The 57,671-nt window shown below is 72.0% G+C and carries 17 protein-coding genes (1 of these 17 running past the window's edge); 11 read left to right on the forward strand and 6 right to left on the reverse strand.

All coding sequences use genetic code 11. The features are described 5' to 3' along the window. Together LXT21_RS13495 and LXT21_RS13500 are read right to left on the reverse strand one after the other, a co-directional pair. Positions 1-6,292: non-ribosomal peptide synthetase (locus LXT21_RS13495; RefSeq protein WP_254038554.1), on the reverse strand; the 6,292-nt coding region annotated here is incomplete at its 3' end. Positions 6,293-6,334: 42 nt separating this feature from the next. Further along, a complete protein-coding gene (locus tag LXT21_RS13500; protein WP_323394422.1) occupies positions 6,335-17,488 on the reverse strand; it encodes a non-ribosomal peptide synthetase in 11,154 nt (3,717 codons plus the stop codon). On the opposite strand from LXT21_RS13500, the gene LXT21_RS13505 reads away from it, so the two are divergent. Genes LXT21_RS13505 through LXT21_RS13515 form a run of 3 tightly spaced genes read left to right on the forward strand, consistent with a single transcriptional unit; the run spans position 17,437 to position 22,374 of the window. After that, positions 17,437-18,423 carry a TauD/TfdA family dioxygenase gene (locus tag LXT21_RS13505; protein ID WP_254038556.1) on the forward strand — a complete coding sequence of 329 codons (987 nt, stop codon included), beginning with the start codon at positions 17,437-17,439 and terminating at the stop codon, positions 18,421-18,423. The genes LXT21_RS13500 and LXT21_RS13505 overlap by 52 nt on opposite strands. 28 nt (positions 18,424-18,451) lie before the next feature. Beyond that, positions 18,452-19,690: an MFS transporter gene (locus tag LXT21_RS13510; RefSeq protein ID WP_256571637.1), complete on the forward strand. Its 1,239-nt coding sequence runs from the start codon at positions 18,452-18,454 to the stop codon at positions 19,688-19,690. Positions 19,691-19,698: 8 nt separating this feature from the next. Beyond that, positions 19,699-22,374 carry a DUF5916 domain-containing protein gene (locus LXT21_RS13515; protein ID WP_254038557.1) on the forward strand — a complete coding sequence of 892 codons (2,676 nt, stop codon included), beginning with the start codon at positions 19,699-19,701 and terminating at the stop codon, positions 22,372-22,374. A gap of 13 nt (positions 22,375-22,387) precedes the next feature. On the opposite strand, the gene LXT21_RS13520 is transcribed toward LXT21_RS13515, so the two are convergent. The 3 genes from LXT21_RS13520 to LXT21_RS13530 form a co-directional block, all read right to left on the reverse strand. Beyond that, the gene (locus LXT21_RS13520; RefSeq protein ID WP_254038558.1) at positions 22,388-22,987 is read right to left on the reverse strand and encodes a hypothetical protein; all 600 of its coding nucleotides are present in this window, start codon (positions 22,985-22,987) and stop codon (positions 22,388-22,390) included. 126 nt (positions 22,988-23,113) lie between these two features. After that, positions 23,114-23,506: an aspartate 1-decarboxylase gene (gene panD, locus LXT21_RS13525; RefSeq protein ID WP_254038559.1), complete on the reverse strand. Its 393-nt coding sequence runs from the start codon at positions 23,504-23,506 to the stop codon at positions 23,114-23,116. Positions 23,507-23,550: 44 nt separating this feature from the next. After that, complete coding sequence (locus LXT21_RS13530) at positions 23,551-24,567, reverse strand: LLM class flavin-dependent oxidoreductase (protein WP_254038560.1); 1,017 nt, start codon at positions 24,565-24,567, stop codon at positions 23,551-23,553. A 60-nt stretch (positions 24,568-24,627) separates the two neighbouring features. Between LXT21_RS13530 and LXT21_RS13535 the strand changes: the two genes are divergently transcribed. Beyond that, positions 24,628-25,728: a phosphotransferase family protein gene (locus LXT21_RS13535; protein WP_254038561.1), complete on the forward strand. Its 1,101-nt coding sequence runs from the start codon at positions 24,628-24,630 to the stop codon at positions 25,726-25,728. On the opposite strand, the gene LXT21_RS13540 is transcribed toward LXT21_RS13535, so the two are convergent. Beyond that, positions 25,715-26,806 carry a cupin-like domain-containing protein gene (locus tag LXT21_RS13540; protein ID WP_254038562.1) on the reverse strand — a complete coding sequence of 364 codons (1,092 nt, stop codon included), beginning with the start codon at positions 26,804-26,806 and terminating at the stop codon, positions 25,715-25,717. The two genes, LXT21_RS13535 and LXT21_RS13540, sit on opposite strands and share 14 nt — an antisense overlap. Positions 26,807-27,037: 231 nt before the next feature. Between LXT21_RS13540 and LXT21_RS13545 the strand changes: the two genes are divergently transcribed. The 7 genes from LXT21_RS13545 to LXT21_RS13575 all read left to right on the forward strand — a co-directional run. Continuing rightward, positions 27,038-28,258 carry a MupA/Atu3671 family FMN-dependent luciferase-like monooxygenase gene (locus tag LXT21_RS13545; protein ID WP_254038563.1) on the forward strand — a complete coding sequence of 407 codons (1,221 nt, stop codon included), beginning with the start codon at positions 27,038-27,040 and terminating at the stop codon, positions 28,256-28,258. Beyond that, positions 28,255-29,889: a B12-binding domain-containing radical SAM protein gene (locus tag LXT21_RS13550; RefSeq protein WP_254038564.1), complete on the forward strand. Its 1,635-nt coding sequence runs from the start codon at positions 28,255-28,257 to the stop codon at positions 29,887-29,889. Before LXT21_RS13545 ends, LXT21_RS13550 begins: the two co-directional genes overlap by 4 nt. Further along, complete coding sequence (locus LXT21_RS13555; RefSeq protein ID WP_254038565.1) at positions 29,886-35,234, forward strand: AMP-binding protein; 5,349 nt, start codon at positions 29,886-29,888, stop codon at positions 35,232-35,234. Before LXT21_RS13550 ends, LXT21_RS13555 begins: the two co-directional genes overlap by 4 nt. Next, positions 35,231-44,737, forward strand: a complete 9,507-nt coding sequence (locus LXT21_RS13560; RefSeq protein WP_254038566.1) for a non-ribosomal peptide synthetase — start codon at positions 35,231-35,233, stop codon at positions 44,735-44,737. Before LXT21_RS13555 ends, LXT21_RS13560 begins: the two co-directional genes overlap by 4 nt. Further along, complete coding sequence (locus LXT21_RS13565; RefSeq protein WP_254038567.1) at positions 44,727-49,205, forward strand: type I polyketide synthase; 4,479 nt, start codon at positions 44,727-44,729, stop codon at positions 49,203-49,205. Before LXT21_RS13560 ends, LXT21_RS13565 begins: the two co-directional genes overlap by 11 nt. Before the next feature lie 2 nt (positions 49,206-49,207). Beyond that, positions 49,208-50,653, forward strand: a complete 1,446-nt coding sequence (locus LXT21_RS13570) for a condensation domain-containing protein (RefSeq protein WP_254038568.1) — start codon at positions 49,208-49,210, stop codon at positions 50,651-50,653. A gap of 83 nt (positions 50,654-50,736) precedes the next feature. Then, positions 50,737-57,671, forward strand: the beginning of a protein-coding gene (locus LXT21_RS13575; protein ID WP_254038569.1) for a non-ribosomal peptide synthase/polyketide synthase. Its footprint extends 16,381 nt past the window's final position; only the first 6,935 of its 23,316 coding nucleotides appear in the window; its start codon is at positions 50,737-50,739; the stop codon falls past the right edge of the window.

The raw sequence follows: 57,671 nt of genomic DNA on the forward strand, positions 1-57,671 counted from the left end.
TGGCGAGGAGGGAGTGGCCACCGAGGTCGAAGAAGTTGTCGTCGACGCCGACGCGAGGAAGGGAGAGGAGCTGAGCCCAGAGGTTGGCGAGCAGCTCCTCGAGAGGAGAGCGAGGAGCGACGTAGGACTCAGAAGCGTCCGTCGCGCTGTCCGGAGAAGGGAGCGCCTTCCTGTCGACCTTGCCATTGGGAGAGAGGGGCAAGGAGGGGAGGCAGACGAAGACGGAGGGGAGCATGTACTCCGGGAGGGAGCGCTTGAGGAAGTCGCGCAGCTCTGCGGAGGAGGGAGGAGAGGAAGAGGAGAAGTAGGCGACGAGGCGGCGGTTGCCGGGAGAGTCCTCACGGGCGAGGACGACGCAGTCGTTGAGGGAGGGGTGGCGAAGCAGCGCGGCTTCGATTTCGCCCAGCTCGATGCGGAAGCCGCGAATCTTCACCTGGAAGTCGGAGCGGCCGAGGAACTCGATGGAGCCGTCGGGGAGGAGGCGGACGAGGTCGCCGGTTTTGTAGAGGCGAGCCTGGGACTTGAAGGGGTGAGCGACGAAGCGCTCAGCGGTGAGTCCCGGCTGGTGGAGGTAGCCACGAGCGAGGCCGTCACCACCGACGTAGAGCTCGCCGGGGACACCGACGGGGACAGGCTGCAGGGCGCCGTCGAGGACGAAGGCGGTGGAGTTGGCGAGGGGCCTGCCGATGGGGACGGTATGCCCTGGCGCGGGCGGGGAGGAGATGAGGTGCCAGGTGCTGAAGGTGGTGTTCTCGGTGGGCCCGTAGACGTGGAGGAGGCGGGAGGGAGGGCCGTGGAGGAGAACGGCGCGGACGACGTCAGGGTCGACCAGCTCACCGCCGAAGAGGACGGTGGAGAGGGAAGAGAAGGCGTCGGGGGCGTGGTGGGCGAGCTGGTTGAAGAGGGCGGTGGTGAGGAAGAGGGTGGAGACCTTCTCGCCGCGCAGGTGCTGGACGAAGAGAGGAGGAGAGAGGGAGACGTCGCGAGGGACGCCGACGAGGAGCGCGCCGTTGAGGAGTGCGCCCCAGATTTCGAAGGTGGCGGCGTCGAAGGAGGCGTTGGAGACCTGGGCGACGCGGTCCTGGGGTGACAGCTGGATGTAGTCGGAGTCGCGGACGAGGCGGACGACGCCGAGGTGAGGGACGACGATGCCCTTGGGCTGGCCCGTCGAGCCCGACGTGTAGATGGCGTACGCCAGATTCGAAGGCTGCGTCGAAGTCGGCGGCGCGCGAGGAGGTTGCCGGGCGATCACCTCCGTTTGTGTGTCCAGCGTCACCACGTGGACCTCGCTCTCGGAGGAGAGCGCTCCGGAGAGTGTCTGCGTGGTGATGAGGATGGGGGCTCGCGCGTCCCGGAGCATGAACGAGAGGCGCTCCGCCGGATACGCTGTGTCCAACGGCAGGTATGCACCACCCGCCTTGAGGCACGCGAGCATCGCGACGATGAGTGAGGGCGAGCGCTCCAGGTAGATGCCAATCAACGTATCGGGGACGACGCCGAGAGACTGGAGGTGCCACGCGAGCTGGTTGGCCTGGGCCTCCAACTGCGCATAGGTGAGCGACTCTTCTCCGAACCGGACCGCGAGCGCGTGGGGTGTGGCGCGCGCCTGAACAGAGAACAGCTCGTGGATGCACCCGTGACGGGGGAACTCGGTGGAGGTCTTGTTCCAGTCGACGAGGAGCTGGTTTCGCTCGGGGTCCGTGAGGAGCGGGAGCGCGGTGATACGGGTGTCCGGCTGCTCCGCCGCCACGGTGAGCAGCGCCTGGAAGTGCCCCAGCATCCGGTGGATGGTGTCCGGGGAGAAGAGGTCGGTGTTGTACTCGACCGCGCAGTCCAGTCCCTCGGGGCTCTCCACCGTGGCGACGATGAGGTCGAACTTCGACGTGTGCGTCCGAAGCTCTCTCGACTCCATCGCCAGGGCCGACGCTGGGGGCGACTGTTCGACGCCACTCTGGAGCGCGAACATCACCTGGAAGAGCGGCGAGTAGCTCGGGTCCCGCTCGGGCTGGAGGGCTTCGACGACCTGCTCGAAGGGGACGTCCTGGTGCGCATAGGCGCCGAGCGCGACTTCGCGGACGCGGCGCAGCAGCTCGCGGAAGGACGGCGCTCCGGACACGTCGGTGCGCATCACCAGCGAGTTGACGAAGAAGCCGATGAGGCCCTCGAGCTCCGCGCGGTTGCGGTTCGCGATGGGCGTTCCGACGCTGATGTCCGTCTGTCCGCTGTAGCGGCGCAGGAGCACCTGGAAGCCCGCGAGTAGCGTCATGAAGAGGGTGGTGCCCTCCTTCCTGCTCAGCCGCTTGAGCGATTCGAGCAACGACAACGGCATGGTGCGTTTCGCGACCGCGCCCCGGAAGGTCTGGATGGCGGGACGAGGGAAGTCCGTCGGCAGCGGCAGGACTGGAGGCGCACCCGCGAGCTGCTCCTTCCAGTACGCGAGCTGGGCATCGAGGCGCTCGCCCTGGAGCCACTGACGCTGCCACACCGCGAAGTCCGCGTACTGGATGGGGAGCGCCGACAGGGGCGAGGACGCGTCACGGGTGAACGCGGTGTAGAGCGCGTTCAGTTCGCGGAAGAGCACATCCATGGACCATCCATCCGAGACGATGTGATGCATCGTCAGCAGGAGGATGTGCTTCCTCTCGTCCGCGCGAAGCAGGGCGACTCGAATCAGCGGGCCCTGGCTCAGGTCGAATGGCTGTCGCGCCGCCTCCTCGGAGAGCTGCGTGAGTCGCTCCTCACGCTCGTCGACGGGGACTTGTTGCAGGTCCACACACGTCAACGGCAGCGCGAGAGAAGGCGCGATGAGCTGGAAGGGCTGACCGTCGTGGAGAGCGAAGGAGGTGCGCAGGGACTCGTGACGCTCCATGAGGGCGTCGAGAGCGAGCTGGAGGGCTGGGAGAGAGAGCTCGCCGGAGAGGTGGATGGCGAGAGGGACGTTGTAGGCGGCGCTGCCGGGCTGGAGCTGGTCGATGAGCCAGAGGCGCTGCTGAGCGAAGGAGAGAGGGAGGCGAGCGTCCCTGGGGGAAGGGACGATGGGGGACTGGGCGCCGGAGAGGGAAGCGGAGAGGACGCGAGCGAGAGAGGAGACGGTGGGGTTGGCGAAGAGCTCGCGGAGAGGCAGCTCGAGGCGGAGGGTTTCGCGGACGCGAGAGACGAGCTGGGTGGCGAGGAGGGAGTGGCCACCGAGGTCGAAGAAGTTGTCGTCGACGCCGACGCGAGGAAGGGAGAGGAGCTGAGCCCAGAGGTTGGCGAGCAGCTCCTCGAGAGGAGAGCGAGGAGCGACGTAGGAGTCGGAGGAGTCAGCGACTCCGTCGGGAGAAGGGAGCGCCTTCCTGTCGACCTTGCCATTGGGAGAGAGGGGCAAGGAGGGGAGGCAGACGAAGACGGAAGGGAGCATGTACTCCGGGAGGGAGCGCTTGAGGAAGTCGCGCAGCTCTGCGGAGGAGGGAGGAGAGGAAGAGGAGAAGTAGGCGACGAGGCGGCGGTTGCCGGGAGAGTCCTCACGGGCGAGGACGACGCAGTCGTTGGGGGAGGGGTGGCGAAGCAGCGCGGCTTCGATTTCACCCAGCTCGATGCGGAAGCCGCGAATCTTCACCTGGAAGTCGGAGCGGCCGAGGAACTCGATGGAGCCGTCGGGGAGGAGGCGGACGAGGTCGCCGGTTTTGTAGAGGCGAGCCTGGGACTTGAAGGGGTGAGCGACGAAGCGCTCAGCGGTGAGTCCCGGCTGGTGGAGGTAGCCACGAGCGAGGCCGTCACCACCGACGTAGAGCTCGCCGGGGACACCGACGGGGACAGGCTGCAGGGCGCCGTCGAGGACGAAGGCGGTGGAGTTGGCGAGGGGCTTGCCGATGGGGACGGTATGCCCTGGCGCGGGCGGGGAGGAGATGAGGTGCCAGGTGCTGAAGGTGGTGTTCTCGGTGGGCCCGTAGACGTGGAGGAGGCGGGAGGGAGGGCCGTGGAGGAGAACGGCGCGGACGACGTCGGGGTCGACCAGCTCACCGCCGAAGAGGACGGTGGAGAGGGAAGAGAAGGCGTCGGGGGCGTGGTGGGCGAGCTGGTTGAAGAGGGCGGTGGTGAGGAAGAGGGTGGAGACCTTCTCGCCGCGCAGGTGCTGGACGAAGAGAGGAGGAGAGAGGGAGACGTCGCGAGGGACGCCGACGAGGAGTGCGCCGTTGAGGAGTGCGCCCCAGATTTCGAAGGTGGCGGCGTCGAAGGAGGCGTTGGAGACCTGGGCGACGCGGTCCTGGGGCGACAGCTGGATGTAGTCGGAGTCGCGGACGAGGCGGACGACGCCGAGGTGAGGGACGACGATGCCCTTGGGCTGGCCCGTCGAGCCCGACGTGTAGATGGCATACGCCAGATTCGAGGGCGTCGTGAGCGTCGAGGGCGCGTGCGTGGGCAGCTTCCCGAGGGTCGGCGCGAGCTCCTCCAAGCTGAGCACGCGGACACCCTCGGGCGCTTGAATCGCTCCAGCGAGCGTGCGCGAGGTCAGCAGGATGGGCGCGCCAGAATCCCGCAACATGAGCGAGAGGCGCTCCGCCGGATACGCCGTATCCAACGGCAGATACGCGCCCCCGGCCTTGAGGCACGCGAGCATCGCGACGATGAGCGACGGCGAGCGCTCCAGGTAGAGCCCGACCAGCGTATCGGCGACGACGCCGAGGGACTGGAGGTGCCAGGCCAGTTGATTGGCCTGGACCTCGAGCTGCGCATAGGTGAGCGACTCGTCTCCGAAGCGGACCGCGATGGCATCCGGCGAGGCATAGGCCTGGGCGGAGAACAGCTCGTGGATGCAGTGCTGACGGGGGAAGTCCGTGGACGTGTGGTTCCAATCGACCACGAGCTGCTGCCGCTCCGCCTCCGTGAGCATCGGCAGCGAGGTGATGCAGGTGTCGGGCTGCGCCGCGGCGGCGCTGAGCAGGGTCCGGAAGTGTCCCAGCATCCGCTCGATGGTCGCCGCGTCGAACAGGTCCGTGTCGTACTCCAGGTCTCCCGTGAGGCCCGTCGGCGTCTCCTCCAACGCCATCAACAGGTCGAACTTCGACGTCCCCGTCTCCACCGGAAGCGTGGTGAGCGTGAGCCCATCGAGCGAGGCGGACGCGGTGGCGGACTCCTGCAACGAGAACATCACCTGGAACAGCGGGTTCTGGCCCAGGCTGCGCTCGGGGTGGAGCGCCTCGACCACATGCTCGAAGGGCAGGTCCTGGTTCCCATAGGCGCCGAGCGAGACTTCGCGCACGCGCTGGACCAGCTGTCGGAAGGTCGGCGCGCCGGACAGGTCCGTGCGGAGCACGAGCGTGTTGACGAAGAAGCCGATGAGCCCCTCGAGCTCTGGACGGTTGCGGTTGGCGATGGGCGTGCCCACGCAGACGTCCGTCTGGCCCGCGTAGCGGCTCATCAGGATGTTGAAGAGGCCCAGCACCGTCATGAAGAGCGTGGTCCGCTCCTCGCGCCCCAGCTTCTTGAGCGCGGCCACCTCGTCCAGCGGGATGGAGAAGCGCGCCGCCTGTCCCTGGTGGCGCTTCACCGGCAGGCGCGGGCGGTCCGTGGGCAGCGTCAGCAGTGGCGGTGCCCCGGCGAGCTGCTTCTTCCAGTACTCGAGCTGCTCCCGGAAGGCGTCACTCCGGAGCCACTCGTTGTGCCAGAGCGCGAAGTCCGCGTACTGGAGCTTGAGGGGCGCGAGGGTGGGCTCGGTGTCCAGCCGGATGGCGCTGTAGAGCGCCCCCAGCTCGAAGAAGAAGACGGACATCGACCAGCCGTCCGAGACGATGTGATGCATCGCCAGGAGCAGGACATGGTCCTCCGAGGACACTCGCAGCAGGGTGGCTCGGACGAGCGGGGCCTGGCTCAGGTCGAACGGCTTGCGTGACTCCTCTGTCGCGAGGTCACGGATGCGCTGCTCACGCTCCACTTCGGACAGGCCGCCGAGGTCGACGACTTGAAGGTCCAGGGACAACTCCTCCGCGATGAGCTGGAGGGGCTCTTCCTTCTGGACGGTGAAGCAGGTGCGCAGCGACTCGTGGCGCCGCAGGAGCTGGTTCAGGGCCGCGCGCAGGGCACGCTCATCCAGCAGCCCCTGCAGGCGCACGAAGACCGGGACGTTGTACTGCGCCTGACCCGGCTCCAGCCGGTCGAGGAACCAGAGCCGCCGCTGCGCGGAGGACAGCGCGACCTGATTGCCGCGTGAGGTGTTCGGGGTGATGGCCTGCTGCGCGGGCGCGTCCTTCTTCAGCGCGGCGAGTGACGCCCGGGCCTTGGCGTTCAGGATGCGGTCCGAAAACTTGCTCATGGATGAAGGTCTCGTTCTTCGGAAAAAAAGGGGGCGCGGCGCTCAGTCGAGGGCCGCTTCGTCGGGCTGGGACGACAGCGACAGGACCAGCTCCGCGGTGCGAAGCAGCTCCTCCCGGTCCGCCGGGGGATTCAGGAGGGCCTCCGAGAAGGTCGCGACCGTCGGATTCCCGAAGAGGACTCGCAGCGGGACGGCGACCTGGAGGATCTCCTGGACCAGGGAGATGAAGCGCGTGGCGAGCAGCGAGTGGCCGCCCAGCGTGAAGAAGTCATCGTGCGCGCCGAGGCGTGAGACGTTGAGGATCTCCGCCATCAGCTCCGCCACGACCTTCTCCACCGCAGAGCCGGGCTCGACGAAGTCATCGGTCCGCGAGCCCTCCGTATCGGGCGACGGGAGCGCCTTCTTGTCGACCTTGCCGTTGGGCGACAGCGGCAGGGCCGGGAGGCAGACGAAGGCGGACGGCACCATGTACTCCGGCAGGGAGCGCTTGAGGCTCTCGCGCAGGTCCATGCTGGAGGGCGGCTGCGCGGAGGTGAAGTAGGCGACGAGCCTCCGGTCTCCCGGTACGTCCTCCCGGACGATGACGACGCATGCGTCGACCGAGGTCTGCTCGAGCAGCGCCGCTTCGATTTCGCCCAGCTCGATGCGGAAGCCACGGAGCTTCACCTGGTGGTCGCGGCGGCCGACGAACTCCAGGTGGCCCTCCGGCAGCCGGCGCACGATGTCGCCCGACTTGTAGAGCCTGCCTCCGGCCGCGAAGGGGTTCGGGATGAAGCGCTGCGCGGTCAGCTCGGGCTGACGGAGGTAGCCGCGCGCCAGCCCCTCGCCTCCCAGGTACAGCTCTCCCGGGACACCGACGGGCACGGGCTGGAGCGCGTCGTCGAGCACGAAGGCGGTGGAGTTGGAGAGCGGGATGCCGATGGGCACCGAGTGCACGGGCAGGGGCGCCTGTGGGACGAGATGCCAGGTGCTGAAGGTGGTGTTCTCGGTGGGCCCGTAGACGTGGAGCAGCCGGGAGGGAGGCCCGCCGAGGAGGACCGCGCGGACGGCGCCGGCATCGACGTTCTCGCCACCGAAGAGCACGGTGGACAGCGTGGAGAAGGCGCCCGGGACTTGATTCGCCAGCTGGTTGAACAGCGCGGTCGTGATGAAGAGGACGGAGACCTTCTCGCTTCGCAGGTGCTCGACGAAGAGCACGGGCGAGAGCGAGACATCGCGCGGGACACCGATGAGGGTGCCGCCGTTGAGCAGCGCGCCCCAGATTTCGAAGGTGGCGGCGTCGAACGAGGCGTTGGAGACCTGCGCGACGCGGTCCTGGGAGGACAGCTGGATGTACTCGGAGCCGCGGACGAGGCGGACGACGCCGAGGTGGGGGACGACGATGCCCTTGGGCTGACCCGTCGAACCCGATGTGTAGATGGCGTACGCGAGGTTCGACGGCGTGGTGCTCGTCGCGGGAGCCGTCGTGGGCTGCCGTGACACGGTGCGCTCGTCGGACTCGAGGTCGATGACGTGCACGCCGTCGGGAACCGAGAACTTCCCCGAGAGGGCCTCGGTGGTGACGAGGAGCGGCGCCCGAGCATCCTGGAGCATGAAGGCGAGGCGCTCGGGTGGATAGGACGTGTCCAGCGGGAGGTAGGCGCTGCCCGCCTTGAGGCACGCGAGCATCGCGACGATGAGCGTGGGGGAGCGCTCCAGGTAGAGGCCGATGAGCGTGTCCGGACGGACGCCGAAGGACTGCAGGTGCCATGCGAGTTGGTTGGCGCGCGCCTCCAACTGCGCGTAGGTGAGGACCTCGTCACCGAAGTGGAGGGCGATGGCCTCCGGCGTGGCCCGGGCCTGCTCGGAGAAGAGCTGGTGGATGCCGTGGTGGCGGGGGAAGTCGGTGGAGGTGGTGTTCCAGTCGACGAGGAGCTGCTGGCGCTCGACGTCCGTGAGGAGCGGGAGCGCGGTGATGGAGACACCCGGGTGCTGGACGGCGGAGGCGAGCAGGGTCTGGAAGTGACCCAGCATGCGCTCGATGGTGGCCGCGTCGAACAGGTCCGTGTCGTACTCGAACTCTCCGATGATGCCGGTGGCGGTCTCCTCCAGGGCCAGCAGCATGTCGAACTTCGCGGCGCCTGTTTGAACCTCCTCGGGGAGGACCTCGCAGCCACGAATCGTCAGCGGTGTCGTGGAGATGCTCTGGAGGTTGAACATCACCTGGAAGAGCGGTGTGTAGCGCGGGTCTCGCTGGGGCTGGAGCGCCTCGACGACCTGCTCGAAGGGGACGTCCGGGTGCGCGTACGCATCCAGGGCCACCTCGCGCACGCGGCGCAGCAGCTCCTTGAACGACGGCGCGCCGGACAGGTCCGTGCGCATGACCAGCGAGTTGATGCAGTAGCCGATGAGCCCCTCCAGCTCCGCGCGATTGCGGCTGGCGAAAGGGGTGCCGACGCTGATGTCCACCTGTCCGCTGTAGCGGGACAGCAAGGTCTGCCACGCCGCGAGCAGCGTCATGAACAGCGTGGTGCCCTCCTGGCGGCTCAGCTTCCGCAGCGCCTCGACGAGCGGGGCCTCCAGGTTGAACCACCGCGTGGCGCCCCGGTGTCGCTGGGTGGCGGGCCGAGGACGGTCCGTGGGCAGCTCCAGCAGCGCGGGCGCTCCGGCCAGCTGCTTCTTCCAGTAGTCGAGCTGCGTCTGCTGCACCGTCCCCTGGAGCCACTTGCGCTGCCAGTGCGCGAAGTCCGCGTACTGGATGGGCAGTGGCGGGAGGTTCGGCGTCTCGTGGGAGGCGAGGGCCTCGTAGCAGGCCCCGAGCTCCTGGAAGAGGACGGTCAGCGACCATCCATCCGAGATGATGTGATGCACGGTCAGCAGCAGCAGGTGCTCGGCCTCGTCCACGCGGACGAGCAGGGTGCGCAGCAGCGGGCCTCGGGCGAGGTCGAACGGACGCTGGCCCTCGGTCTCGATGAGCTGCCGTGCCCGCGCCTCCCGCTCCACGGCCGGGACGTGCGTCAGGTCGACGATGGGGAGGGTGTGCGGCGGGACGTCGTCGGCCAACCGCACCAGGAGCCGTCCGCCTCGGTGCTCGAACGTCGAGCGCAGCGCCTCATGGCGACGGACGAGCGCATCCAGGCCCTGCTCCAGGACTCGCGGCTGCAGCGCCCCCTTCACGCGGAGCACCGTGGGCACGTTGTAGAACGAGCTGCCCGGCTCGAGCTGGTCCACGAGCCACAGGCGCTGCTGTGCGAAGGACGCCTCCAGCTCCTGCTCGCGCGAGATGGGGACCAGGGGACCTGTCTCCGTGTCCTCCATGGGCGTGGACAAGAGCTGCGCGAGCCCCGCCACCGTGGCGTTCTGGAAGAGGGCGCGAAGCGGCAGCTCCTTGCCGAAGTTCGCGCGGATGCGCGAGAGCAGCTGGGTGGCGAGCAGGGAGTGCCCGCCCAGGTCGAAGAAGTTGTCCTCGACGCCGACGCGAGGGACCGAGAGCAGGTGGGCCCAGAGGTTGGCGAGCAGCTCCTCGATGGGCGTGCGCGGCGCGACGTAGCTGTCGGTGGGCGCGGAGAGCCCGTCGGGAGACGGGAGCGCCTTCCGGTCGACCTTGCCGTTGAGCGTGAGCGGCAGGCTCGGGAGGCGGACGAAGGCGGACGGAACCATGTACTCCGGCAGCGAGCCCTTGAGCCGTTCGCGAAGCTCCGTGACGGCCGGGGCCTGCGAGGACGTGAAGTAGGCGACGAGCCGTCGGTCTCCGGGGCTGTCCTCGCGGACCAGGACGGCGCACTCCTCGATGTCCGGGGACCGCGTGAGCGCGGCCTCGATTTCACCCAGCTCGATGCGGAAGCCGCGGAGCTTCACCTGGTGGTCGCGTCGTCCGACGAACTCCAGCTGTCCATCCGGCAGCCAGCGCACGATGTCCCCCGACTTGTAGAGCCGGGCCTGGGGCTCGAAGGGATGGGCGATGAAGCGCTCCGCGGTGAGCGCGGGCTGGTGCAGGTATCCGCGCGCCAGTCCCTCGCCGCCGAGGTACAGCTCGCCCGGAACGCCGATGGGCACCGGCTGGAGCGCCTCGTCGAGCACGTAGACGGTGGAGTTGGAGAGCGGGACTCCGATGGGGACCGAGTACCCGGACGCGGGCGCCCGCGAGATGAGATGCCACGTGCTGAAGGTGGTGTTCTCCGTGGGGCCGTAGGCGTTGATGAGCCGTTGGGGAGGACCGCCGAGGAGGACGGAACGAACGGCCCCCGGGTCCGCGCTCTCGCCGCCGAAGAGGACGGTGGACACCGTGGAGAAGGCGTCGGGGACCTGATGGACGATCTGCGTGAAGAGGGCGCTGGTGATGAAGAGGGCGGAGATGCGCTCGCGACGCAGGTACTCGGCGAAGAGCGAAGGTGAGAGCGAGACGTCGCGCGGCACGCCGATGAGCGCACCGCCGTTGAGCAGCGCGCCCCAGATTTCAAAGGTGGCGGCGTCGAACGAGGCGTTGGAGATCTGCGCGATGCGGTCGGACGCGGAGAGCTGGACGAAGTGGGAGTCGCGGACGAGCCGGACGACGCCGAGGTGGGGGACGACGATGCCCTTGGGCTGGCCCGTCGAGCCCGACGTGTAGATGGCGTACGCGAGGTTCGACGGGGCCGTCTGCGTCGCGGGCGCCCGCGTGGACCGCCGCGAGATGACGCGCTCGTCGGAGTCGAGCTCGATGACGTGCACGCCGCTGGGGACGGGGAGGTTGCCGGAGAGCGCCTCGGTGGTGACGAGGAGCGGCGCCCGTGCATCCTGGAGCATGAACGCGAGGCGCTCGGGCGGATAGGACGTGTCCAGCGGGAGGTACGCACCGCCCGCCTTGAGGCACGCGAGCATCGCGACGATGAGCGTGGGGGAGCGCTCCAGGTAGAGACCCACGAGCGTGTCCGGACGGACACCGAAGGCCTGGAGGTGCCACGCGAGCTGGTTGGCCTGGGCCTCCAACTGGGCGTAGGTGAGGACCTCGTCACCGAAGTGGAGGGCGATGGCCTCCGGGGTGGCCTGCGCCTGCTCGGTGAAGAGCTGCTGGATGCAGTGGTGGCGGGGGAAGTCGGTGGAGGTGGCGTTCCAGTCGACGAGGAGCTGCTGGCGCTCGGCGTCGGTGAGGAGCGGGAGCGTGGTGATGGCGGTGTCGGGCGCGCGGACGGCGGAGGCGAGCAGGGCCTGGTAGTGGCCGAGCATTCGTTCGATCGTGGCCGCGTCGTACAGGTCCGTGTCGTACTCCAGGGCCAGGTCCAGCTCCGAGCCGTCCTGCTCGGCCGTGAGGATGAGCTCGAACTTGGCCGTGCCCGTGCCCAGCTCCTCGAACGACATGCTCAGCTCGTCGAACGTGGGCGGCTGGAGCGGCGCGTTGTGCAGCGCGAACATCACCTGGAACAGCGGATGCTGGTCGGCCCGGCGCTCCGGGCTCACCGCCTCGACGATGCGCTCGAAGGGGATGTCCTGGTGCGCGTAGGCCTCGAGCGCGGCGTCTCGCACCCGGTGCATCAGCGCGCGGAACGACGGCGCGTCCGACATGTCCGTGCGCAGGACGAGCGAGTTGACGAAGAAGCCGACCAGCCCTTCGATTTCGGCACGGTGTCGGTTCGCGATGGGCGTGCCGACGTTGATGTCCACCTGCCCGCTGTAGCGCCTGAGCAGGATGTTCCAGGTGGCCAGCAACGTCATGAACAGGGTGACGCCTTCACGGCGGCACAGGGCCTCGAGCTGTGAGACCAGCGGCGCGCTCACCCGGGCGCGCTGGATGGCGGAGCGGTGGTGCGTCGCCGAGGCGCGCGGGTGGTCCGTGGGCATCACCAGCTCGCCCGACGACGAGCCCAGCTGCTGCTTCCAGTAGGTCAGCCCCCGCTCCAGCGTCTCGCCCTGGAGCCACTGCCGTTGCCACAGGGCATAGTCCGCGTACTGGAGCGTCAGCGCCTCCAGCGGTGAGTCGAGCCCGTCCCGGAAGGCCGCGTACAGCCGGCCCAGCTCCTGGACGACCACGCCCATGGACCAACCGTCGGAGACGATGTGGTGCAGCGTCAGCAGCAGGAGGTGGTCCTCCTCGCCCGCGCGGATGAGCACCTGACGCAGCAGCGGGCCGCGCTCCAGGTCGAACGGCGTCCGGATGCTCTCGTCCAGCGCCTCCTGGTGTCGCCGCGCCTGCTCGGACTCGGGCAGCCCGCCCAGGTCCACCACGGGCAGGGGCCGCGGCTCGAACGCGTGGATGACCTGGACCAGCTCCTCGTCGACCTCGCGGAAGGTGGTGCGCAGCGACTCGTGGCGTCGCGCCAGCGCCTGCAGGCTCTTCTCCAGCGAGGGGACATCCAACCGCCCCTTCAACTCGAGGGCGAACGGCGTGTTGTAGGAGACCCCCGTCGGGTCCATCCGCTGCGTGAACCACAGCCGCCGCTGGGCGGAGGACGCGGGGACGGTGTCGCCCCGGGCCGCCGCGCGCACGGGGGGAATGCTCACGCCCCGTCGGGTCCTCAGCTCCTGGGTGACCTTCTCCGCGAGCCCGCGGAGCGTGGGCGTCTCGAACAGCGCATGCAGGGGCAGCTCCACGCCGAAGGCCCGGCCCACGCGCGAGATGACCTGGGTGGCGAGCAGTGAGTGGCCGCCCAGCTCGAAGAAGCTGTCGTGGAGGCCGAAGGCGTTGCCTCCGAGCACCTCCGCCCAGATGCCGGCGAGCAGCTCCTCCACCGGCGTCCGCGTCGCCTCCGCTTCCGCCTGACGCGCGAGGGTCGCCTGGCTGGGGGCGGGGAGCGCCTTGCGGTCCACCTTTCCATTGGGCGTGCGCGGCAGGACATCCAGGCTGAGGATGGCCGAGGGGACCATGTACTCGGGCACCCGCTGCTTGAGGTGCTCCTGGAGCAGCGGCACCAGCTGCCGCGTCAGGGCCGCCTGCAGCGGCTGGTTCGTGTACGCGCGCCACGGCTTCGCCACGAAGGCCCGCTCGGTGGACGGCGCGAGCGGCGGCGCGACCGCGCCCTGTCGCAGCAGCCGCAGCTCGACGGCGCCGTCCTCCTCGCCTCCGGACCAGTGCAGGCTGACGGTGTAGGGGAGCTCGGCCTCCAGGGCCCAGAGCTCCTCCGGGTTGACGCAGTCGGGTTCCGGCTGGCCCCTCAGCTCGGCGCGCAGCTCTCCCACCGTGGTGGGGCGCTCGTCGCGCTCCAGGATTTCGCGGGCCCGGCTCACCTCCGTCAGGCGCGCGTTGGGGATGCGCGTCACCGCGAGCTGCTCGGGCCGCTCCGCCTCGAGCCTCCGCCGCAGCTTCTCCAGGGTGAGCCCGTCGCGCTTCCAGTCGAGCACCGTGCCCGCGTACGGGTCCACGGCCTCGGCGGCGTCGCCGACGTGCAGCACGACGTCATAGCGGAAGCACGTCAGCTCGTTGTGGTGCTGGCCGCGCTTGGGCCACAGGTCCACCCGCTGGATGCGGGGCAGGTGGGCGCGCAGGGCGAGGAAGAACGCCGGGTCCACCACCAGCTCGTTGTCCAGCGACACGCGCCGACGGACGGCCTGGGACAGCTGCTCCAGCGGCAGCGTGTCCCGCGCCCGGAACAGCTCCACGGAGAGCGCGAAGGACTCCAGCAGCGACAGGCTGCGCACGTCGCCCACGAAGACGCGGCCCCGCTCGCCCACCGTGGCCACCGCGCCCTCGAGCACCTTCACCAGGTAGTCCACCGTGGGGAAGTGCTGGAGCACGGAGTTGATGACCACCGTGTCGTGCGAGCCGGGCTCGATGCCCGTGAAGTCCTCGGCGCCCCGGTGCAACAGCGCCACCGAGCCGAGCTTCGGCGACATCCGGTCCACGAAGCGCTGGAGGCCCTTGAGCGCGCCCTGCGCGAAGTCCGCGCCGGTGAAGTGCTCGCAGTGCGGCGCGATTCGCACCAGCAACAGGCCCGTGCCGCAGCCAATCTCCAGCACCCGGCGAGGCTCCAGGTCCAGGATGCGCTGGACGGAGTGGTCCACGAACTCACGCATCTCCTCGGCGGTGATGGGCTGGCCCGTGTAGCTGCTGTTCCAGCTGGCGGTGTTGAACTCGCCGTCCTCCTCGTCGGCGGCGCGGTGGTACGCGTCGTCGTAGAGCGTCTGCCACTGGGAGATCTGCTCGTCGTTGAGCTCCTGCTCGTCGATGGCGTCGCCCCAGGCCTCGCCCGGCGGCGCGGGCACCACGTAGGCCACCAGCCGGGGCTGCCCCGGTGTGTCCTCGCGCGCCACCGCCACCGCGTCGCGCACCGCGGGGTGCTCCATCAGGTGCGCCTCCAGCTCACCCAGTTCGATGCGGAAGCCGCGCACCTTCACCTGGTGGTCCACGCGACCGAGGAAGCGCAGCTGCCCGTCCGCGAGCCGGCTGGCCAGATCTCCGGTGCGGTACAGGCGCGCGCCCGGCTCACCGCTGAACGCGTCCGGCACGAAGCGCTCGGCGGTCAGCTCCGGCCGGCCCAGGTAGCCGTGCGCCAGGCCGTCGCCGCCGATGTAGAGCTCGCCCGGCACGCCCAGGGGCACGGGGCGCCCGTTCGCATCCAGCAGGTACACGCGCGTGTTGGCGATGGGCCGGCCGATGGGGATGCCCAGGTGCGCGCCGGGCGTGGGGGCACCGGGTGGCAGCGCGAAGAGCGTGGAGGTGATGGTGGACTCGGTGGGGCCGTAGGCGTTGAACCACCCGAGCCGCTCCCCCGTGAGCGCGCGCCACGCGGCGAGCTGCTCCGGCGCCGCGCGCTCTCCGCCCACGATGACCAGCCGGACGTCCGATGGAGGCCGCGCCTGTCGGAGCGTGGCGTCGGTGACCCACTCGTGCCAGTAGGCCGTGGGGACGTTCAGTACGGTGAGCCGCTCGTGCTCCACCATGCGCAGGAACTCGGCGACGGACGGCAGGCGCTCGAAGGGCAGCAGCACCAGCGTGGCGCCGGTGGCCAGCGTGGGGAAAATCTCCTCCAGCGAGATGTCGAAGCTGATGGAGGTGCACTGGAGGATGCGGTCCTCCGCCGTGAGCTGGTACGTCCCCTGGAGCGAGGTGACGTGGTTGACCAGGCCCCGGTGCGACAGCAGCACGCCCTTGGGCTTGCCCGTCGAGCCGGAGGTGTAGATGACGTACGCCGGATGCTCGGACGTCATGTGCACCGCGGGAGGCTCGACGCTCAGCGGGTCCAGCGACTCTCGCTCCAACACCAGCACGGGCACGTCCTGGCTCGGCAGTCGCTCCACGAGCCGCTCCTGCGTCACCAGCAGCGTCGCGCCCGAGTCGCGCAGCATGTAGCGCAGCCGCTCCCGGGGATACGTCGGGTCCAACGGCAGGTACGCCCCGCCGGACTTCAGGATGCCGAGCAGTCCGACGAGCATCTCCAGCGAGCGCTCCACGCAGATGCCCGCCAGCCGTCCCGGCCCCAGGCCCTTTGCCCTCAGCGCGTGGGCCAGCTGGTTCGCGCGGCGCTCCAGCTCGCCATACGTGAGGCGCCCGTCGCCATGCGTGACGGCGACCGCGTCGGGTCGCAGGCGGGCCTGCTCGGTGATGAGCTCGTGGATGAGCCGCTCGCGCGGGTAGACCGCCGTCGTCTGGTTCCACGTCCGGAGCGTCCGCTCCAGCTCCTCCGCTGACAACAGCGGCAGCTCGCCCAGCCGAGTCTCCGGCGCGTCCACCGCGTGTCTCAGCACGTTGAGCAGGTGGCCCTGCCACCGGTGCACGGTGTCCGCGTGGAACAGGTCCGTGTTGTAGGTGAAGGCCAGCGTCAACCCCGCCGGCCCGGGCGTCACCGTCAGCGACACGTCGTACCGGGCGAAGCGGGACTCCAGCGGGAGCTGCCGCAGGCTCGCGCCCGGTGTCTCGAAGGACGGCGGCGCCGACGCCAGCTCGAGCGTCACCTGGAAGTAGGGCGTGAAGACCAGGCTCCGCTCCACCTGGAGCGTCTCCACCAGGTGCTCGAACGGCACGGCCGCGTGCGCGAGCGCCCACTGGTGCGTCCGGCGCGCCTGGGACACCTGCTCGCGGAACGACGTGGCGGCGCGAGGATGGCCGCGCAGCACGAGCATGTTCCCGAACCACCCCAGCACGCCGCGCTCCGCCGGCTCACGCAGGCTCGACGGCGTGCCGATGCACACGTCCTCCTGCCCGGTGTAGCGATACAGCACCGTCTGGAGCGCCGCGAGCAGCACCTCGAACAGGCCCACGCCCTCCGCCCGGGCGAGCGCCTCCAACCGGCGCGTCAGCTCCAGGGGCACATCCTGGCGCGCGGTCTCACCGTGATACGTCTGGACCGTCGGCCGCGCCTGGTCCGTGGGGAGCGCGAGCACCTGGGGCGCGCCGTCCAGCGCCACGCGCCACGCCTCCACCTGCTCCTTCGCCTCCGCCGAGCGCAGCCACTGCTGCTGCCGCTCGGCGACCTCTCCGTACGTCCCCGTCACGTCGTCGTGACCGGAGAGCACCGCCGCCAGCGACTCCACCAGCACCGGCACCGAGCCCGCGTCGCAAATCATCTGATGGAACGACAGCAACAGCAGGTGCGCCGCCGCGCCCCGCTTCACCAGCGTCGCGCGCAGCAGCGGGCCGGTCTCCAGGTCGAACGGGTGCAGCGCCTCCGCGCTCGCGAGCGCCGCCTCCCGGGCCTCGCGCTCGGAGGCCGACAGATTCTGGAGGTCCACCTGTCGGAAGGCCGGCGGCTGCTCCGCCTGAATCTGTTGCAACGGCTGTCCTTCGTGCGCCGTGAAGCGCGCTCGCAGGATGTCGTGTCGCCGGGTCAAGGCCGTGAGACGTCGCTCCAGCTCGGCCGGTTCAACCTCCCCGTGAAGTTCCAGCGAGACCAGCTGATTGTGGAAGGGATTGTGACGCTCCAACTGGTCCAGGAACCAGAAGCGTCGCTGGCCGGATGTGACACAACGGGAATGAGGCCGGCCCGAGGGGGACCGGTGCTGATTGCTGGCGGAAGGCAAGCGAATGCCCCTGTCTGATTTATTCGTGGAGTGGGGACCCACAACGGCGCACGCGCGGCTCGACTCGTTGTTTGTCCATCTCAATCCCGGTGACTGTTGCTTATCGAATTCAAATCTTTTAAGTGGTAATGCCTGGAAGTCAAGAGGGGTCCATGAAGCACGCCCAGGCTGAGGGTGTGTCACACAGGGTCCATGTCCGCGCGGAGCCGAGGGCTCTGGTGGAGTAGGAGAAGCCGTTGGATCTGCGAGTTCTGTCGGACGTGTCGCAGCGTGCGCTGCCGGGGGCACCGCCGTGTCTGCTGGCGCTCGGCCCCGAGCGGGAAGGCGTGGACCTGGTCGAGTGGGGACGTGCTCACGCAGAGGCCCTGCGGCACCTGCTCTCACAGCGGCCGGCCATGCTCTTCCGTGGCTTTCGTGTGCCAGGCGTGGAGGCGTTCGAGCGCTTCGCGGAGTGTATCCAACCGTCCCTGGCCGAGTATCAGGAACGTTCCACTCCGCGTACGGAAGTCAGTGGGAAGGTGTACACATCCACGGAGTACCCGGCGAACGAGACCATCCCGCAACACAATGAAATGTCGTACGCGTCGGCCTGGCCGATGAAGTTGTTCTTTCACTGCGTACAACCTTCTCTGGAGGGTGGGGCGACACCCATCGCAGACAGCCGGGCCGTCCTGGAATGCCTCTCACCCGAAGTGCGGGAGCGTTTCACCCGTCAGAGGGTGATGTATGTGAGAAATTACGGCACGGGCGTTGATCTCCCCTGGCAGAAAGTCTTTCAGACGGAGGACCGGGCCCAGGTGGACGCGTACTGTGAGCGTGTGGGAATGCAGGTGGAGTGGTTGGGTGGAAATCGCTTGCGGACCCGCTCGGTGCGCCCGGCGGTCATGAAGCACCCCCTCACCGGAGAGGATGTCTGGTTCAACCAGGCGCATCTTTTCCACGTATCCAACCTGGGGCCGAAGGTGAGCGCGGCGATGCGGATGGTCTTCAAGGAGGAGGACTTGCCGCGCAACAGCCTGTACGGGGACGGCACGCCCATCAGCGACGCGGACCTGGAGGAGGTGCGGGAGGCGTTCCTGAAGACGACGTTCGCCTTCCCCTGGCAGGCGGGAGACGTGATGCTGCTGGACAACATGCTCGTCACCCACGGCCGGACGCCCTTCTCGGGGGCGCGTCGGGTGGTGGTGGCGATGGGCGAGATGCGCTCCGAGCGCGACCGCTGAGCGGCAGGGGGCTCCCATCTTCGCGGTCCTGAGACATCGTGACTTCGCGCTCATCTGGTGTGGCCAGCTGGTCTCCGGACTCGGGGACTGGCTGCGCAACATGGCGCTCCTGTTCTGGGTCTTCTCCGTCACCGGGGGCGAGTCCCCCGTGGCCACGGCGGCCATCACCGTGGCCACGACGGCGCCCGCGCTGCTGTTGGGGCTGACGGCGGGGACGCTGGCGGACCGGTGGGAGCGCCGCAGCGTGATGGTGTTCTGTGACGCCGCACGGTGCGTGCTGAGCCTGTTGCAGCTGGTGGCGGTGGCGAAGCAGAGCCTGCCGCTGGCGTACGCGGTGGCGTTCTGCTCGAGCGCGGTGGAGCAGCTGTATGACCCGGCGCGGGTGGCGTTGATCCGCTCGACGGTGCCGCGTGAGGACCTGGTGGCGGCAAGCTCCCTGCGGCAGGCCACGACGAGCGCCATCATGATCCTGGGCATGGCGCTGGGCACGGGCATCTACTTCGTGCTGGGGCCGTGGGTGAGCTTCGCGCTCGACTCGGCGTCCTTCCTGGTGGCCATGTGCATCAACCTGGCCATCCGCGCGCGCTGCGTGAGCGCGCCGTCCGCGCCCGGCGCGTCCGTGCTGCGCGAGGCGAAGGAGGGGCTCGCGTATGTCCGGGGCAGCGTGTTCGTGCGCAGCCTGTTGGGGCTGGGCGCGCTGGCGATGGCGGCCTCGGGGCTCATCGAGGTGGTGCAGCTCTACCTGGTGACGCGGGAGCTGGGGCTGCCCGAGGACCGGCTGGCGTGGCTGGGCACGACGCTGGGCGTGTCCATGTTCGCGGGCTTCGCCGTGGCGGGCAGCCTGCACCGGCGGCTGCGGCTGGAGTGGCTGCCGGGGCTGGGGCTGGGCGTGTGCGGCCTGGGCGTGCTGCTGATGGCGGTGGCGCCGAGCCTCACGGTGGCCATGGGCGGCATGGTGTTCATCGGCCTGGGCAACGTGCTGCTCAACGTGGGCCTGGGGCCGCTGATGCAGACGCACGTGGAGCTGGGGCTGCTCGGCCGGGTGATGGGCGTCTTCCGCTCCGTGAGCACCGCGTGCCTGCTGGTGGGCGCGAGCAGCGCGGGCTACCTCATCGACCTGCTGGACACGCGGCGAATCACGGGGCTCGCGGGCGTCATCCTGATGGTGGCGGCGCTCGTGGCGGGCACCCGGCTGGCCCGCGCCGTCACCGCGCTGCGCGCCGCTCCCCGGGTGGAGCCTCCTCGCGCGGCCGTCACCGTGGAGTGAGTGGACGCGTGGGGGCCCAGGTCGACAGACGCGGTGCGCGCGCGAGCCGGGCACGGGCCTGGTGCGTCCTGCTGCTGCTGGCGTGGGGGCCCGCTGTCCTCGCGCAGGTGCCCACCGTGGTGGTGGAGGGGCGCTACCTCCAGGCGCACCGGGTGGACAAGGGGCCGGCGCTGGACGGCGTGCTGGATGACGACGTGTGGAAGCAGGCCGCGTTCACCAGCGACTTCCTCCAGAAGGAGCCCGTGCAGGGCTCGCCCGCCTCGGTGAAGACCGAGGTCGCCTTCGTGTACGACGCGGACGCGCTCTACGTGGGCGCGCGCATGTCCAGCCCGAGCCCGGAGGACATCGAGACGGTGATGACCCGGCGGGACGAGAGCGGCTCGGCCGAGCGGCTCATCATCTCCCTGGACACCTACCGCGACAGGCGCACGGCCTACAGCTTCGCCGTCACCGCGGCCGGGGTGCGGGTGGACTGGTACCACCCGGAGGACCACGAGTACGTCGTCGACCTGTCCTTCAACCCGGTGTGGGAGGCGCGCACCCAGCAGACGGCGGACGGGTGGGTGGCGGAGCTGCGCATCCCCTTCTCGCAGCTGCGCTTCGACGCGGCCAACGAGCAGGTGTGGGGCCTCAACATCCAGCGCGTCATCCCGCGTCGCAACGAGGACGACTTCTGGGTGGTGGTGCCGCGCGACATCACCGGCTGGTCCTCTCGCTTCGGTGAGCTGTCGGGCCTGCACGGCGTGGCGCCCTCGCGTCGCATCGAGCTGTTGCCGTACGTGACGGGGGACTGGCGCGTGGACGCGGGCGCCAATCCGCGCGAGGGCACGCCCTTCGAGGACCGGCGCGCGTACTCGGCGCGGGTGGGCGTGGACGGCAAGGTGGGGCTGGGGCCCAACCTGAACCTGGACGTGACGGTGAACCCGGACTTCGGGCAGATCGACGCGGACCCGGCCCAGGTGAACCTCACGGACTTCGAGGTGGTGGTGGACGAGCGGCGGCCCTTCTTCACGGAGGGCAGCCAGCTGTTCAACAACAACAACACGAACAACAACGGGCCCGCCTACTTCTACTCGCGGCGCATCGGCGCGGCGCCTCGGTTGCGCGCCAGCGCGGACTACGTGGAGCCCTCGCGGGCGACGCCCATCTGGGGCGCGGCGAAGCTCACCGGGCGCCTGTCGTCGGGGTTGTCGCTGGGGGTGCTCGGCGCCCTCACGGGGGAAGGGTACGCGGACACGTACGACTTCACGTCCCAGGAGCAGGGGCGCGTGAAGGTGGACTCGCGCACGGGCTTCGGCGTGCTGCGCGCGCAGCAGGAGCTGGGCAGGGGCTCGACGGTGGGCGCCACGCTCACCACCGTCCACCGCGACATCGGCGAGGGCGAGGGGCGCACGGGGGAGCTGGCGCGCGAGGCGTACACGGGCGGCGCGGACTTCCGGCTGCGGCTGCGCGACGGCGAATACATCGTCTCCGGCTTCGCGGGCGGCAGCCTGGTGCGAGGAGACCCCGCAGCCATCAGCCGGCTGCAGCGCTCCAGCGCGCGCTACTTCCAGCGGCCGGACCAGACCTACGTCCGATTGGACCCGGAGTCCCGCTCGATGTCGGGCTACACCGTGGGCGCGAAGGTGGTGCGCCAGAGCGGTGAGCACTGGCTGTGGAACGGCAGCGTGGGCGTGGAGTCACCGGGCTTCGAGCTCAACGAGCTGGGCCGGTTGAGCACCACGGACGACGTGGACCTGAACCTGGGGCTGTACTACCGCGAGACGAACCCGGGCACGTTTCTTCGCGGCTACAAGGTGGGCCTCTTGACGTACGGCAACTGGAACCACGGCGGCACGCGCACCGTGAACCAGTTCATGTTCAACGGCGAGGTGACCTTCCCCAACTTCTGGGAGGCGAGCCTGCTCGTCACCTACTACCCGCGCGCGTTCTCGGACCAGCTGACGCGCGGCGGTCCGCTGATGCAGACGCCCCAGGGGCTGGAGGCGAACCTGCTCCTGAACAACAACGCCTCCGGGACGAACCTGTGGGAGGTGGACGCGCTGGCGTGGACGTACGAGGACGGCAGCGGCGGTGGCACGTTGACGGGCACCGTCACCGTGCAGCCCCTGCGCAACCTGCGCCTGTCGGTGGAGCCCGTGGGCTCGCTGTACACGGAGGCCCGTCAGTACATGGCCACGCTGGACGGCGGCCGGGAGGAGACGTATGCGCGGCGCTACGTCTTCGGCGCGGTGCGACGCCGTGAGCTGGCGCTGCGCTTTCGCGCCAACCTCTTCATCACCCCGGACCTGAGCCTGGAGGCCTACGCGGAGCCCTTCGCGTCCAGCGGCGTCTTCAGCGCGCCCGGTGAGCTGGCCCGCGCGCGCGGACGTCAGCTGCGCAGGTACGGACAGGACGGCACGTCGCTGTCGCGCGGCGAGGGCGGGGACTGGGACGTGACGGACGGCGCGAGCGGTTTTCAACTGGTCAACCAGGACTTCAACGTCCGCTCCTTCCGCAGCAACGTGGTGCTGCGCTGGGAGTGGCGCCCGGGCAGCACGCTCTACGCGGTGTGGCAGCAGGACCGCTCCGCCGACTCGCTCGGGGGCAACGCGCTGGCGCCCAAGGCGCTGGGCGACGCGCTGCTGAGCCCAGGGGGACACACCTTCGCGCTCAAGCTGTCGTGGTGGTTCCCCGCGGGCTGAGCCTCACGGCACCTCAGTCGTCATCGTCGTCGTCACCGCCGCCGCCACCGCCGTCCCAGATGCTCCCGGCGGCCGCGGGCGTGGGGACATCGAAGGTGCACGTCAGCTCGTCGCCGTTGGCGTAGCGGTAGACGAAGCGCCCCTCGGCGTGGTCATCCGCCAGGACCTCCAGCGTCAGGGTTCCATTCGCGGGGACGCCCGAGCGCTCGGGGAAGCCCGTGCCGCTGCCGACCGAGTCCGCCCGGGTGGCCTGCCAGCTCTTCACCGCCGAGCCCTGCTCGGGCGCCAGGTCGAACCCGGTGTTGAGGAGCTGGGCGGTGCGAGGGACGTCGCCCCTCGCGAGCGAGGTGCCATCGGCCAGTTCGACGTCCGCGCCGAAGGCGGAGAGCGTGGCCTGTCCGTCCGGCAGGTAGTTGAGGAACAACCACGGGGTGATGAACCCGAAGCGGTCCCTGACCAGGCGCGAGTCCTCGCCGTCGATGGGCCAGTCCACCTGTTCTGCCTGGAGGGTGCCCCGACATTCCCCCGTGGCCTCCCGGGAATCGCCACAGGCCGTGGTGAGCAGGAGCGTGACGAGACCCGGAGCCGCCGCGCGACGAAGCCATTCGTTCATGTGGCCATCCTACGGGCCTTCGTCCATGGTCCCGCGTGGGTCGCAACGGCCACCCTCCGTGCCGCGGTGCGTCCCGACGAAGACGCACCCGGACGACGGCGGCAGGGCCTCCCGCGGAGGGCGGCGTCAGGCCTCGCGACGCAGGGGACCCGGCAGCTCGACGTGCCGGCCGGTGATGATGCGGTTGTCGCCGTCGACGAACACGACGGTGGGCTCCCAGTCGGAGACCTCGTCCTCCTCCACCTCCGCGAAGGTGGCGAGGATGACGAGGTCGCCGGGCTGGTTGAGGTGGGCGGCCGCGCCGTTGATGCAGATGACGCCGCTGCCGCGCGCGCCGTTGAGCGCGTAGGTCTCCAGCCGCGTGCCTCGTGTCACGTTCCACACGGCGACCTTCTCGTGCGGGACGATGCGCGCGGCCCTCATGAGCTCCTCGTCGATGGTGACCGAGCCCTCGTAGTCGAGGTCCGCCTGGGTGACGGTGGCGCGATGAATCTTGGACTTGAACAGGATGCGTCGCATGGGGAGAACCTCGGGGTGAAGGAGTAGAGAGGTGTGGAGGCACGTCACGTGGGCGCTGGCGCGTCGCCGGGCTGGACCCGCACCGCCGTCAGGGACGCGAACGCCCGGGCGGCGTGGACGTAGTCCTCCTCCTGGGCGGGCAGCTCCAGCACCAGGTGCTGGATGCCCTGCTCCAACAACTGGCGCAGCAGGCGGTGGATGTGCTCCTGGCCGCCGACGAGGAAGGGGCAGTCCGCCTGGAAGCGGCTGAAGGGCTCCAACCAATAGCCTTCGACCCCCGCGACCTTGTCGTCGGCCAGGCTCAGCATGCGGGCCTTCCAGACGGCGTCGGTGTTCCGCGCGGAGAAGCGCTGCATCCGCTCTCCCCGCTCGTCGGGCGGGAACAGCGCGTGGGCCGCGCTCCACGCCTGCGCGTCCGTGTCGCGGCAGACGAGGCCCAGGTGCACGCCACGAGAGCCCGCGGGCAGCACGCCCAGGTCGGGCTGGAGCATGCCCAGTCCGCAGGCCTGCAGCGCGGTGGCGGTCTGACTGGCGCCGGCGGACTGCCCCGCCACGAACAGGCCGGGGCGCAGCGCCGCCGGCACCGGTGGGCGGAGCAGGAGGTTGGCGACGCCGTAGAAGTCTCCACCGAAGGAGTAGGGGCTCGTGCTGGAGCACAGGCCCATCACGATTCGCGCGAACTCGCGGACCCGCTGGTAGCGCTCATCGTGGCTGAGCTCCTCGTCCAGGGCCTCCAGGTCCCGCAGCGACGTGCCCGCCACGAGGTTGAGGTGGCAGCGGCGCCCATGGATGGACGCCAGCGCGGAGATGAAGCGCGCCACGGTGAACGGGTGCATGTAGATGGGATTGACGGCCACCAGCGGGCTCAGCCGGGGATGGCGGGTGACGAGCTCCTGGGCCAGGAACCACGGCTCCACCGTGACGTCATTGCCCGTGTAGATGAGCGTGCCGGTGAACCCCGCGCGCTCGGTCAGCTCGAAGGTGCGCAGGGCCCGCGAATGGAAGGCCTCCGGCTCCGCGCTGCGAGGGCACGTCGTGAAGACCTGGATTGGCATCGGCATCGAATTCCCCAGACAGAGGAGAGGTTGTGGCATCGTGTCCGGGCACGCATGACACGGCCCATGATTGGACAGACGGAGCGGAGCATCGGACGGGAATGGAGGGGACCCCTCCGGGAGCTGCTGGGTGAGCGCCCGCGCCGTCTGGAGTTGCTGCACCAGGGGCTGCGAGCCCAGGTGCTGCGCTGTCATCTGTCGGACGGAAAGACAGTCATCGTCAAGGCCTCCGCCACCCTGACGCCCACGGCGCGGCGGGAAGGGGAGGCATTGCGCTTCCTCACGAAGGGGGGGGCCTCCCTGGCCCCCGCGCTGCTGGCTCGCGCGAAGGACAGACGCCTGGTCGTCATGGAGGAGCTCGCCGGCGAGCCCCTGGCCGGGCTGCTGGCGCGCGAGCAGGTGGCGGGTGCGCGCGGGCCGCTGGTGGCCATCGCCAGGGCGCTCGGCGGCTTCCATGGAGAGCAGGCGGCCCGCGTGGAGGCCCTGCCCCGGGCGCTGAGGGGGGAATACCTCCAGCAGGCCGAGGACTGCGTGGGCCTGCGCGAGCGGGTCGGCGCGGTGCTGGAGCGAGCGGGCGTGACGCCCGCGCGGGGCTTCGACGCCGCCTGGCGGGCGCTGACCGAGCGGATGGGGGCTCCCGGGGACTTCCTGACGCTGACGCATGGCGACCTGGCGCCGTCGAACGTGCTGCTCACGGAGCGCGGGCCCCGGCTGCTGGACTTCGAGTTCTCCGGGGCGCGCAGCGCCCTCTATGACGTCATGTTCTGGGAGTTCGTCGTCCCGTTCCCTCGCGTGCTGGCGGGCGCGATGACCCGCGCGTACCGGGCCGCCCTCGCCAGGTGGCTGCCCGCCGCGCGCGACGAGGCGCGCTTCCGCCGGGAGCTGGCGACGCTGAAGACCCACCGCTTCTATTGGTGGCTGACCTTCCGGCTGGGTGAGGCGCTCGTCCGGGACGACGCCCATTGGGTCCCCGGCTGGCGCCTGCGGTCCGCCTATCTGTTCTATCTCCAGAGCTACCTCACCTCCTCTCGAGGGCTCGCCGGTGACGGCCCGTTGTCTCGAACTGCGCGTCGACTGCACCTGCGGCTGCGCGACCAGTGGAAGGACCGCGCGGGGTACCCGGAGGGCTTCCTGTCCCCGAGGGGCTCCGGGGCTACCGGCCCTTGACGGGCACCGAGACGGAGAACGTGGGCCCGTCGATCACGACACAATGGAACCACCCCACCGGATTGAGCAGGACCTCGCCCGGCGCCAGCTCCACCTCCAGCCGCCGCGCTCGCTTGAAGCGCGGGTGGACATCCAGCCTGGGTTTGAGCGGATCCACCCAGCAGTTCTGGAAGGAATTGTAGGCTGTCACTGGATAGAGATTGTCGCGTTCGAGGGGGGAATAGAGCAGCACCCGCTTGCGGCCTTGTAATTGGATGAGCAGTCCATTGACGGGGTCTCTGTGGAGGCCCGTCACGGGTTGGGTGCTGTCGGAGGTGCCCGCCCAGAGTTGCGGCGCTCCCAGCGGGAGTCTCACGGGGCGCGAGGCCTCCGGGCCGAAGGCCAGCGGGAAGAGGCTGGTGAAGGTGGGGGGCAGCATGCAGCCTTCGCTGTAGGTCGCGCCGTCGCCCTGGCGGGAGCGCACGGACTGGATGAACTCCGACAGGGGGATGGCGCGGCCCAGCGAGCGCGGCTCGACGGTGATGCCGACGACGCGCTGGGCGAGCTCCTCCCAGTCGCGCGGCAGGCACGCGTCCAGCAGCCCCGTGGCGACCAGGGGCCTGCTGGCCTCGAGCGCCGCCTTGATGACCGTCACGGAGGGGCGATGCACCCGCTCGAGGGTCTCGAGGCTCGCGCCGCGCCCCGCGCGCTGCTCGGCGGCCTCGTACACGGCGCGCACCTCGGGGGAGGGGCGCAGCAGGGCTTGTCCCAGTCGTGTGACGAGTAGCGGGTCTCCCTCATAGCGAAGCCCCGCGTGGATGCGTGAATCCCTCAGGTCGATGGACCGCGCCTCCGATACGAACAGGTGGGCGACCTCGTTCGGCACCCAGACCTTCGCGTCCGGGGGGCGCGAGCCGTCCTCCTGGATGTCGATGCCCTGGGGCCGCAGGTGCAGCTGCACCCGGTGCCCGGTGTCCACGTCACCGATGGTGACCTGGCAGACCTCGTCGTTCCCCGGGTAACCGGTCAGACCCCAGGCCATCTCCCGGGCGAGATGACGACTCAACTGCTCGGCGGTGGATGGCCCTGCAGGGTTCATGGCGCGCTCCCTGGGCTGCAATCCGATAACGCGGGGATGCCGGGTCCGGCTTCCATTCTTCGACAAACAAGACATCTACTTCCATCTCTGGAAAATATAGTAAAAGCAGTTCGCGTTCGGAAGAAGGTCGCGACGTCTGTGAACTCTGCGTGGCTGTAAGGGTTTCCCGCAGTGCACTGTTTTGGCTGTGCTGTGAATTGTGTGTCTGTCTTCTAGGGCGGGAGACACTTCATGGGCAGTGTGTCTGTAAAAAGCCGTCTCGAGGCGCTCAGTCCGGACAAGCGGGAGCTGTTCCTCCGGAGGATGAGGGAGGCCCAGCGCCAGCGGGCCGGGGCGGAGGGCAGGGGGCCCGTCGTGGCGTCGGCGCCGACGGCGCCCGTGGCGCGGGGCACGCGGGTGCCCGCCTTCAGCCTGTTCTTCTTCTCCAGCAACGCGGCGGAGCAGGAGCCTCGCAAGTACGAGCTGCTGCTGCGCTGCGTGGAGGTGGCGGAGCGCGAGGGGCTGCATGCCATCTGGACGCCCGAGCGTCACTTCGTGGACTTCGGCGCGCTGTTCCCCAACCCCGCGGTGCTGGGGGCCGCGCTGGCGGCGCGCACGTCGAGGCTGGGCATCCGGGCGGGGAGCGTCGCCGTCCCCCTGCACGACCCGCTGCGCGTGGTGGAGGAGTGGAGCGTCGTGGACAACCTGTCGGGCGGACGGGTGGGCATCTCCCTGGCGTCGGGCTGGCATCCGGATGACTTCGTGCTCGCCCCGGAGGCCTTCGAGGCGCGCCACCAGCGCACGGCGGAGGCGGTGGCGCTCCTGCGCTCCGCGTGGGCCGGGACACCGGTGCGGCGGCTCAACGGGCTCCAGCAGTTCGTGGAGGTGACGCCGAGGCCGAGGCCGCTCCAGCGGGAGCTGCCGCTGTGGCTGACGGTGGTGCGCGCGGGGGGCTTCGCGCACGCGGCGAAGCTGGGGCTGCACGTGCTGACGGGGCTGATGGACCTGGACGTGGACGAGCTGGGCCGGTGCGTCGCGGACTACCGCCGCGACTTCTCGGGGAGCACGCCGGCGTGGCTCACCCTCACCGTGCACACGCATGTGCGGCCGGAGCCGGGGCGCGCGCGGGCCACGGCCCACGGCCCGCTGCGTGACTACCTGCGCTCGTTCATCCACACGAGCCGGGGTTCGCTGATGGCACAGCCGGAGGCGCGCGCCGCCGTGGCTGGACTCACCGCGCTGGACGAGGAGGCAATCATGGCTCGCATCACGGACCGCTATCTCCAATCACGGTCGCTGATTGGCACCCCGGAGGAGTGCGCGGGCTTCGTGGACCGGCTCGCAGTGGCGGGGGTGGACGAGGTGGCGTGCCTGGTGGACTTCGGCCTGCCGGCCGAGGACGTCCTCGAGGGCCTCACGCACCTGGTGCGCGTGCGCGACGCGGCGGTCCGGCGCCGGGAGCACGCGCCATGAGCCGCGCCCTCCTGGTGGTGCCGCACTTCTGGGACCCCATCTGCGTGCCGCTGGGCATCAGCGCGCTCAAGGCGTACGCGGAGCGCGCCGGGCACGAGGTGGAGCTGTTCGACTTCAACACCATCCCGGAGGTGTTCTCCGTCCAGCGCGCGTACTTCGACGAGCTGGAGCGGCAGTTCCCGGAGTGGCGCCGGTGGAACGCGGAGCGCAACGCCACGGACCTGCTGGCGATGCACCAGCTGGTCTACCTGTATGGACGCGCGCGCCCGGACTACCGCGAGCTGGTGGCGGAGGTGCTCAACGTCACCGCCGCGCCGCTGGAGACGGTGGCCTCGCGGCTGAAGACGGCGCCCTTCGACACGCTCTTCGCGAAGCTGTACGCGCGCGTCGGGTCCATCTTCCAGGGCCTGGTGGCGAGCGCGCGGCCGGACGTCATCGGCTGTTCGCTCTTCAACTCGACGTGGCCGGCGACGCTGTTCCTGCTGCGCCGGGCCAAGGCGCTGGCGAAGGGCGCGAGGACGGTGGTGGGCGGGCCCGGCCCCATCATGGGCATCGCGTCGAGCGTGGCGGAGGTGTCGGCCTTCCACTCCGCGCACGACTTCATCGACTACTACGTGCTGGGCGAGGGCGAGAAGCACTTCGTCTCCATCCTCGAGCAGCCGGAGCTGCCGCGCGGAATCCTCGGCGGCGAGGTGGCGCGCTTCCGGGCGGGGGGCACCCGGCCGGACATGCAGCTGAGCGAGCTGCCGGACCCGGACTACGGACACCTGGAGGTGTCGCGCTACCTGCAGCTGTCCGCGGCGTCCTCCCGGGGCTGCCCCTTCGAGTGCTCCTTCTGCGCGGAGACGGTGTTCTGGAAGGGCTACCGCAAGCTGCCCACCGACAGGCTCGCGGACCAGATGGTGGCGCTGTCGCGGCGCCACGGGAAGGACAGCTTCTACCTCTGCGACTCGCTGTCGAACCCCATCCTGGACGGGCTGTCGCAGGCGCTCCTGGAGCGGGACGCGAAGCTCCACTTCGACTGCTACGTGCGCGCGGACCGCACGTGCGTGGACGCGGCGAAGACGGCGCGCTGGCGTGACGCGGGGCTGTTCCGGGCGCGGCTGGGGCTGGAGTCCGCCAGCCAGCGCATCCTCGACGAGATGGTGAAGAAGACGGACCCGGGGACGATGTCGCGCGCGCTGCAGGCGCTGAGCGAGTCGGGCGTGCGCACCAGCACGCTGTGGATCGCCGGCTACCCGGGCGAGACGCTGTCCGAGTTCGACGACACGCTGAAGTTCCTCCGGGAGAACCGCGCGAACATCTACGACGCGGACGCGTGGCTCTTCCAGTACCACCCCCGAGGGCTCGCGGGCTCGTCGACGAAGCTCAAGGGCTCCGGTGACGCGAAGGCCCGGTTCGGCCCGGAGCTGAGCCGGCTGGCCCGGGTGGATGCGGTGATGGTCGACGACGGCCTGTCCCCCGGGGACCGGCTGGAGCGCCTGGAGCGCTTCGTGGCGACCATGCAGGAGCTGGAGATTCCCAACCCCTACTCACTCACGCAGTGGCGCTCGGCGGATGCCCGGTGGGAGGCGCTCGGTCATGCGCCCCGCTGGAGCGTGCTGGGCGGCGGCATGGAGGCGACGCGATGAGCGACACCGTGATGGATGCGTCCGGCTGGCCCGAGGCGCCCGAGGTCATCGACCCCCGTGAGCTGCTCGCCCGGCGCGCGCGCGAGCGCCCCGACGAGGTGGCCTACGTCTTCATGGGCGCGGACGGCTCCGAGCAGCGCTGCACCTGGGCCCAGCTCGACGCCCGGGCGAGGCCCATCGCGGCGCGGCTCATCGCGGCCGGGGCCCAACGGGCGCTGCTCATCGACGAGCCGCGCCTGGAGCTGCTCTACGCATTGGTGGCCTGCATGAAGGCGGGCGTGGCCGCCATCCCCGTCCCTCCGCCGCGAGGCCGGCGCGCCCGCGAGCGGCTGGCCATGGTGCTGATGGACGCGCTGCCGGAGGTCGTGCTCGGCGCGTCGGGGCTGCGGATGATGGACCCGGAGGGCGTGGCGCTGTTGCCGCCGTGGATCGACACCGACCTGGCGCTCGAGGTGCCCGAGGAGGAGTCCCGGCCGTTCGACCCGGACCGCATCGCGTTGGTGCAGTACACGAGCGGCTCCACGTCCGAGCCGCGCGGGGTGCTCATCGACTACCGCAACCTGAGCGCGCAGGAGCGGGCCATCCGCGCCGCCTTCGGCCACCGCCCGGACTCGCGGGTGGTGACCTGGCTGCCGCCCTACCACGACATGGGGCTCATCGGAGGGCTGCTCCAGCCGCTGTACGCGGGGCTGGCGTGCCTGTGGTTCTCGCCGCCGGTGTTCCTGGCGGACCCGGTGCTCTGGCTGCGCGCCATCAGCCGCTTCCGGGGCACGACGAGCGGCGGCCCGGACTTCGCCTACGAGCTGTGCGTCCGTCGCATCCAGGACGCGCAGCTCGAGGGTCTGGACCTGTCGAGCTGGGAGGTGGCCTTCAACGGCAGCGAGCCGGTGCGCTCGGAGACGCTGGAGCGCTTCGCGCGGCGCTTCGGGCGGGTGGGGTTCCGCCGCGAGGCCTTCCTGCCGTGCTACGGCCTGGCGGAGGCCACGCTGATGGTGTCGGGCAAGCCGCCCGGCGCGGCGCCGACGTCACGCGTGGTGGAGCGCGACACGCTGGAGGAGGGGCGCGCGGTGCTCGCGGAGGGCGGGGCCGGGCGGCACGTCACCCTGACGGGCTGTGGCCACCCCGTGCCGGGCATGGTGGTGCGTGTGGTGGACCCGGAGCACCGCCGGCCGAGCCCCGAGGGGAGCGTGGGGGAGATCTGGGTGTCGGGCCCCTCCGTGGTGCGCGGCTACCTGGGGCGGGAGGACGCGGAGGAGCTGAGGGCGCGCCTGCCGGACGACGAGCGGCGCTACCTGCGGACCGGTGACCTGGGCTTCACCGACGAGCGGGGCGAGCTGTTCATCGTGGGGCGGCTCAAGGACCTCATCATCGTCCGAGGGCAGAACCACCACCCCGAGGACGTGGAGCGGACCGTCCAGGCCGCGTTCCCCCCGCTGCGCCCCGCGTGCGGCGCGGCCTTCGGCGTGGACCGCGACGGCGAGGAGGTCGTCATCCTGGTCCACGAGATAGAGCCCGCCGCGCTCGACGAGGTGGGCGACGCGGCGCTCGCGGAGCGCATCGGCGAGCGGACGGGGCAGGACCACGGCATCCGGCTGAGCGAGGTGGTCTTCGTCAAGCCGGGCTCGCTGCCACGCACCACCAGCGGGAAGATTCGTCGCCGGGAGGTCCGCCGGCGCTACCTGGAGGGCGCGCTGGCGCAGCTGGGCGGCGCGTCGGCCGAAGCCACGGCGGCCGTCGAGGCGGTGTCGCCCGAGGTGCGGCGGGTCCTGGAGTGCTTCGCCGCGGTCCTGCCCGGCAAGGGGCGGGGCGCGCGCGCGGACTCGGACTTCTTCGGCCTGGGCGGCGACTCGCTCTGCGCGCACGAGCTGCTGGCGCGACTGCGTCAGGACACCGGCGTGCGTCTGGACATGGCGGACCTGTTCTCCGCGCCCACGCCGCGTCAGCTCTCCGAGCGACTGGAGGCGCGGCGAGCGGAGTCTGCCGCCACCTCCGGGTCGACGGCGCCCGGCGCGCTCTCGCCGGCCCAGCAGCGCATCTGGTTCGCCGAGCAGCTGCGCCCGGGGCACCCCTTCTACCATGTGGGGTTGCGCCTGGAGCTGGGGCCGGAGGTGACGCCCTCCCGGCTCGAGGAGGCGCTCGCGCTTCTCGTCGCGAGGCAGCCCGCGCTGCGCACGTCCATCGAGGTGGTGGACGGCGCTCCCCGTCAGCGCGTGTCGTCGCGCGGCGCGGTGCCCCTCACCACCGTGGTGTGTCGGGACGCGTCGGAGCGGGACGCGCTCGTGCGCGACGAGGTCTCGGTGCCCTTCGACCTGGGAGGGCCGCTGGCGCGCGCGCTGCTCGTGCTCGACGAGGACTCCGTGACGGGCGGCGCGGCGCGCACGCTGGTGCTCACCATCCACCACATCGTCTGTGATGGCTGGGGCGGCCGACGGGCGGTGCTGGAGTTGATGGAGGCGCTGGCCTCATCGGGGCTCCCGGCGCGGACCTGGGAGGCGCGGGACGCGGCCTATCTCTCCGCGTGCGCGGAGGCCGCGGCCCGCGCGGCGCGGAGCGGGGTGGAGGGCGCGGCGTACTGGCGGGAGGTGCTGGGCAGCGCACCGGAGGCGATGCCGCTGCCCATCGACCGTGAGCGCCCGCTGGTGCCTCGGGGCCGTGGCGCGCGGTGCACGACGGTGCTGGACCGGGCCACCTGGGCCCGGGTGGTGGCCGCCGCCGAGCGCGACCGGGCCACCCCCTTCCTCGTGCTGGGGGCGGCGCTGGCGGCGCTGCTGCGCACGGTGTCCGGCCGTGACGACGTCGTGTTCGGGACCGTCCTCGCCCAGCTCCCCGGGGGCGACGCGGCGGAGCTGATGGGCTGTCACCTCAACTTCCTGCCCCTGCGCGTCGCGCTGCCGCATGGGCTGTCCTCCCGCGAGCTGGTGGCGCGGGTGAAGGGGGCCTTCTCGGGCGCGCTCGCGCACGCGGAGTTCCCGTTCGAGGAGATGGTCCGCGCCGTCAACCCACGCCGGGACGCGCGCGGCAACCCCCTGTACAACGTGGGCCTCTGGTACCACGACCTGCTGGCCGGCCTCCCGGACGCGACGCGGCCGTGGGCCTCCGTGGTGGACACCCAGACGGCGGAGCTGGACCTGCGGCTCATCGCCTCTCCGGGCGCCGACGGCGGGCTCGAGCTGTCGCTGGAGTACGCGAGCGAGCTGTTCCGCGAGGCGACGGCGCGCAAGCTGCTGGACGGCTATGTGCGCGCGCTGGACGCCGTGCTCGCGGAGCGGGACGTGGGGACGTTGGAGCGGGAGCTGTCCGCCATCGTCCCCCGGGCGGTGGCGCGCCGCGTGGCCATCGCCGCCAACTTCACCATCGAGCCGGTGGCGGAGTCGCTCGAGTACTGGGCGTCGCGGCTGGCGTTCCCGCTCGGCATCGAGTTCGCCCCGTACGACCAGGTGGAGCAACAGCTGCTGGACCCGGGGAGCCCCCTGCGCGCGGGCGCGGGCACCCTGGGGGGCATCGTGCTGGACGTGGAGGCCTGGGTGTCCGAGGACGGACAGCTCGGGCGCGTCGCGGCCTTCGCCTCCGTGGTGGAGGGCGTGGACCTGGGCGGGGTGGACCTGCTCATCGCCGTCTGCCCCACGTCCGAGGACGTGAGCGCCGAGCGGGCCGAGGCGCTCGCCAGGGCGCGGGCGCTCCTGCTGGGGCTGTCCCGGGTGAACCGGGGCGTCACGGTGGTGGACCTGTCGGCGCTGGGCGGCCAGTTCGGCGTCACCCGGGAGCGGGAGCCCTACCTGGACGAGCTGGGCCGCGTCCCGTTCATCGAGGACTGGTTCGCCGCGCTGGGCACCTTCCTGTTCCGACAGGTGCGCGCCCGGGCGCGTCCGGCGAAGAAGGTCCTGGTGCTGGACTGCGACCACACCCTCTGGGAGGGCGAGTGCGCCGGCGAGGAGGGCATCCGGGTTGCGCCCCACAAGCAGGCCCTGCAACGCACCGCGCGCCGGCTGGCCTCCGAGGGCACCGTGGTGTGCCTGTGCAGCAAGAACATCGACGCGGACGTGGTGGCCGCCTTCGCGCATCCGGACATGGTGCTGTCGCTCGACGACGTCACCACGCGCCGGGTGAACTGGCGCGCGAAGTCCGGGAACCTGCGCGAGCTGGCCGAGGAGCTGGACCTGGGCCTGGACGCGTTCGTGATGGTGGACGACGACCCGGCGGTCTGCGCCGAGGTGGCCACCGCGTGTCCCGAGGTCACCGTGGTGGTGTTGCCCCAGGACGAGCAGGCCCAGGCGGTGGTGCTCGAGCACCTCTGGGAGCTGGACCGCCCGGGCCTCACCGAGGAGGACCGTCGACGCGGCGAGCGCTACCGCGAGGAGGGCCGGCGCCGCGAGGTGCGCGCGCAGGCGCCGGACCTGGCGGCGTTCCTGGAGCGGCTCGGCGTGCGCGTGGTCTTCAGGCCCGCGACGCCGGACGATGTGCCTCGCGTCTCGCAGCTGTTCGCGCGGACGAACCAGTTCAACCTCTCGGCCGCGCGCCATGACGAGTCCCAGGTGGGCGCCTTCGTCCGGGCCGGGGCACCCGAGTGCTGGTGCGTCGAGGTGGAGGACCGCTTCGGGGCCTACGGGCTGACGGGGGCGCTCGTCCTCGAGCCGGACGGACACCGGCTGGCCGTGCGCGCGCTGGCGTTGAGCTGCCGTGTCCTGGGGCGGGGCGTGGAGGCCCGGCTCCTGGTGGAGCTGCAGGGGCTCGCGCGTCGCCGGGGGCTGTCCTCGCTGGTCTTCGACTATCAGCGGACGGCGCGCAACGAGCCGGCGATGACCTTCCTGGCGGGCCTGGGCGGGGAGCCGCCGGGCGCGTCCGGTACCCGCGAGGTGGCGCTGGACGCGGTGCTGCTCGCGCCCGCGTCGGGGCCGAGGGGGAGCGCGCCGCCGCGCGGGGCCATCGATGACGCGTCGGGCGGCGCGGGGGGCGTCCCCATCCCGCTGTCCGAGCGGAGCACCGCGGCGGCCATCCTCCAGGGCCTTCGCCTGCGCTCCACCGCGCGGCCCGAGTCCGCGGGGGCGTACGTGCCGCCCAACGGCTCGGTGGAGGAGCGCATCGCGGACATCTTCCGCGGCGTCCTGCGGGTGGACCGCGTGGGCGCGCACGACAACTTCTTCGCCCTGGGCGGCCACTCGCTGCTGGCGCTGAAGGTGCTCTGGCACATGCATCGGGACTTCGGCATCGAGGTCGCGCTGAACCGGCTGCACGACGCACCCACGGTGGCTGGCCTGGCCGACGCCGTGGTGGAGACGCTCATCAAGCTCGACGCCGACGGGGTCCTCGTCGACGCCGTCCGCCCGCAGGGAGCCACCGCCCCATGAACGACCTCAACCAGCGCCTCCGCGGGCTGTCGCCCGAGCGCATCGCCGAGCTGGCCCGCGCCCTGAAGAAGGCCGCGCCCGAGTCTTCCGGGCCTCCCGTCCTCTCCAGCGCCCAGCGTCGCATCTGGTTCGTCGAGCGCGCGCTGGGCCGCACCAGCGCGTTCAACAACGCGGCGGCCCTGCGGGTCCGGGGGCCCCTGGACCTCATGGCCCTCCAGCACGCGCTCGACACCGTCATCCAGCGCTACCCCATCCTCCGCACCGGCTACGAGGAGCGCGAGGGGGGCTGTGTGCCCCGGGTGGTCGACCTCCGGGTCGTCCTGGAGCGGCATGACGTGAGCGGGGGCGCGACCCCCGAGGTGGCCGCGGACACGCTCGCGCGCGAGGCCGCCGCGCTCCCGTTCGAGTTGTCGCGAGGCCAGGTGGTTCGGGCGCTGGCCATCTCGCTGGCGCCGGAGGAGCACCTGCTGGTGCTCGTCGTGCACCACATCGCCTTCGATGCGTGGTCGCGTGGCATCCTCCTCGACGACCTCTGCGCCGCCTACGAGGCGCGGGTGGAGGGCCGACCGCTCTCCACGACGCCGGGCGAGGACTACGGGGCCTATGTCTCGAGGACGTTGCTGGAGCCCGACGCCGGGCGGCGCGAGGCCCTCGAGCGGTACTGGGCTCCTCGAGCTCGAGGCCTGCCGCCCTCGCCGCTGGCGCACCTGGCGCTCACCGGCCGGGTGGGGGACGACTCCGCGGACACGGTGGGGGTCGCGCTGCCCGCCGGCCTGTGGCGCAAGGTGGACGCGCTCGCCCGCCGCCATCAGACGACGCCGTTCGTCGTGCTGCTGTCGGCCTTCCACGTCGTCCTGTCGCGGCTGGGGGCGTCGGAGGACGTGGCCGTCATCACGTCGTTCGCCGCGCGCGAGCGGGTCGACTCGATGCGCGTCGTCGGCAACCTGGTGGACACGCTGCTGCTGCGTCTCCAGGCCGAAGCGGACCTGCCCGTCGCGGAGCTCATCGGCCGGGTGAAGGCGCAGACCCAGGACGCGCTCGCGCACCGCGACCTGTCCTTCGACCGCGTCGTCGCCCTGGCCGGAGAGCGCCCGGAGGTGCGGACCCATCCGCTGTCCCAGGTGGCCTTCGTGCTCGACGGAGCGCCCGTGGGCAGCGCCCGCCTGGGGCGGGCCCGGGTGGACCTGCGCGTCCTGCCCGTCGGGCGCTCGCCGTTCGACCTCTTCCTGCTCGTCCACCGGCACGAGGGCGAGCCCGCCGTCACCGCCGAGTTCCGCACAGGGGTGTTGGCGCGTCCCCAGGTGGAGGCCATCGTCCAGATGTTCCTGCGCGCCGCCGAGCATCTGGTGGAGGGCGAGGCGTGGACGGTGGACACGCTGCCGCTGCTGTCCGCCGAGGAGCGGCGGCACCAGCTCACGCGGCTGCGCGGGCCCCAGCCGGGGCTGCCCGAGCAGACCACCGTGGCGGCCCGCTTCACGGCCATCGCGCGGCTGCACGCGGACCAGGTCGCGTTGCGCGCGGGGGAGGAGGCGCTGACGTATCGGGAGCTGCTCGCCCGGGCGTCGCGCCTCGCGCACCACCTGCATGGGTACGGTGCGCGGCCCGGCGTGCGCATCGCGCTCTTCCTGAAGAGAGACCCGGAGCTCATCGTCGCCATGCTGGCCACCCAGCTGGTGGGCGGGGCCTACGTGGTCCTCGACGTCAACGTGCCCACCGAGCGCATCGCCGCGCTGTGCGAGGACGCGGCGCCGGGGCTGGTGGTGACGACGTCGGAGCGGATGGAGGCCCTGCCCGTGTCGCTGCTGGCCCCCGTGGTGGTCCTCGACGAGGAATCCCGCGCCATCCGCGCGCGCCCCTCCGAACCGCCCGAGGTGGGCTTCGGCCCCGAGCTGCCGTCATACATCGTCTACACGTCCGGCTCGACGGGGCGGCCCAAGGGCATCGAGGTCGCGCACGGGAGCCTGCTCAACCTGGCGCGCTGGCAGGCGCGCTACTTCGGGATGGGGCCGGGCAAGGTCGTGTCCCAGTTCTCCGGGGTGAGCTTCGACGCCATCGTCGGTGAGACGGCCATGGCGCTGCTCAACGGCGCCACGCTGGTGATGGTCCCCGACGAGCGGCGCACGCCCGAGGACTTCGCGCAGGTGCTCGTCCAGGACGCGGTGGACGTGGCGGTGGTGGTGCCGTCCTTCCTGGCCCGCGTCGACCCCGAGCAGGTGCCCGCCCAGCCGGAGCGCTGGCTCGTGGTGGTGGGCGAGGCGTTCCCTCCCGCGCTCGTCCAGCGGTGGTGGGGGCGCCGTCGGCTGTGCAACGCCTATGGCCCGGCGGAGTACACGGTGTACTCGACCGCGTACGACCTGGGGGAGCACTTCGACGAAGCGTCGGGGACGGTGCCCATCGGCCTGCCGCTCGACAACTCCAGGGCCTATGTCCTGGACGCGCGGGGCGAGCCGGTCCCCTGCGGCGTGAGAGGCGAGCTGTTCCTGTCGGGGCCCGGGGTGGCGCTGGGCTACCTGAACCGCCCGGACATCACCGCCGAGCGCTTCCTGCCCAACCCCTTCGTGGACGAGCTGCCGCCCACGGTGGATCTGGCGCTGGAGGACGCCGTCGCGGCGGTCGAGTCCTTCATCGCCGCCCGTCCGGCGACGCCCATCGAGGCGGCCTCGCTGCGCCGGCGCTGCCTGGACCCCGAGGCCTTCGACCCGATGGTGCATGGGCTCCCGGAGGACATCGCCCGCCGCACGCGCGAGCTCGCCGCGGGCCTGGAGGACGAGGCGGACCGGCACGGCTTCCTGCGCTACCTGGCGGAGGGCTCGCACGACCTGGTCAATGGCCGTGGGTTGGAGGCGTCCGTGCTCCGGCGTCTGCTGGGGGTGACGGGCTTCCAGGGCCTGAAGGGCGCGGACCTGGGCTTTGGTGGAGGCGAGGTGCTCGACGTCCTCGCGGCGGCGGGCGCGGACGTCACCGGGGTGGACATCGGGCCGTGGCAGGTGCATCGCGCGCGGCAGCGGGGGCACCGCGTCGTCCAGGCCCCCGTGGACACGCCGCTGGAGCGCTTCCACGCGGACACCGGCATCGCGCCGGGCTCGCTGGACTTCGTGTTGTCCACGCTGGTGCTGGACCGGGTGGCGCGCCCTCGTGAGTTCCTGCGCAACTTGGTGGCGGTGCTGCGGCCCGAGGGGTGCTTCTCGCTGCAACTGCTGCTGCCCCACCGCGCCTTCGACCCGCCCGAGGTGTTCCCGGCGCTCGTCTACACGGAGGCGAAGCTGCGCTGCGTGCAGGAGGGGGCGCCCGAGCTGCAGCTGCGGCAGCTCGCCGGGGTGCTGCGTGAGGTGGACGCGGTCGACCTGCGCGTCCACCGGATTCCCTACGCCATCGCCACCAGCGACGGGGTGGAGCGCTTCACGCTCTGGTGCGTGGCGGGGCGCAGGGCGCGTGTCCCGGGCCTTCAGCGGCACGAGCGCATGTACCGCACCGGTGACCTGGTCTCCGTCCGGCCCGACGGGGAGCTGGTCTTCCACGGGCGCGTGGACGGGCAGCTGAAGATTCGCGGCGCCCGGGTGGAGCCCGGCGAGGTGGAGGCGACGCTCGTTCGCGAGCCCCGCGTCTCGCACGCGGTGGTCGCCGCGCGTCCGGTGGGGCAGGGCGGCGCCGAGGGGCTCGTGGCGTGGTGCGTGCCCGCGCGGCCCGAGGCGCTGGTCGACGAGGACCTCGCGCGGGAGCTGCGCGAAGCCCTGCTGGCCCGGTGCGCGCGGGAGCTGCCCGGCTGGATGGTGCCCACCCTCGTCGTGCTGGTGGGGGAGCTGCCGCGCTCACCCAGCGGGAAGCTGGACCGCGCGAGGCTGGAGGTCCCCTCCCGGCTGGAGACGGCGCGCGCGGCGCAGGCGCCTCGCGACGAGCGGGAGCGGGCGATTGCCCGGGCCTGGTGCGAGGTGCTGGGCCAGCGCGAGGTCGGCATCGACGAGTCCATCTTCGAGCTGGGCGGCGACTCCATCCTCATCGTCCGGGTGATTGCGCGGCTGCGCGCGGAGAACATCCGCCTGGAGGTCATCGACTTCTTCGAGAACCCGACCATCCGTCGGCTCGCCGCGAGGGTGGGCGGCTTCCAGCAGGCCGCGCCCGCGTCGGGCTCGGCGCCGCTGACCCCCATCCAGCGCTGGCTGCTGGACGCGAGCGGCGGCGGCATCCCCCGCTGGGCCACCCAGTCCGTCGTGCTCGCGCTGCGGGCGGACGTGGACCCGGACCTGCTCGCCCGCGCGCTGGGCGCCGTCGTGTCGGCCCACGATGTCCTGCACACGCGCATCGACGTCGGCGCGCGGCTGGCGCATGTGCTGCCGCGGGAGGGTCTGCCACCGCTTCGCCTCGCGAGGTGCACCAGCGTGGACGAGGCCCGCCTCCAGGCGACGCGGGCGCTGGAGCCCGCCGAGGGGCGCATGCTGGCGGCGGCGCTGGTGCCCTCGACGCCGCCGGGTGTGGAGCAGTCGCTGGTCCTCGTCGTCCACCACCTCGCGGTGGACGCGGTGTCCTGGTCGACGCTCTGCGAGGACCTGCTGACGGCCCATGACGCGCTCGCGGCGGGACGTGAGCCGTCGCTGACCACGTCCACGCCCTATGTGGAGTGGGCCCGTCACCTGGAGGCCCGCGCCCGGGACACGTCCTGGCTCGCGGAGGCCGAGCACTGGCGGGCGCAGCTGGACTGCGCGGCCGTGGCGCCGCCTCCCGGGCCTGTGGCCGGCCATGCCGTGCTCCCCCTGGACGAGGCCGAGACGGCGCACCTGCTGCGCTTGTCGCGGAGGCTGGGGACGACACCTCTCGCGCTCCTGTACTCGGCCCTGGCGCGGCTGCTCTCGGAGGCGACGGGGACGGCACGGGTGCTCCTCGACGTGGAGGGCCACGGCCGTGGCTCGCCGGGGGTGGACACGTCGCGCACGGTGGGGTGGTTCACCGCGCTGTACCCGGTGGCCCTGCGCGTGGACCCGAAGCAGGGGCGGGTGGACCAGCTCCGCGCCGCCGTGGCCGCGCTCCGCGACGTCCCCTCCGGTGGCGTGAGCTTCCTGCTGTTGCGCCACCTGGCCGAGGACCCGGAGCTGCGCCGCCAGCTGGGCGCCACGCGGGCGCTCGCCGTCGTCAACTACCTGGGACGGGTGGCCAGCGTGGAGCCGCGCGGCATCCTCCTCGGGCTGCGCGACTTCCGGGGGGAGAGCCCACCTTCACCCGCCGCGGCGCCCTATCCGCTGGCCCTGGACGCGGCGCTCGTCGAGGGCGGCCTCGAGCTGCGGCTCACGCGCGCGGAGGGGGCTCCCGGTGGACCGGCCATCCAGCTCCTGGCGCGGCTGGCCCAGGAGCTGCGCGCGCTCCGTGAGGAGGCCGACGCGCTCCCCGACGTGGCGCTCGACCTGGCCCCCTCGGAGATTCCGCTGAAGCGACTGGCGGAGCTGGTGGACGGGCGCGACGCCACGGACGTGCTCCCGCTCACGCCGATGCAGCGGGGCATGCTGTTCCATGTCCGCGCGGCGCCGGACTCGGGTGTGTACGAGAACCAGATGCGCTTCCGGCTCCGCGGGCCGCTCGACGTCGAGCGCTACCGGGCGGCCTGGGCCCATGTCCTCGCCCGCCACGCCGCGCTGCGGGTCGGCTTCGAGTTCCGGGACCTGGCCGAGCCGCTCCAACTGGTCCACCGTCACGTCGAGGCGCCCCTGTCGGTCATCGACCTGCGGGCGTTGCCGGAGGCCGAGCGGGCGCGCGCGGCGACGGAGCACGCCACCCGCGAGCGCGCCGCCTCGTTCGCGCTGGAGCGGGCGCCCCTGGCGCGCATGACGCTGCTGCGCCACGAGGAGGACGCGTGGGAGGTGCTGTGGACCTTCCATCACCTCATCGTCGATGGCTGGGCGGTGACCACGGTGGTCGAGGACCTGCTGCGCGCCTATGCCGGAGCGCCGCTGGACGCGCACGCCGCGAGCGACGCCTTCCGCCAGCTGCTCGCGAGGCAGTCCACGGAGCGACCCGAGCTCCCGTCTCGGCCGCGCACGCGCGCGTACTGGTCCGGGGTCCTCGCGGAGGCGCGGCCCTCGGACCCGCTGGGGCTGGGGCCCGTGGGGAACCCGGGTGAGCTCCAGCGCGAGCATGGACAGGTCTCGCTGACGCTGGAGGTCGAGGAGACGGCGCGCATCGCCGCGGGAGCCCGGCGCCTCGAGGTGACCCAGGGGATTCTGTTCCAGGCCGGCTGGTCCCTGGTGCTCGCGCGCTTCGCCCGGGAGCCGGAGGTGATGTTCGGCCTCACGGTCTCCGGTCGTCCCACGGACCTGCCGGGCGTGGACCGCGCGGTGGGCCTCTTCGTCAACACCGTGCCGGTGCGCGTGCGGGTGCCGGACGCGGAGTCGCCGGGGGAGTGGCTCGCGGGCTTCCAGCGCGACGCCCTGGCGCGCGGTCTCCATGAGCGCGCGTCGCTCGCGGAGATCCAACGCTGGAGTCCGCTGCGCGCGACGGAGTCCCTCTTCAACCACGTCGTGCTCATCGAGAACTTCCCCGTCCGTCACGCGCTGAGCGCGCTGTCCTCCGAGCTGACGCTGGAGGGCGTGGACGTGGTGCAGCGCTCTCACTACCCGGCGACGCTCGTCATCGTCCCGGGGGAGCGGCTCGAGCTCCAGCTCGCCTGGGACCCCACGCGGATGTCCGAGGCCCGCGCGCGGGCGCTGCTCGGCCACCTGCGCCGTGCCCTGGTGGGGCTCGTCGATACCTCCCTCGCGAGGGTGGGGGACCTCACGCTGGCGGAGGGTGGCTCCGTGGTGGCCGTGCCCCGCGCGGGGGCGTATCGCGACACCACGCTCCACCGGGCCTTCGAGGCGCGGGTGCGCGAGCGGCCGGACGCCACCGCGCTCGTCGAGGCGCGGACCTCGGTCACCTTCGACCAGCTCGACGCGTGGGCGAACCGGCTCGCGCACGCGCTGGTGGCGCGGGGCGTGGGGCCCGAGGTGCCGGTGGGGCTCTTCGTCGGGCGCTCCATCCAGGCGGTGGTCGGCATCCTCGCCATCCTCAAGGCCGGCGGCGCGTACGTGCCGCTGGACCCGTCCTACCCGCGCAAGCGCATCGAGCAGATGCTCGCGGCCGCGCGTCCCCCCGTGGTGCTCACCGTGGCGAAGGTCTCCGGGCTCGTCCCCGAGGCGTCCCGACGCCTGATGCCCACGCTGCTGGACGTGGACGACCACGCCACGGGCGCGCCCGTGTCCGCGCCCCACGTCGAGGTCCTCCCGGACGGGCTGGCGTACATCCTGTTCACCTCTGGCTCGACGGGGCTGCCCAAGGGGGTCATGGGCACGCATCGGGCCACGCTCACCGTCACCGCCTGGCGAGAGGAGGCCTTCCCGTACCAACAGGACGAGGTCTGCTGCCAGAAGACGCCGCTGAGCTTCGGTGACTCCATCCAGGAGATCGTCGGGCCGCTGCTGGCCGGCGTCCCGCAGGTCATCCTGTCGGACGATGCGCTGAAGGACCCGCACGTCCTGGTGGAGGAGCTGGGGCGCCATCGCGTCACCCGGCTCATCATCGTGCCGTCCCTGCTGGCGGCCGTCGTCCGGGTCCGCGCGCCGCTGGAGCAGCACCTGGAGGCGCTCTCGCTCTGGATCGCCAGCGGCGAGGCGCTCCCGTCCGAGGTCGTCCGACAGCTGCGGGAGCGACTGCCGCGCGCGCGGCTGGTCAACCTCTACGGTGCGTCGGAGATTGCCTGCGACGACACCTGGACGGACGTGGAGGACACGGGGCGTCCTCCGCCCATCGGCCGCCCCATCGCAGGGAGCAGCGCGGCGTTGCTGGACGCGCGCATGCGGCCCGTGCCCCCGGGCGCCATCAGCGAGCTGTACGTGGGGGGCGACGTCGTCAACCGGGGCTACCTGGGTGACCCGGCGCGCACCGCCGAGAGCTTCCTGCCGGACCCGTCGGGCGATGGGGCGCGGATGTTCCGCACCCGGGACCTGGCGCGGCTCGACGACGACGGCTCGCTGGGCTACCTGGGGCGCGCGGACCAGCAGGTCAGCGTCCGGGGTGCGCGGGTGGAGGTGGCGGACGTCGAGGCGGCGCTGGATGGCTGCCCTGGCGTGTCCTCCTCCGCGGTCATCTTCGACGCGCAGCACCAGCGGCTCACCGCCTTCGTCATGCCCGACGAGCGCGAGCTGTTGCTGCGCGGAGGGCGCGCCCATGTGCTGCCCAACGGCCTGTGCGTCTTCGAGCACCAGCGCAGCGAGACGGACTACCTGTTCACGGAGATGTTCGGCGAGGACGCCATCCCCGTGGGGCTGCCGGACGACGCCGTCGTCATGGACGTGGGCGCGAACATCGGCCTGTTCTCGCTCTTCTCCCACTACACGGCGGAGCGCACCCGCGTCATCGCCGTGGAGCCCGCGGACGAGCTGCGGCGCCTGCTGGAGCAGAACCTGCGGCTGCATGGCTGCGCCGCCACCGTCATCGGCGCCGCGCTCGCGGAGGCGCCGGGACGCAAGCGCTTCACCTTCTACCCGGGGGCGAGCGTGCAGTCCGGTCTGTTCCCGGACCAGGCCTGGGACGCGCTCATCTTCCGCTCTGGCGCGGAGGCGGTGGGCCGCGAGGCGGGCGCCGTCCTCCCCGCCGAGGCGCTGGACCGCCTGGCCGAGTCCCGCTTCGAGGGGCGCACGACGGAGGTGGAGGTGAGCACCGTCTCGGCGCTGATGGAGCGTCTGTCGCTGCCTCGCGTGGACCTGCTCAAGGTCGACGTGGAGCGGGCGGAGGTCGACGTGCTGCGCGGCATCGAGCCCCGGCATTGGGAGCGCATCGACCAGCTGCTGGTGGAGGTGGAGGAGCGGGGCGGCACCCGCGCCCAGGTGGAGGCGCTCATCCCCAGCACCTTCGAGCTGCGCTGGATTCCGCACCGCTACCTGTCGCGCGCGGAGCTGTGGATGCTCCAGGCGTGGCGCAAGGACCGGCCGCCCGTGCCACCCCGGGCGCCGAGGCGCGCGCCTCCGCCGCCCGTGCCCGCGGACCTGTCCGAGCAGGCGCTGCGTGCCTGGGTGTCCGCCGCGCTGCCCGCGTACATGGTGCCCGCGCGGCTGGCCGTGGTGGAGCAGCTCCCCCGGACGCCCAGCGGGAAGCTGGACCGCCGGGCGCTGGAGGCGGCCGTCGTCCCGGACGTGGCCTCCGAGGCTCCGCTCGACGCGGAGGAGGCGCGCATCGTCCAGGTGTGGTGCGCCGTCCTGGGCCGCGAGCGCGTGGGGCGCGAGCAGAACTTCTTCGACCTGGGCGGCCACTCGCTGCTGATGCTGGAGGTCTTCGACCGCCTGGACGTCGCCCGCCTGGGGTTGAGCGTCGCGGACCTCTACCAGTACCCCACGGTGGCCACGCTGGCCGCCTTCCTGCGCGCAGGGGCCGCGTCCGCTCCGGCGTCCTCCGCGCTGGGCGAGCGGGGACGTCGTCGCCGCGAGCGTCGCCGTGCCCGCGCCTCCTCCTCCGAGCCCTCCACCCAGGACGACCATGACGTCTGAGAACTCCATCGCCGTGGTGGGTGCCTCGTGCCGGTTGCCCGGGGCACGGGACCTGGACGCCTACTGGGAGCTGCTCGTCTCGGGGCGCACGGGCTTCCAGTCCATTCGTCGCGAGGCGGCGGAGCGCTCGCGGCTCAAGGGCATCGACCCGCGCGCGCCGGACTGGGTGGGCGTGTGCGCCGCGCTCGACGAGGTGGACTGCTTCGACGCGAAGCGCTTCGGCTACTCCCCGCGCGAGGCGCAGGTGATGGACCCTCAACAGCGGGTGATGCTCGAGTGCGCCCGCGCCGCGCTCGACGACGCGGCCATCACCCCCGCCTCCGTCGAGCACGCCGTGGGCGTCTTCATCGCGTCCACGGCGAGCGGCTACCTGCTGGAGAACCTGGCGGACAGCCGCGCCCGGGACGAAGTGGGCGTGGACACCATCGCCATCCACAACAACGCGGACTTCCTGCCCACGTCCATCTCCTACAAGCTGGACCTGCGCGGCCCGAGCTGCGCGGTGCAGACGGCGTGCTCCGGCTCCCTCGTCGCCGTGCACCTGGCCTGCCGGGCCTTGCTGGATGGCGAGTGTGACGTGGCGCTCGCGGGCGGCGTGTCCGTCCGGCTCCCCCAGCTCGCGGGCTACCACGCGGCGACGGGCGGGGTGATGTCGCCCTCGGGGGAGTGCCGGCCCTACGCCAGCGACGCGGACGGGACGCTGTTTGGCAGCGGCGCGGGGCTCGTCGTGCTCCAGCGCCTGGAGGACGCGCTCGCGAAAGGCAGCCGCATCCTCGGTGTCATCGCGGGCTCGGCGGTGAACAACGACGGGCACGCGAAGGTGGGCTTCACCGCGCCCTCGCAGCTGGGCCAGCGCGCCGTCATCGCCGACGCGCTCGCGGCGGCGGGGTGGGAGCCCTCCGACGTCCAGTACGTGGAGGGCCACGGCACCGCGACGCGGCTCGGGGATGAAATCGAGCTGCGCGCGCTGCGCGACGTCTTCGGTCAGGACACGCGCGCCGCGCCGCTGTGGTTGGGCTCGTGCAAAGGCAACGTGGGCCACGCGGAGTCCGCGGCTGGAATCGCCGGCTTCCTCAAGGTGCTGCTGATGCTGCGCCACCGGCAGATTCCACTGACGCGGGGGAGCGAGGACTCACCGCTGTCGCTGGCCAGCGCGAAGGTGCTGCGGGTGGCCCGGCGGTGCATCCCCTGGGAGCGGGGGAGCGCGCCCTTGCGCGCGGGGGTGAGCTCGTTCGGCATCGGCGGGACGAACGCGCATGTGGTGCTCGAGGAGCCGCCCGAGCGGCCCGAGGCGCCGCCGGACCTCCGCGCACGACCGCGCCTGGTGTCGCTGTCGGCCACCACGGCCGAGGCGGCGACGGCCTTGGCGGAGCGGCTCGCGGACAGGCTCGAGGCGGACAGCGGGCTGTCGCTCGGGGATGTCGCGTACACGCTGCATGTGGGGCGGGAGCCGCTGCCCTTCCGGGTGGACGTGGTGGGGAGCACGGCCTCCGCCGTGGCGGCGAAGCTGCGGGTGACCGCGCCCGTGGCCTCGTCGGTGGAGGGGGCGCCTCGCGTGGCCCTCCTCTTCCCGGGCCAGGGCGGGGAGGTGGCGGCGATGACGCGCCAGCTCCGCAGGGACTTGCCCCTGTTCCGGCGGACGTTCGACGCGCTGGCCAACCCCCTGGCCCGGCGCGGCGGGCCCGACCTGGTGGCCGCCTGCGCGGACGAGCGCGAGCACGACACGGACGTGCTCCAGCCGTTGCTGTTCCTGACGTCCCACGCGCTCACGGAGGTCCTCCACTCGCTGGGGCTGACGACGGACGTGGTGCTGGGCCACAGCCTGGGGGAGTGGAACGCGGCGGTGGCGAGCGGCGCCATCGAGGCCGCGAGCGCACTGGAGGCCGTCGCCGCGCGCGGGCGGTTGATGGCCGGCACGCGCCAGGGAGGCATGGTCGCGGTGTCGCTGGGCGAGGAGGCGGTGGCGGAGCGGCTGACACCGGGCCTCTCGCTCGCGGCGGTGAACGGCCGCGCCGCCACGGTGGTCTCCGGTCCCGAGTCCGCGCTGGCGGGCTTCTGCGAGGGGTTGGACCGCCTGGGGATTCCCTGGCAGCGGCTGCGCACCCGGCGCGCGTTCCACTCGGCGCTGATGGACCCGGTGCTCGGGGGCCTGCGGGACGTGCTGGGCTCCGTGCGCGCCGGGGCTCCGGGGGTGCCGCTCATCTCGTCGAGCCTGGGGACTCGCGTGGACGATGTCGCGCTGGGCCGGGCCGAGTACTGGGTCCAGCAGGCGCGCGGGCCCGTGCGGTTCATGGAGGCGCTCGGGACGCTCAAGTCCGTGGCCAGCCAGGGCGGTGGGACGCTGGTGGCGCTGGAGGTCGGCCCGGGGCGGGCGCTGGCCAGCGCGGCGAAGCAGTACGACCGGGAGGCCTTCGTGCCGGTGTCGTGCTGCGCGATGCCGGAGCGCGACGCGCTCGGACAGCTGCTGGAGGCGCTCGGCCGGCTGCGCTCGCTCGGCTGTGCGCTGAGGCTCGAGCAGCTCTACGACGGCGAGCCCCGGCGGCGCCTCGCGCTGCCGGCGTACCCCTTCGCCAGGACGCGGTTCTGGTTGGAGCCCTCCACGAGCGCCTCGGTCGAGGAGGCTCCGGCGCGGCGGAGCGCCCCCACGAAGGGGGACGACGAGGCGTCGCGGACGCTCTCGACGCGCGCGTACTCCTGGCAGCGCGTGGTGCCCGCGGCGCCGCGCGAGGCCACCGTGCCCTCGGAGGAGCCGTCACCCTGGCTGGTGCTGATGCGGGACGGGGCGCCGGGGAGGGGCTTCGTCGCCGGGCTGCGACAGCGCGGCCTGCGGGTGGTGGAGGTGGCCGCGGGGCTGGGCTACGAGCGGCTGGACGACCAGCGCTTCGTCGTCCGCGCGGGCGTGGACGAGGACCTGCGGCGCGTGGTGGAGGCGCTGTCGTCGCGAGGCGGTCCGCCTTCGGGCGCGGTCCACCTGTGGGGCGTGGGGCCCTCGGGGGTGGAGGAGGAGGCCCGCTGCTTCTGGGGCCTCGCGAGCCTCCTGCGTGTCCTCGGCCAGCGTCCGCACGCCCAGGGCACGCGCGTCTTCAGCCTCACCGAGCAGGCACACGACGTCCTGGGGACGGAGGCGCTCGTGCCGGAGCGGGCGATGCTCGGGCCCCTGTCGCTCATCGCGAGCCAGGAGATGACGGGGCTGTGGTGCACGCACTTCGACTGCGACTCGCTCGATGCCACGCGCGCGGCGGTGCTCGACGAGCTGCTGGCCCCATCCCCTCGGCCCCTGCTGGCCTTCCGGGGCCGGCACGTGTGGGCCCGGAGTCATCCCGCCGTGGAGCTGCCCTCGGCGGACCGTCCGTCGCTGCTGCGTGAGAAGGGCGTGTACCTCATCACGGGCGGCACGGGGAGATTCGGCTCCATCGTCGCGAAGCTGCTCCTGGAGTCGTGGGGCGCCACCGTCTACGCGCTGTCGCGAGGCAAATCCCACGCCGTGCCGGTGGACCCCCGCGTGCAGGTCGTGGAAGCAGACGTGACGGACGCGGCGGCGCTCGGGCGCGTCGTCCAGGACATCGTCCGGCGACATGGGCGGCTGCACGGCGTCTTCCACGCGGCGGGCACCATCCGGGACGAGACGCACTGCGCGCTGATGGAGCTCACCGCGGAGCGCTGCGAGGAGCAGCTCGCGCCCCGGGTCGACGGCGTGCGTGCCCTGGAGCGCGCGCTGGAGGGCGTGGAGGTCGACTTCCGGCTGACGACGTCCTCCATGTCCCCCATCCTCGGAGGGCTGGGGCTGGCCGCGTATGGCGCGGCGAACGGGTACGTTGACGCCTTCGTGCAGGCGGCCCCGCAGGAGAAGGGCTGGCGCGCCATCCACTGGGAGGGCTGGCACCGGGGCACGGCCACGGCACGGACGAGCTACTCGGATGGCATCGCCGCCAACCAGCGCAACCGCATGCTCTCCGATGACGAGCTCACGCACGTCCTCGACCGGGCCCTGCGTGCCCGCGAGCTGCGTCGACTGGTCGTCACCCGCGACGACCTGGAGGAGCGGGTGCGCCAATGGGTCCGCTCGCCCGAGTCTCCCGCCGCGCCCGGGGAGGTGACGGCCGTGCCCGGCGGCGAGGCGGGGCTCCCCGGTGGCGCGGACCTCACGGCCACGCTCACCGGCATCGTCCAGGCCCTGCTCGGCGTGGAGCCGCGCCCCACCGATGACTTGTTCGAGCTGGGGGCCAACTCGCTCACCGCGGTGCAGCTGCTGGCGCGTCTGCGCTCGACGTTCCAGGTGGACCTGCCGCTGCGCGTGCTCTTCGAGGGGCCGACCATCGCGCAGCTGTCGCTGGCGCTCGCCATGGCCACGGGCGCGCCGGTGGATGACCCGGAGATCGCCCGCCTGCTCGACGAGGTCGAGTCGCTCTCCGAGGACGAGGCCCACGCCCAGCTTCAGCAACCCGAGACTCCCCGAGGTGTGACGTGAGGATGCCCAGCAGCGAGCCGTCCGGACTCATGCGCGTCTCGCGCGCCGAGCGCCTGCGCCTCTCCTACGGCCAGCAGCGCTTGTGGTTCATCGACCGGATGAGCCCTGGCAGTCCGCTCTACAACGAGCCGTTGGTGGTGCTCGAGCTGAAGGGCGCGCTGGACGTGGAGGCGGTGCGGCGCGCGATGGACCACCTGCTCTCGCGCCACGAGGTGCTGCGCACCGTCATCCAAGAGACCGCGGGAGAGCCCGCGGCGCGCATCCTGGAGCCCCGCCCCGCGCAGCTGGAGCTGCTCGACCTCCGCGACGCCTCGCGCGAGCGGACCGAGGAGCGGCTCGAGGCGCTGCTGGCGGAGGAGTCCACGCGCTCCTTCGACTTGGCGCGCGGCCCGCTCATCCGCTTCTGTCTGGCGCGCACCGCCCAGGAGCGCCATGTGCTCGTCGTGGCGTCGCACCACGTCGTCTCGGATGGCTGGTCGGTGCGCGTGCTGCTGCGCGAGCTGGCGGCGCTCTACGCGGACGCCCTCCGGAAGCGGCCTTTGGGCGCGCTCCTGCCCGCGCTGGACATCCAGTACGCGGACTACGCGGCGTGGCAGCGCGGGCGCCTGGAGCAAGGCGCGCTGGCGGGCGAGGAGCGCTACTGGCTGTCGCGGCTGCGCGGCGCGCCGTTGCGGCTCGACTGGCCCACGGACCGGGAGAGGCCGCGTGTCTCCCGGCTGGACGGGGCCTACGTCTCCGCGCGCCTCGACACGCGGAGCGTCGACCGGCTGCGGGCCGAGGCCAGCGCCGCGCTGAGGGATGACGCCGGCCCCATCACGCGCTTCATGGTGCTCCTGGCCGCGTGGGTGCTCATCCTGCACCGGCGCGCGGGCAGCCTGGACATCTGCGTGGGCTCCGCCGTGGCAGGGCGCGTGCGCAAGGAGCTGGAGCCGCTCATCGGCTTCTTCGTGAACGTGCTCGTGCTGCGCACGGACCTCACCGGCAACCCGACGCTCGCGACGCTGCTGGCGCGGGTGCGGGAGACGGTGCTCGGCGCGCTCGAGCACCAGGAGCTGCCGTTCGACCGGCTGGTGGAGCAGCTCCAGCCGGAGCGGCGCGACAGCCACCAGCCGCTGGTCAACGTCTTCTTCGCGTACCACAACTTCAGCGCCGAGCATCACGTCGTGGAGGGGCTGGAGCTGCGTCGGCTGCGCTACGAGCGCGGCGGCGCGAAGTACGACGTGGCGCTCCTCGCGGTGGAGAGCGAGGAGGACGCGGAGCACCTGACGCTCCAGCTCTGGTACGACCCGGAGCTCTACGACGAGGGGACGATGCGCGACGCGCTCGACGAGGTCGTCCGCGCCGTGGAGGGCCTGGGCTCGCGCCAGTTGGGGCAGCGGTTGATGGCGCTCGACGCGGTCCTGGAGCCGGCCGAGGACGGGCCGGGCGAGGCGCAGTTCCGTTGGTAGTGGGCGGTGAGCGCGGGAGGGCCCCTGGGGCCTCCGCGTGGCGAGCCTGAACGCAGCAGCGACGCGAAGCTCCGGGTGATGACATGACAGTGACTCTTCGTGACGGTGCCCTCGATGGGCGCCTGGCGGCCTTTGTTCGTGAGCACGGGACGGCCGAGGAGACGGTGCTGCTGGCCGCGTGGCTCGCGACGCTCGCGGCGACGAGGCCCGAGCACGCGGACCGCTGCCTGGTGGAGGCGCCGGGCCGCGCGGTGTGGGTGACGTGTCCTCCTGCGAGGCGCGAGGCCTTCGTGGACCTGGTGGTGCGCGTGCATCGCGCGCTGCGGCGTGGCGCGGCGCCGTCCTCGCCGCGGGACACCTCGGCGGCGCGGGTGCGGCTGCTCCCCCTGGGCGCGGAGGTGGCGCCGGCGGTGGAGGACGACGCCACCCCGGAGCTGCGCATCCGCAGGACCGAGGACGGGCTGGCGCTCGAGGGCCTGGGGGCGCAAGGCGCCGTCCTGGCGCGCTCGGCGCGGGCGGTGCTGGACGCGGCGTTGAGAGAGCCGTCGCGCGACTGGGCGGGGCTGCCGTTGCTGGACGCGCAGATGCTCGAGTCGCTCGAGCGCGTCACCCGGGGCGAGGCGCCCGTCGAGGATGGGACGGACGACTGCCTGACGGCCTTCTGCGCGGCGGTGGCGGCGACCCCCGACGCGCTGGCGTTGGTGTGGGACGAGCACGCGCGGACGTACGCGCAGCTGGACGCCGCGGTGCGGCGGCTGGGGTACACGCTCTGGCAGCAGGGCGTGCTCGGGCAGGTGGTGGGCGTCTGGGTCGAATCGCCGGAGGACCTGGTCGTCGTCCCCCTGGCGGTGCTGGCGGCGGGCGGCACCTTCGCGATGCTGGACGCGCGCGTGCCCGCGCGTCGCAACGCCACGTTGCTCCAGACGGTGCGCGCCTCGCTCGTGGTGTCCCGGTGCGCGCGCATCCCCGACGACCTGGCCCCGGAGGTGAAGCGGCTGGACCTGGAGTCGGTGGGCGCCGAGCGCCCCTCCTTGCGCGGTCCGCTCTTCGCCGAGCCGCTGCTGCCCGCCTGCCTCTCGCTCACCAGCGGGACCACCGGCACGCCCCGCGCGGCGATGTTGTCGCGGGCGGGGCTCTTGTGGTTGTCGCGCGCGGCGCACCGGGTGGCGGGCGGTGGACGGTGCGCGCTGCACGTCGGCTCGGTGGCGTTCGACGCGTTCCTCTACAACCTGTCGCTGACGCTCCTGCGGGGCGGGACGCTGGTCTTCGCGGGGCCGCATGTGGACCCGTCGCGGCTCGTCGAGCTCTCGCGGCGCTGGAAGGTGGACCAGTTGTGCGCGGTGCCCTCCATCCTGAAGCTGCTGGACGCGGAGGCGTTGTGTGGTGACCGCTGGCCGGTGGTGATGTCGGTGGGCGAGGCGTGTCCGCCGGAGCTGGCGCGGCGCTTCGTGGGTCGGGCGCGCTTCATCAACGCGTACGGCCCCACGGAGACCACGGTGTGCAGCCACATGCAGGTCGTGGAGGAGCTGGAGGGCGAGGACGCGCGGGTGGCGGCGGGTTGGCCGTTGCCGGGGGTGACGGGGGTGGTGGTGGACGCGTGGCTCCGGCCGCTGCCCCCGGGGGTGGAGGGAGAGCTGCTCATCGGGGGCGTGGGCGTGGGCTACGGCTATCACCTGGCGCCCGTGGCGACGGCGGAGCGCTTCGTGCCGGACCCGCTGGGCCCACCGGGCGCGCGGGCCTTCCGCACGGGGGACAGGGCGGTGCTGCTGCCCGACGGACAGCTCTGGCTCCGGGGGCGCGTGGACCGGCAGGTCAAGGTGCGTGGCGCCCGCGTGGACCTGGGCGAGGTGGATGGGGTGCTGGGCCGTCACCCGGGCGTGGCGGAGGTGTGCACGGCGGCGCGGCCCGCGTCGGCGGGCGACACGCGGCTGGTGACCTACGTGGTGGACCGGCGGGAGCACCGGCGCCCCCAGCTGGAGCGTGAGCGGGTCGGGCGCTGGATGCTCGCGTTCGAGCAGGCGCTGGCGTCGGGGCCGAGCCCGGACGAGGAGTTCACCGGGTGGGCCAGCGCGGTGACGGGGGAGCCGATGCCGCGCGAGGTGATGCGCGAGTGGCTGGACGCGACGTGCGCCCGCATCCTGGCGCTGCGTCCTCGTCGGGTGCTGGAGATGGGCTGCGGCACGGGCGCCATCCTGGAGCGCGTGGCGCCGGAGTGTGAGGAGTACTGGGGCACGGACGTGTCGCCCGTGTCGCTCCAGACGGCCGCGGCGAGGGCGCGTCGGGTGGGCGCGGAGGCCCGCACGCGGCTGTTGCCACGCAAGGCCGACGAGGGCGGGCTGCCCGAGGGCCGCTTCGATGTCGTGGTCGTGAACTCGGTGGTGCAGTACTTCCCGAGCGCCGCGTACCTGGTGGAGGTGCTGCGCCACGCCGTGGCGGCGACGCGGCCCGGGGGCGCTGTCTACGTGGGGGACGTGCGCCACCTGGGGCTGCACGCGGACTTCCAGCGGCATGTCGCGCTGTCGCGGGCCCCGGGCTCGCAGGGGCTGGAGGAGACCGAGCGGCAGGCGATGCGGGCGGTGCAGCTGGAGGAGGAGCTGCTCGTCGACCCGAGGTTCTTCCAGATGCTCGCGCGCGAGCTGCCGACGCTGTCGGGGGTGCGCGTGCTCGCGCGAGGTGGCGCGACGCCGAACGAGCTGAACCAGTTCCGCTACGACGTCCTGCTGCACGTGGGCCCGCCGGTGGACGCGCCGGTGCTCCGGAGCGTGGCCTGGGAGCCCGGGCAGGACTGGGCGCATGGGGTGGCCGACGGCCAGCTCCCGGTCCGTGTCACGGGGATTCCGGACGCGCGGCTGGCATCGCTGCTCGCGAGCACCGCGGCGCTGGCGCGGGAGGAGCGGGTGGGGCGCACCGTCGCGGACCTGCGGGCCTCGGAGCTGGCGCCTCCTCCAGCGATGGATCCGGAGCGGCTGTGCGCCGAGGCGGCGGCTCGCGGGTGGGTGGCGGAGTGCCGCCTGCGCGCGGAGGCCCCCGGCAGCTTCGACCTGGTGCTGAGCGCGCCGGACGTGCCCCTGCCCGCGGAGCCCCTCGTGTTGATGCCCGTGACGCTCGAGCAGTGGACGCACGAGCCGCTGCGCGCGGAGCGGGCGGAGGCGCTCGCGGCGGAGCTGGCGCGTCTGGGGGAAGCGGAGCTGGCCCCCTGGATGCGGCCCTCGACGCTCCGGGTGGTCCCGGAGCTGCCGCGCACGGTCAGCGGCAAGGTGAACCTGGTGGCCCTGGCCTCGCTGGAGCCCGCGTCCTCGGACGAGTCGGCGCCCATGGCGCCGAGCGCGGCGGGGACGGTGGAGGCGCTGCTGCGCGGCATCTGGGAGGACCTGCTGGAGCGGCGACTGCCGGACGAGGACGCGAGCTTCTTCGCGCTCGGGGGGCACTCGCTCATGGCGGTGCGGTTGATGGCGCGCATCGACGCGGCGCTCCAGGTGCACCTGCCCGTGTCCGCGCTCTTCGAGTCGCCCACGTTCCGCGAGATGGCGGCGCGAATCGAGCGGCTCCGCGGCGAGGGCGCGGGCTCCTGGTCGATGGCAGTGGAGCGGGCGCCACGGGCCGAGCACTACCCCATGTCCACCGCGCAGGCGCGCGTCTGGTTCCTGGAGCAGCTGCTTCCCGGGACGTCCACGTACCACATCCCCATCGCGCTGCGGCTGCGTGGGGTGCTGGACGTGGCGGCGCTTCGTCGCGCGCTCCATGCGCTGGTGGAGCGGCACGAGCCACTGCGGGCGCGCTTCGGTCCGGTGGACGGTCATCCCGCGCAGTGGTTCGACGCGCGACGTCCCGTCGAGCTGCCGCTGCTGCCCTTCGAGGAGATGTCGTCGGAGGAGCTGGAGGAGTGGATTCGCGCCTTCTCGCGGCGGCCGTTCTCGCTGGCGGAGGGGCCCTGTGTGCGCGCGGCGCTGCTTCGGCTGGGCGAGCGCGAGCATGTGCTCGTCGTCGTCTTCCATCACCTGGTGGCGGATGGCTGGTCCATGCGGGTGCTCACCGATGACCTGACGGCGCTGTACGGCGCGGCCGCCTCGGGAGGTCCGTCGCCGCTGCGCCCCCTGGAGCTGGAGTATCGCGACTACGCCGTGGCGCAGCAGCGCTGGGTGGACTCGGCGGGGATGCGCGCCCAGCTCGAGGAGTGGCTGGAGGACCTGCGCGGCCAGCAGCCGGTGGAGACGCTGGCCCGCGGGCCCAGGCCGGCGCGCCGCACGGGCGCGGGGGACGTGGTGTTGAGTCAGCTCTCCGCGCCGCTGGTGGAGAAGCTGCGGCGGCTGGCGCGGGCCCAGGACTGCACCCTGTTCATGGTGCTGCTGGGCGGCTTCGCGGCGCTGGTGGCGCGGCACTCGCGCGACAGCGACCTGACGGTGGGGACCCCGGTCTCCAACCGGGTGGACCCGAGGCTGGACGCGCTGGTGGGCTTCTTCACCAACACGCTGGCGATTCGCACCCAGGTGGATGTGACGCGGTCTGGCGCCGAGCTGCTGCGGAGGATTCGCGAGGCCTCGGTGCGGGCGTTCGACCGACAGGCCGTGCCCTTCGACCGCATCGTCGAGCGGCTCCGGCCCGTGCGGGACCTGTCCACCACGCCCATCTTCCAGCTGTGGTTCGCCTTCCTGGAGCTCCAGCTCATGGAGAGCGAGCACCAGGGGCTGCGGCTCGAGTCCCTGCCGGTGAGGACGTCCGCGGCGGAGTTCGACCTGTCGCTGTCCATCACGCTGGAGGGCGAGCGGCTGTGCTGCTCGTTCTCGTATGCCACCGACCTGTTCGAGCAGGAGGAGGTGGAGGCGTTGTCGCGCAGGTACGCGCTGCTGCTGGAGGGACTGGCGGAGGATGTCTCGGTGCCCGTGGCGGCGCTGCCCCTGCTGTCCCATGCCGAGCAGCGGGCCCTGGTCGCCCTGGGCTCGGGAGGCGCGGCCGGGCGCTACGAGAGCGTGGACCGGAGACTGGCGGCGCACGCGCGGGCGCGGCCGGGCGCGGTGGCGATCATCGAGAGCGGGACGCATTGGGACTACGCGCGAGTGGACGCGCGAGCGGACGCCATCGCGAAGGCGCTGAGAGGCGCGGTGGGCGTGGGCGGGCGCGTGGGGATCCTCATGGGTCCCTCCGCGTCGACCGTCGTCACCGTCTTGGGCGCGCTCCGGGCCGGAGTGGCCTTCGTCCTGTTGGACCCGTCCTATCCGATGGAGCGTCATCGCTTCATGGTGGAGGACGCGGGGCTGGGGCTCGTCGTCGGCGACGTGGAGGACGCGCGCGAGCGGGTGGGGGCGGGTGTCGCGATGCTCTCGGTGGACGCGCTGGTGGCGCGGCCTGGCGAGGAGCGCTCGTCGACGGAGCCGCTGCCGGACGAGCTCCCCGCGTACCTCTGCTACACGTCGGGCTCCACGGGCAGGCCCAAGGGCGTCATCGTCCCTCGGGGGGCGTTGACGCAGTTGCTGGGGGCCATGGCCTCGCGGGTGGGCGCGTCGGCGTCCACGCGGATGCTGGCGAACACGGCGCTGTCGTTCGACATCGCGCTGCTGGAGCTGTTGCTGCCGCCGTTCGTGGGGGGCTCGGTGGTCGTCTGGGAGCGAGGGGCTCACTTGGACGGTGAGCGGCTCAGCGCGCTCCTGCGGGACGAGCAGGTGAACCTGGTGCAGGGCACGCCCTCGACGTGGCGGCTCTTGCTGGCGGCGGGGTTCGAGGGGAGCGAGGACCTGACGCTCCTGTGCGGCGGCGAGGCGCTGGAAGGTGAGCTGGCGAGGACGCTGCGCCGCCACTGCGGTCGGCTCTTCAATGTCTACGGGCCGACCGAGACGACCATCTGGTCGACGTACCACGAGGCGGAGGGGCTGGGGGTTCAGCGCGAGCCCATCGGCAGGCCGTTGCCCGGGACGCGGTGCAAGGTGCTGGACTCGACGCTGCGGCCGGTGCCTCCCGGTGCGTTGGGCGAGCTCTTCATCGGCGGCGTGAGCGTCGCGCACGGATACACGGGCCGCCCCATGGAGACGGCGGCGCGCTTCGTGCCGGACCCGGAGGGCCCCGCGGGCGCGCGGATGTACGCGACGGGAGATCTGGCGCGGATGGGCGCGGAAGGGACGCTGAGCTTCCACGGCCGCGAGGACGCGCAGGTGAAGGTGCGTGGTCACCGCATCGAGCTGGCGGAGGTGGAGGCCGCGCTGAAGCAGGTGACGGGCGCGCGTGACGTGGTGGCCGTGGTGCGCGAGGACGTGCCGGGTGACAAACGCCTGGTGGGGTACGTGGTGGCGGACACGCCGCTGGATGTGGTGGAGGTGAAGCGCGGAGTGAAGACGAAGCTGCCGGAGTACATGGTGCCTTCGTTGCTCGTGGCGCTGGAGGACCTGCCGCTGACGCCGAACGCGAAGGTGGACCGCAAGGCGCTGCCGGCGCCGGAGTCGCTCCAGGTCACGGAGTCTGTCTCCTACGTCGCGCCGAGGACGCCGACGGAGCAGCTGCTCTCGGGGCTGTGGGAGTCGCTGCTGGGACAGCGGCGGGTGGGCATCCGGGATGACTTCTTCCAGCTCGGAGGGCACTCGCTGCTGGCGACCCAGGTGGCCTCGCGAATCCACGCCACGTTCGGCGTGACGGTCGCGCTGCGTCAGCTCTTCGAGTCGGCCACGGTGGAGTCGCTGGCGGTGCTCGTGGAGTCGGCGCTCCAGGGCCTTGATGCGGGGGCACCTCCGCCGCTGCGCGTCGCCGCGCGTGGTGGCTCGCTGCCGTTGTCGTACTCGCAGCAGCGCCTGTGGTTCCTCGAGCAGCTCCAGCCCGGTCTGGACGCATACACGCTCCCCGCCGCGGTGCGAATCCAGGGGCCGCTGTCCGTGGACGTGCTCGAGCGGAGCTTCTCCGAGCTGGTGCGGCGCCATGAGGCGCTGCGGACGACGTTCCGGGGAGGCGCGGAGAGACCGGAGCAGGTCATCGCGGAGGCGGGTGAGGTGCGGGTGGTCCGCGAGGACGTGAGCGGCGAGGAGGACAAGGAGGGAGC

The sequence above is a fragment of the Myxococcus guangdongensis genome (genome assembly GCF_024198255.1).
Lineage (GTDB): Bacteria > Myxococcota > Myxococcia > Myxococcales > Myxococcaceae > Myxococcus > Myxococcus guangdongensis.

Coding starts and splice junctions, on each gene's coding strand:
- LXT21_RS13520 (WP_254038558.1), bottom strand. CDS start 22,987: ATGAACGAATGGCTTCGTCGCGCGGCGGCTCCGGGTCTCGTCACGCTC.
- panD (WP_254038559.1), bottom strand. CDS start 23,506: ATGCGACGCATCCTGTTCAAGTCCAAGATTCATCGCGCCACCGTCACC.
- LXT21_RS13530 (WP_254038560.1), bottom strand. CDS start 24,567: ATGCCGATGCCAATCCAGGTCTTCACGACGTGCCCTCGCAGCGCGGAG.
- LXT21_RS13535 (WP_254038561.1), top strand. CDS start 24,628: ATGATTGGACAGACGGAGCGGAGCATCGGACGGGAATGGAGGGGACCC.
- LXT21_RS13540 (WP_254038562.1), bottom strand. CDS start 26,806: ATGAACCCTGCAGGGCCATCCACCGCCGAGCAGTTGAGTCGTCATCTC.
- LXT21_RS13545 (WP_254038563.1), top strand. CDS start 27,038: ATGGGCAGTGTGTCTGTAAAAAGCCGTCTCGAGGCGCTCAGTCCGGAC.
- LXT21_RS13550 (WP_254038564.1), top strand. CDS start 28,255: ATGAGCCGCGCCCTCCTGGTGGTGCCGCACTTCTGGGACCCCATCTGC.
- LXT21_RS13555 (WP_254038565.1), top strand. CDS start 29,886: ATGAGCGACACCGTGATGGATGCGTCCGGCTGGCCCGAGGCGCCCGAG.
- LXT21_RS13560 (WP_254038566.1), top strand. CDS start 35,231: ATGAACGACCTCAACCAGCGCCTCCGCGGGCTGTCGCCCGAGCGCATC.
- LXT21_RS13565 (WP_254038567.1), top strand. CDS start 44,727: ATGACGTCTGAGAACTCCATCGCCGTGGTGGGTGCCTCGTGCCGGTTG.
- LXT21_RS13570 (WP_254038568.1), top strand. CDS start 49,208: ATGCCCAGCAGCGAGCCGTCCGGACTCATGCGCGTCTCGCGCGCCGAG.